The sequence below is a fragment of the Rossellomorea sp. ABR4_012 genome (genome assembly GCF_056159545.1).
Window position 1 is genome coordinate 842,664 of the sequence record NZ_JBSWVK010000001.1, and the last position, 57,671, is coordinate 900,334.

The following is a 57,671-nucleotide window of genomic DNA, read 5'->3' on the forward strand; positions in this document are numbered from 1 at the left end:
AAAGATCTTTTCATCAGTATGGGCCACACTCGTCTTTATACAAAAAGCTTGAATATATAGGTCACTTCTTATGCTGGAATGATGCAGATTGCTCTGTCAGGGCATCTCGGTTCCTCCACGATTGAAAAATTAGATGAGTTTTTACTTGAATATAGAGACCATTTTAGAATCTATCGAAACATATCAATCGATATTAGCCAGTTGGATATCATCAACCAATTTGGAATTTTGGCATTGGTTGATTTGGTTTGTGTAGTGAAGCAGGAGGGTCTAGAGGTCACATTCCGCCGTGGTAGAAACAAGGCAGACCAAGTGTTGAGCGAAGCAGGGTTTTATGAGTGGCTGCAGGTAAAATAGAGAAGCTTGATTTCCGTCCCGTTCGTTTCGGGGTGGAATCAAGCTTTATTTGTGTGTTATTTCAGCTTTTCGATGTCCTTGATGATTTCTTCAAAAGGCGGATCTGATACCCCTTCGTACTTGTTTAGGAGTGTACCCGATTCACCTACCAGGAAAAAGGAAGTCGCGTGGACAAACTGATCCGAGCCCTCTACCTTGGCAGCGGGTGTTTTGAAGGAAACATTCGCGAAGGATTCGATCTCTTCACGGGTGTAGCCGGTGAGGAACGTCCAGTTACTGTAGTCTGAGCTGTGCTTTTTACTGTATTCGGTTAATGTTTCAGGAGTGTCCTCTTCGGGATCGATTGAAATCGAGACGAGCTGAACTTTTTCTTGAAGGCCGGCTTTGCTAATCTCTCTTTGCAGCTCCGCCATATTCGCTGTCATAGGTAGACAGACTGTTTCACAGTTTGTGAAGATGAAATCAGCGACCACGATTTTGTCCTTGTTTAACTCAGATAGCTTTACATTTTCACCATCCTGATTCACAGCTTCAAGCTCACCTACCTCTACACTCATCGGAAACGATTCTTCTACATTTTTATTTCCGCATCCAGAAACACCAACTGCCAGAAATCCAACCAACACAACAAACCAAAACCTCTTAATATCAATCTCCCCCTTTTACAAGAAAGGTCCGCCACTTCACCACGTTAAAGTGGCGAGGGACGGGCCTTTGGATTAGTCGATGAATTGTTTATCGATCAGGTCGGTGAATGTTGGTTTTTCTTTTAGGAATTTAAGTTCGTAGGATGAGTCGGCGAATGCCTGGACGGCGTCGGAGTCAACTTTGTAGGTGAACCCGATGCGATCCCAAGCCTGGTCGACGACTTCTTTGCTTAGTTCTTGTTTAGTTACTTCTTTAATGTCTTTGATCGTGATTTCTTTCGCTTCTTCCGGGTTTTCAGCAATGAATTCTGTTGCCTGTTTGTGAGCATCAACGATACTTTGGATTCGTTCAGGATTATCTTTGACTGATTTTCCGGATGCAACAAGGACGGATGCCGGCAGTGTTTCACCGAATGAGATTTCGTCGTGGTCGATGATGACTCTTGCACCTGTTTCCTGCTGGATGACCGCTGCCCAAGGTTCAGGAGCTACTGCGATATCCACTTTACCTGACTTCAGCATCGCCGCATATTGAGCGGGGTTTCCGGTAACGTGCTTCATGGTTCCGCCGATACGTGAAGACTCGATGCCATGCTCTTGCAGGAATGTCTCGACTTGAACATCATGTGTACAGCCTACTGCTGGTGTAATGAAAGACTTGCCGGCAAAATCTTTGACTGATTTCACGCCGCTTTGTTCACTTGCGAGTACGACTGTACCGCCAGTTGACCCGCCGGCGATGATTCTCACATCCGCTCCTGTCATGTAGTTGTTCATGGCAGGTCCCGGTCCGACAAGGCCGGCGTCGATTTCGCCTGTTTTAAGGGCGGTCATGAAAGATGAACCGTCCGGGAATGTTTTGTATTCGATTTTTGTGCCGTCTCCAAGCTGTTCTTCATAGTAGCCTTTTTCTTTTGCAACCATCGCCGGGACGTGGTTGATGTTCGGGAAGTAGCCGATGACGATTTTTTCTTTGTCAGAAGATGATCCTGACGATTTGTCGGACGTACCGCATCCAGCTAAAATACCGGTGAAGAGGAAGAAAATCGCTGTGAAAAGAAAGATTTTTTTCATTTTGGGCCTCCTAATTGGTTTGTATGGGTGAATAGCTGACTATAAGTCAGGGTTTTAATACGATATAACGTAACACCGTGACGTTTATTATCAAAAACAACACTTTTTATTATCAAAAAAGGAAATATATTATCAAAAACCAACCATTTATTATCAAAAATCCAATTTTATTATCAAAAACAAAAATCCACTACAGGCTAAGCTAAAATAGCTCCCTAAGACTCCAGCCCCCAACGCTTAATAACAGACTTCTCCACACGCTGGAAGATCAGCTGATCTACAATTGCACCGACAACACCAATGATGATCATCACCGCGATAACAAGACTCATGTCCCCAAAGTCTGATGCATAGCGGAGCGTGTAGCCGAGACCTGGTCCGGTACTCAATAGCTCGCCGGCCATGAGTGCTCTCCAGGCGAACGCCCAGGCGAGCCGTGAACCTGTCACCACATAAGGGATCGAAGCGGGGAAGATGACCCGTATGAATAAATCCAATCCTCTCGACCCCATTGTCTGTGCTGCTTTTAAAAACAGCGGCGATACATTCTTTATTCCCATTCGGATGTTCAGTGCCATTACGAATGTTCCACCCAGGATGACAACAAAGATAACGGATTTTTCATTTAATCCGAACCACATGATCGCCAGCGGTAGCCATACGATACTGGGTACACTTTGCAAGGCTAGTAAGACCGAACCAAGCGTGTCGTCTGCCGTTTTGGATTTAGCCAAAAGCACGCCGATGCTCGTTCCGATCAGCAGTGCAATGCCCAATCCGATCAGCAGCCGCTTGAAGCTTGCGACCAGGTCAATGATGAGGGTCTGATCCTTGATGCCGGTGAGTAGAGCGTCGAAAACAGAAGTGGGAGAAGGGAGCACAACTTCCGTCCACAATCCAAATCGGGAGCCCGCTTCCCAAAAACCGATGATAAGTGCAAAGAAGATGATTCGTTTAAGAGCTGTGTTCATAGGCCAATTCCTCACTAATGACTTTGTCGATTTCTTTCTTCAGGTAGCTCATGATATGCTCCTCGATTTTTACCATTTTTTCTTTATGAGCTCCTCTTGGACGGGGGATCTCCACTTTGATATCAGCAAGGATTGTACCTGGGCGGGTGCCCATTACGATGATCCGATCTGATAGTTTAATGGATTCCGAGATGCTGTGGGTGACGAAAAGAACGGTCTTCTTCGTTTCCATCCAGATCGTTTCAAGCTGGCCGTGAAGGCGGGAACGGGTTTGTTCATCGAGTGCGCCGAATGGTTCATCCATCAGAAGGACTTCCGGATCCATTGCCAGTGCCCGCGCGATCGCCACTCGTTGCTGCATGCCCCCTGAAAGTTCATGGGGATAATGTTCCTGATAGTTTCCAAGCTGCACCATATGTAGATACTTTGCAGCCTGCTGTCTCGCTTCGCTTTTTGACATTTCTTTTTTCAGGGGAAAGGTCACGTTATCGCGAACATTCAGCCATGGAAACAGGGCAGCCTGCTGAAATACCATACCGCGGTCTTTTCCGGGTTTCTTGATCGTATTTCCACCGACCGTGATCCCCCCGCTGGTTGACTTGGTTAGACCTGCAACAATTGAAAGTAATGTGGACTTTCCGCACCCTGATGGACCTAGGATAGAAACGAATTCCCCTTTATCAATCTCAAGGTTGATGTCTTTTAAAACATCCACGGGTTTACCGGTTTTATCACTATATTGTTTGTTAAGATGTTCGATTTGAATGAACAAATAATCACCTTTTCTTATTAATCATATTAATCTAATCGGAATTAATGAATTTAATTATAGTGTATTAGTAGGGATTGTCAAGGTTGCTAATTATTTATAAATCCTCATTTTTAAGGAATTTCGGAAATTAATTGTTATTGAGAAAAAAATGGATATAAATTTTAAAAAAATGAAATAAAATATGGCTGGATATCGTCTAATATAAAAAGGGAAAAAGTGGGGGAAATGGATGTTCAACAAAGGTAAATTAGTAGGTATAGCTTTGGGGCTCGTAGGATTGGTGCTTTTTTCTTTCCTGACGATGTACGTGCTTTCTCAGACAGAGAAAGGAAAGGCAGAAAAAGTATTTGCTTCGGCACAGGGGAGTTTGTCTTCCTTATATGAAACGATGCAACTCCATTTGAAAGATGCAGAGGAAGGCGGGTTGCTGACACTTTTGGATGAAACGGCTGTAGCGTCGGCCCAATTATCGCTGAATGATACGGAGAAACAACTCTCGAAATTGAATGGAGCAAATGAAGAAACAGTCAAACAAGAGTTAAATCCTAAAATGAAAGGAATTGAAGAATACAACGGTATTGTTCCCATCGCCAATCAGCTGCAAAGCAGAATTCATGATGCTGGTGAAAAAGTGAAGGATGATCCGCTCGATCCGGCTTTATCAAAGCAACTTACTTCTTTAAAAGAAGAGCTTGCTGAATTTACGAAGCAGGCAGCCACAATCGAAAATCCCTCTATCAGAGAGTTTTTTGCAAACAGATATAAACCGCAGATCGCACGTATAGAAGAGCAGGTAGCGGATTATCAAGAAGTGTCGAATCAAATCGCAGAACTCAAGACGAACGCTGAAAAATTTTCTCTCCCACAAGTGGAATTCGAACAAACGGTTTCACATCTATCAGAGAAAGTTGCAAAATTACCTTACAGCAACACAAACAAAAAGTTCCAGGAAGAATTACAACGAGCTTCGAAGGAATATGAAAAACAAAAACTGGCACTAGAAGAAAAGAAACGTGCAGAAGAAGAACGTCTTTCAAGAGAGAGGGAAAAAGCAGAGGAGGAGAAGGCTGAACAAGAAGCTTTTCCTATGAGGTTTACCGAGACATCTTCAAGCGGTCATGTAACAATCTATAGCCGGGAACCTTCTGGTGAACGCTTTAATGCAATTGATGAAATTGCCAGAAGGCATGGAGGAAGATACTATTACATTCCAAGCTCTGACGTAGCTGTAATTTTTGATAAAGAAAGAAAGGCTCTTGCTGGATTAAACTATGGATTTTCAACGAGCATAGATTTAAAAGTATTGTTCGTGGACTTATATGTTTATTACACGGGGACTTCCAAGGAAAAAGCTGCCGCACTTGTTGAACAGGTTATTGAATCAGGGGAGCCGATTGAAACAGGTGATGACAATGGAGAAGGTTCAAAGCTTTGGACAGAGGATGGAACATTGCTTTATGGTTTGTGGTAAATAAACGTACGTTAAATGAAAACTGCTGCCCATTTGAAAGGGAAAGCAGTTTTTTTTTTGGAAACCGAACCTGGTGATTTGAAAACATAGAAACACACATGATTTTCCGTTTTAAGCATAAAAAGATGGGGAACTTTATAACTAATACCAAATACTACTATTTTCTAATTTTAACAGGAGGGGAAACATGATCAGTCAAACGCGAGACATTGTTCAAAAATCATTGGATGCTTTACTGGAAGACCAGAATTTTCTGCCGGAAATGCAGGGGGAAGCGAGGGAGCAGGCTTTTACATCCCTGACAGCGATTTTGTCTACTCCGAATCATGTACATAAGTCTTTCTTGAGGGTGCCGCTTGAAAATGGGCGTGTCGACCGGATCCCTGCTTTCCGGGTGCAGCATAATAATGCGCTCGGACCTTATAAGGGCGGGATTCGATTTCATGAGATGGTGAATGAAGATGAAGTCGTCAATCTTGCTTCACTGATGACGTTGAAAAATGCTCTTCATGATGTTCCGTTCGGCGGCGGTAAAGGCGGAATCATCATCAATCCGCGTGATTACACCGACAAAGAGCTTAATGTGATTGCGAAAAAGTATGTCCAGTATTTCAGTGATGTGCTTGGTCCCGACAAGGATATACCTGCACCTGACATGGGTTCTGGCGAGCGGGAGATGGACTGGATGATGGCCGAGTATAAAAGCATTCACCCGGGTTACCCGTACAGAGGGAGTTTTACCGGAAAAAGCGTGATCAATGGAGGCTCTTTGGGACGCCGGGAAGCAACCGGTAAGGGTGTGTACTTTACCTTCCGATATATGATTTATGATTTTATTAAAAATCAGAAGAATCTGCTCACGAAAACGGATAATATTTTTGCCAAGACAGCCTTGAAATATGAAAACAAGCCATTGACCATTTCTGTTCAAGGGTTCGGGAATGTTGGTTCGGTGGCGGCTCTTGAAGCGTATCAATCCACTCATCTTCAGAACAAAGTGGTTGCGGTGAGTGACAGGAATGTGACGCTGCACAACTCGGATGGACTGGATATTCCTGCGCTTGTTGAATTCACGATGAGAAATAAGGGAGACCTTCCGACCACTGAAGAACAGTTGAAGGAGATTGATGTTAAGGCAGCGATATCGGACAGGGAGGATGTATTATACCTTGATGTGGATGTCCTGATTCTGGCTGCCTTAGAAGACCAGATCCATAAAGATAATATGGAAAAAATAAAGGCAGATATCCTTGTCGAAGGAGCGAATGCCCCTGTCACCACAGAAGCCGACAAATTCTTGAGTGACAAAGGTGTCATTATCGTGCCGGATATCCTGGCCAATGCCGGTGGTGTCATCGTGTCCTATTTCGAATGGCTTCAAGGACGTGAAACCCAATTCTACTCAGAAGACGAGGTGTTCAGGCTACTATATGAAAAAATGCAGGTAACGCTCGATACGGTCCTCCCGCAATTCTTCGGAGACCCATTTCCGCTCCGCCAAAACTGCTACATCCATTCCGTGACCAAACTGTCGACCATCCTGTACAGACAAGGGAAACTTTACTGAATTAACGCATCGAGGGACGGGCCTTTAGCGAGCTAAAGGCCCGTCCCTCTTCAATGTGTTTATACGAATTTCTTGTGGGTAAAGGATTTGTAGAAAGACATTAATAACTTTGAAAGGAGAGATTTCAGCATGGCAGAACGACATGCGAAGAAGCTTCCCTACAAAGGGATTAATACGGAAAGGAACAATGGATTAACGGATACGCAAGAGGTACTTTGGGCGAAAGAATTTAAGCGGGCGACGAAAGCTGGGTATCCGGATGAAGTGAAAAGTCATCGTGAATAGTGGAAATGATTGAAGAACCTCTGTGAACCGTATTTTATATGCGGTTTGCGGGGGTTTTTTGTTTGACTGCATTTTAGGCTTCATTCAAAAAGTGAAATTGAGCTAGCGATCAAAGGAAAAATCCCGGGTGCCAGATCCCTGGTGCCAGGCACAATCAGGCAATTTTGTTCCTGGCACAAAACGCCTTGATTGTACCAGGAACAACCACCACTTATTGTTCCTGGCACAACTCTTCTCCAAGTTCCCGCCTTCTGGAACCCAAAAAACATCAAATCAATATAATCCAAACCAAGGGTGTCCTTTTCCTCCCCCAATCCCTATATAAAAGGTGAAAGGAGGTGAGGCACAATGGCAACAGCGGATTTGAAAGGAACGAAGCTGAGATTTGCATTCAACGACGGGATGGATGAGAAAGGCAACCCGAAGTATAAGTACAAGTCGTACAGCTACATCAAAGGTTCAGCAACTGCAGATGAGATGCACAGTGCAGCTCAGTCGCTAGCAGGTCTTTCGGAGAAAAACTTATTCAACGTAGAAAAGATTCAAAACTTTGATATCAACGCATAATGATCACTGAAATTTTGATAGGAAGGAGGGGATTTCAAAATGGCAAAGGTACTTGAACTTCAATTTAAAACAGAAACAGGAAAGTCTGCGAAAATCAGCGTCAACGATCCGATCGACCCGATCGATACCATCCAGGTGAAAGCAGCTATGGACAACCTGATCGCAACCGGCGTATTCGGCAGCTCAGGCGGCGCTCTAGTAAGCGTAGATGGAGCACGAGTGGTTGAGCGTAATGTAACGGACTATGAAGTTTTATAATAAATGAATGAAGCCACCTCGAAATCCTATATCGAGGTGGGTTTTTCAAATTAAATAAACGATTGTTTAAACCACCAAAAGCTCAACGCAGCAAGGTTTTGAAGTGTTAATCAAACGTTTGTTTAAAAATAGAGGAATGCCTCAAAAGGGAGTTGAGGGAGGCTCACGGGTCACCCGCGGAAAGCGAAGTCTTCCACGGAAATCAAAAGCGGTGTTCAAAAGAGTAAACTACAAAAAACTTTTCCCCGTCCCTTAAACAAAGATAACGCTTACATATATAATCCGTTCAAATCCCTTATTGACTTTCCATATCAAACCATATAATATCTCCTATAAGATTAAAAACTCCGAAAATTAAATACTTTCAAATTATCAAGAGCGACTGAGGGATCAGGCCCTATGACGTCCGGCAACCTCCAATAAGGAACGGTGCCAATTCCTGCAGGATGGATTTCATTCTGAAAGATAAGTCGATGATACAAGAGCGATGCTTCTTTCAGTAATTGAAAGAGGCATTTTTTATTTGTTCAAAACATACTCACGTACTACTCTTGCCGAGACACGGCAATCAATGCAAAAGAAAAGGGGTGTTAAAGATGATCCAAATCAACAACCTTGTAAAAGAATACAAGACAAAAAAGCAAACAGTAATTGGTGTGGATAACGTCTCCGTCACCATACACAAAGGAGAAATCTTCGGCATCGTCGGTTACAGCGGGGCAGGGAAAAGCTCGCTCATCAGGTGCCTTAACTTACTGGAAAAGCCGACTTCGGGGGAAATCATCATCGATGGCCAGGACTTAATGAAGCTGTCTTCTAAAGAGCTGCGCTTCGCTCGCCAGAAAATCAGCATGATTTTTCAGCACTTTCACCTCATCAAAGCGAAGACGGTATATGAGAATCTTGCTTTTGCCTTAAAAGCAGCCAAGGTGCCAAATGCAAATATCAAGCCGCGGGTGACGGAACTTTTAGAAATGGTCGGGTTAAGCGATAAAGCCTATGCTTATCCAGCGCAGCTGAGCGGGGGACAGAAACAGAGGGTCGGAATCGCAAGGGCGCTCGCAAACAATCCATCTGTCCTGCTATGCGATGAAGCGACATCTGCTCTGGACCCCAGCACAACAAAGTCCATCCTCAAACTTTTAAAAGATATCAACAAACAGCTTGGACTGACTATCGTCCTTATCACGCACGAAATGGAAGTGGTAAAAGAAATCTGTGACAGGATGGCCGTCATGCAGGACGGGAGAATCGTGGAAGAAGGCGCGGTTTACGACCTCTTCGCCAACCCGAGACAGCCGCTTACCAAGCAGTTCATCGAAAACATACTGCAGTTCGAATTGCCTCCTCATTTACTGAAGAGCCGAACGGGCAAGCTGATCAAAATCCAGTTCAAGGGTTCGATTGCAGAGGAGAGTGTCGTGTCCGAAGTGTTCCAGAAATACAAGGTTCGCGGCAATATCCTGCACGGAAAAATCGAGTATATCCAGGAAACTCCCCTCGGGATTTTCATCATGGAACTGATCGGGGACGAGACTGAAACACAGGCAGCCATCCGCTACATAACTGCCAAAACACAAAGCCTGGAGGTGCTGGACCGTGCTGCCTGATTCATTGATTGCGATTTTACCAGAGTTGAATAAAGCTTTTCTTGAAACGGTGTATATGGTCGGAATTTCGTTGGCAATCGCGATATTGCTCGGCCTGCCGTTAGGGGTCCTGCTTTTTGTGACAGATAAGGGGTTGTTCCTGCAAAACGGATTCATCAAGAAAATCGTCGGCTTTGTCGTCAACATGGTCCGTTCGATTCCGTTCATCATTTTATTAGTGGCACTCTTGCCTCTTACAAAAATATTGACGGGAACGACGATCGGGCCGACCGCCGCATCCGTGTCGCTGTCTGTAGCGGGGGTTCCGTTTTTTGCAAGAATGGTGGAGACAGCCCTTCGTGAGATTGATAAGGGAGTGATCGAAGCCTCGGTATCGGTTGGGGCGAGTCCGTGGATGATCATCAAGGACGTCCTGCTGCCGGAAGCAAAGCCTGCAGTCATTCAGGCCATCACGATTACAACGATCAGCCTGGTCGCCTATTCCGCCATGGCGGGAATTGTTGGCGGAGGTGGTGTCGGTGACCTGGCAATCCGTTTCGGCTACTACCGCTATGACAATACCGTGATGATCACCACGGTCGTCGTCTTGATCTGCCTGGTGCAGCTCATCCAATATACGGGGGATATTTTTTCAAGATTAGTAGATAAACGATAAACAATTTAGGGGGAAGATTTCATGAAAAAGTGGATTTTACTTTTAGCAGCAGCATTAACAGTCAGCTTGCTTGCAGCCTGCGGCGGAGAAGAAGCGAGCTCGGGGGGCAAGAAAGAAATAACAATCGGTGCGACTTCCGGTCCATACAGTGATATGGTCACAAAAGCCTTCAAACCGGGACTTGAAAAGAAAGGCTACACGGTAGAGGTCAAGGAGTTCAGTGATTACATCCAGCCGAACAATGCATTGGCGCAGGGCGACCTGGATGCTAACCTGTTCCAGCATAAAATCTACATGGAAACATTCGCGAAGCAGCACGGCATGGAGCTTTCGGAGGTCATCGTCGTTCCTACCGCACCGATGGGCATCTACTCAAACAAATTTGATTCTATAGAAGATATCAAAGAAGGCAGCGCCATTGCCATTCCAAACGACCCGACAAACGCAGCCCGCGCATTCCAAATACTAGAGGACGCGAAGCTGATCACATTGAAAGATGGGACAGATCCATTAACGGTATCTGAAAAAGACATCGATAAAAACGTGAAAAACCTTCAATTCAAACCGATCGAAGCGGCACAGCTTCCAAGAGCAGTTGAGAGCGTTGACCTGTCAGCAGTACCGGGTAACTATGCGTTAGCTGCAAAAATGGACTTACTGGACGCATTGCAGCTTGAAAACATGCCTGATCAATACCGAAACCGCGTCGTCATGAACACAAAAGACGTCGATTCACAACTGGCAAAAGATATCAAAGCAGTGGTGGAAGCAGACGAATTTGAAAAAATCATCGATGAAGAATTCAAAGGCTTCGGGAAGCCGGAGTGGATGGAATAATTTAATGCTTTAATGTAGTGAGGGACGGGCCTTTAGTTAGCTAAAGGCCCGTCCGCTTTTTTTGTATTATTTAGTAGAATAATAGTGCTTTTTGCTCAAGGGAAATAAGTATTATTGATTGAATACTAGTAATGTTATGAAATTTTGTTTAATTAAGGAAGGTGAGGGTGTAAGGAATACAAGCAACAAAAAATAAAAAGGAGTTGAAACCCTAAAATGAAAAAACGTCTATTTCATGCTTCAATTTTATCTATCATTCTAGTATTCATTCTATCCACCTTTAGTGTTGGCGCAGCACCACAAGCTAATAAGGCATTTTCCCCTCAATCACAGACACCTCCAGATCTAGCAGAAATCTTTGGTAATGTAGACACCTCGTCTTCCGCAATCACCAGCGTAATTGTAGAACTGGAGGAAGAATCAGTCGTAGAAGCGAAACATAAAGGAAAGAAGCAGTCCAAAGACAACTTGGCAAAAACACGCAGTAAGGTAAAAAAAGATGTTAAGGCTGCAGCAAAGTCAAGTAAGGTAAAACGTGAGTATGATCACGTATTCTCAGGCTTCTCAATGGAACTCAAGTCAAATGAAATTCCGAACATACTGGCAGTGCCAGGTGTTAAAGCAGTTTATCCGAATATTACATACACCATGACGGATTCTAAAGATGTAACAATTGAAGAGGATGCGTATCATCCTGAGATGATGAACAGTGCACCATTTATCGGAGCAAATGAGGCATGGGAATCCGGTTATACAGGTGAAGGAATCACTGTGGCTGTTATCGATACAGGAGCAGATTATACACACCCTGATTTAGCTCATGCGTTCGGTGATTATAAAGGATATGATTTCGTTGATGATGATAATGATCCCCAGGAAACGCCAAAGGGTGATCCGCGCGGAGAAGAAACGACTCATGGAACACATGTATCTGGTACAGTGGCAGCGAATGGACAGATAAAAGGAGTTGCACCTGAAGCGACTTTACTGGCTTATCGAGTATTGGGTCCAGGCGGCAGCGGTACCACTGAAGACGTTGTGGCTGGAATCGAAAGAGCGGTTCAAGACGGGGCTGATGTCATGAACCTGTCCTTGGGTAATAGTTTAAATAATCCTGACTGGGCGACGAGTATTGCACTGGATTGGGCAATGGCAGAAGGGGTCGTAGCGGTTACTTCCAACGGAAACTCAGGACCTGATAATTGGACAGTCGGTTCACCGGGAACTTCACGTGATGCCATTTCTGTAGGAGCCACTCAGCTTCCTTATAATGTATACACTTCTGAGATAACGACTACAGGCGGAGTTGCGTATGAAACGGATAAAGTGATGGGCTTCGCAAGTGATGAAGAACTGCTTGCCCTCGATGGGAACGAGTATGAGTATGTTTATGCAGGTTTAGGGACAGTGGAAGATTTTGAAGGAAAAGATGTAGAAGGGAAAATCGCACTCATCAAACGCGGTGCCATTCCTTTTGTTGATAAAGCATCAAATGCCAAGGCTGCAGGTGCTATTGGAGCAATCATCTTCAATAGTTCATCAGGTGAATTTGAATATGAAATTCCAGGTATGGCAGTTCCAACTTTTAAAATGTCGGGAACAGATGGTCAGAAGATGCTTGATGAATTAAATAAAGGAAACAATACAGTAACGTTTCAATTGCAATTTGACAGGGAAATCGGGGAAACGGTTGCTGACTTCTCTTCCCGCGGCCCGGTAGTGGACACTTGGATGATCAAGCCGGATGTTTCCGCCCCAGGTGTTAATATCGTGAGTACAGTACCAACGCATAATGAAGAGGACCCACATGGGTATGGTTCTAAACAAGGAACAAGTATGGCATCCCCGCATGTTGCCGGTGCTGCTGCCTTACTATTGGATGCCCACAGTAATTGGGGTGTGGATGATGTAAAGGCAGCCCTGATGAATACTGCAGTAAATCTTTTTGACAAATCGGGGGAACCATACCCTCATAATACACAAGGCGCAGGGAGTATACGTCCGGTGGATGCAATCAATGCGGAAACACTTGTCACACCTGGAAGCCATTCCTTTGGTGTCTTCTCCAAAGAAAAAGGTAAGCAGGTAGAAAAACAGCATTTCACGATTAAAAATCTTTCGGACAAAAATAAGAAGTACAGTTTTGATGTACAATTCGAAGGGAACCCGGAAGGTATCAAAGTGAAAACCAGTAAAAACCTGAAAGTTAAAGCCAATAAATCACAAAAAGTGAACTTTAAAGTACAAGTAGACGCAAGTAAATTAGATCCGGGATATTATGAAGGAACTGTAGTAGTCAGTGATGGTGACAGTGAATTAGAAGTTCCGACAATTCTCTTTGTTAAAGAACCCGATTATCCACGTATTGATGGTGGTGTGACAGTTACTGAGACAGAGAACGGATATGATCTTGAAGTATACTTGCCGGGAGGAGCAGAAGAAGCTGGTATTTGGGTATATGATACGGACCTGAATTATGTAGGAGACGGTCCTGTTTATACAAAATTACCTAAACATTACAACACATTAAGCTGGGATGGAAAAATTAACGGAGAAAACCTGGCACCTGGAAACTATTATTTCTTCGTTTATGCAGTTAAAAATGGACAGACGGACTACGTAAATAGCGATGTTGTAACAGTAGAGTAAATAATTTAATAAATTGATCAGAGGCGGGCTTTGCAAAAGGCCTGTCTTTTTTGTTTTTGCACAAGTTGAATGCGAATTTAAGATTATAAGCAAACTGATAATAGGTCTAATTTCACTCTTTGTGTAACATTTGTAAGCCAAAAGTTCTGATTTTGTAAAATAATTGAAAATATCTTAAAATTCGACGAAAAAATGCTATATTTAAAAGGAAGCTTAGTCAAAATTCTACATACTAAGCGGTTATTGGAAATGAATAATGGAGGTGTTTTCATAGGATAAATTGTATATCCGGCTGAAAATCCTTTTGGGGAAAAAGACGGGTTTTCGAGGAGAGAAGTGACATCTTATGTAAGCGTTTTCATTTAAGGTTTGTACAGAACTTACTCTAGACAAAAAAAGAGGAGGAACCAGTTTGAAAATCATGAAAAAGCAGTTGTTTATTTTAACGACGATCTTTGCCATGCTGGTTGGATATATTGTTCCAATCGGTTCGACAGCTTCTGCAGCGGACTATTTGACGGTGCAGGAAGCAATTGAGAATAATGAGGGAACCGGAACTGTAACGGGTTATATTATTGGTCATACAACGTCGACCAATAGTTACGATTTCGAAGCGCCTTTCAGTAATGACTATAACTTTGCTATTGCTGATAGTGTGGATGAAACGGACCCGGCTAATATACTGCCGGTACAAGTTCCGTCTGTTTTCCGTACGGCATTTGGTCTTCAGACAAACCCTGATATTATCGGTAAAAAAGTAATTGTTTCTGGAGACTTAACAGCATATTTTAGTGTCCCTGCACTAAAAAATGCCTCTGCCATGTCCTTCGAAGGTGAACAACCGGAAGAACCAAAACCATACGAAGGCATCGAAGGCTTAAGCATCCATGACATCCAGGGAGAAAGCCACACATCTCCTTATGTTTCTGAAAAGGTAAAAGAAGTAGAAGGAATCGTCACGCATGTTGACGATGCAAGCAACTTCTACATGCAAGACCCTAATCCAGATGAGAACCCTGAAACTTCCGAAGCGTTGCTTGTGTACAAGCCTGCTCACGGCGTTCAAGTCGGCGACCATGTAAAAGTTGACGGCCAGGTGAAAGAATGGGTATTGGATGGCTACAGTGAAAAATTAGAGACAGACCTGGCAATGACAGAACTAAATGCTCAATACGGAAACGTTGTTGTCGCTTCAAGCGGCAATACTCTTCCTGAAGCTCTTGTAATCGGAGAAGATGTAATCCCTCCAACAGAAGTGATCGATAACGATCAGTTCGGTAAATTCGATCCTGACCAGGACGGAATCGATTTCTATGAAAGCCTGGAAGGAATGCGCGTAGCACTTGAGAGCCCAACAATCACAGGACCTCAAAAATACGGTGAACTTCCGGTCATCACAGAGCAAGTTGAAGGAAAAGCGTATACAAAAGAGGGAGCACCTCTACTGACAAAAGAAAATCAAAACCCTGAAAGAATGTTCCTATTATTAGATAACCGTGACTATGTTGCGAAGACTGGTGATCAATTTAACGGAACAGTTAACGGTGTAGTCAGCTACGGCTACAGTAACTTCAAGATCTTAGTGAATGAAGCAGAACTTCCGGAATTGAACGAACGTGAATTCACTCCTGAAGTGACGACGATTGAAAAAGATAACGATGAATTATCCATTGCTGCATATAATATTGAAAACTTCGCAGCTTCTGACACAGAAAAGCGTGACAAGCTTGCTAAATCAATGGTGGAGAACCTGAACTCACCTGACATCATCGGACTTGTCGAAGTATTGGACGAAAGCGGAACGACTGATGATGGTACTGTAAAAGCAGACGCAAACTATAAAGCACTAAGCGATGCGGTTGCAAGCTTCGGCGGTCCAACGTATGCATGGACTGAAGTTGCGCCTCAGGATAAAGAGGACGGTGGTGTCCCAGGTGGTAATATCCGTGTCGGTTATCTTTACAATCCTGAACGAGTGACGCTTGCAGAAGCTCAAAAAGGCGACGCGACAACAGCTGTTGCTTACGAGGACGGATCTCTTACTGTTAACCCAGGCAGAATCGATCCGACTAATCCTGCTTTCGATGACAGCCGTAAGCCATTGGCTGCAGAGTTTGATTTCAACGGTGAAGAAGTGATTGTGATTAATAACCACTTCAACTCCAAAGGCGGAGACCAGCCGTTATTCGGTAAAAATCAACCGCCTGTACTGGGCAGTGAAGCACAACGCCTTGAAATCGCTCAAATTGTAAACTCTTTTGTAACTGATATTCATGAAAAGAATGCTGATGCGAATGTAGTAGTAATGGGAGACTTGAATGACTTTGAGTTCTCTGCTCCATTGCAAACACTTAAAGGGGATGTTTTAACGAACCTTGTTGAAACACTTCCTGAAAATGAAAGATACACGTACACATACCAAGGAAACGCACAAGTCCTTGACCATATGCTTGTTTCCAACCATTTAGCTGCTGGTGCTGAGTTTGATATCGTCAACTTCAACTCTCCTTACATGGAAGAACACGGCCGCGCGAGCGATCACGATGCATTGGTTGCTCAGCTTGATTTTGCAGAAGAAGCGAATGAAGATTTCAATCTTTCAATCATGCATACCAACGATACTCATGCCCATGTTGAAGGATATCCACGTTTATTCACAGCAGTGAACGAGATTCGTGTTGAGAAAGAGAATGCACTGTTATTGGATGCAGGTGACGTTTTCTCGGGTACTTTATACTTCCGTCAATATGAAGGTCTCGCGGACCTTTGGTTCATGAACGAACTTGGTTTCGATGCAATGACATTGGGTAATCATGAATTCGATAAGGATTCAGAGACACTTGCTGCTTTTATCAAAGAAATGAATTTCCCTATGGTATCGTCTAACTTAACCGTAACTGGTGACGCTGACCTCGAACCTTTGGTGAAGAATGAAATCGGGAAACCTGGAGAGGGTGGAAACATCTATCCAGCGATGATCAAAGAAGTGGATGGAGAAAAAGTGGGGATCTTCGGTTTGACAACTCCAGACACAGCTTTCATCTCCAATCCTGGTGAAAATGTTGTCTTTGAAGATGCGGTTGAAAGTTCGACTGCTACGATTAATATGCTCAAAGAAGAAGGCGTAAACAAAATCATTGCACTTTCTCACTTAGGCTACTCTCATGACTTAGAACTTGCTGAAGCAGTGGATGGCCTTGATATCATCGTCGGGGGACACTCTCACACGGTTCTTGAAGAGCCAGTTGTGATTGAAAAAGATGAGCCGACAGTTATCGTGCAGGCTGGCGAATACTTGAACCTTCTTGGTTTATTGGATGTAACATTCAATGCTGAAGGAGTTTTGACAAGTCACGCTGGTGAAGTACTTGATCTTGAGAATTATGAAGAGGATGCGGAAGCTCTAGCAAAAGTACAAGAGTATAAGGCTCCGCTTGAAGAATTGAAAAGTGAAGTAGTAGGTTCGACGGATGTTGTACTTAATGGAGAGCGTAACGATGTCCGCAGAAAAGAAACAAATCTGGGGAACCTGATCACGGATGGAATGGTTGCCAAAGCGAACGAATTTGTAGAGACATATATTGGTCTTCAAAACGGCGGAGGAATCCGTGCTTCCATTAATGCCGGGGAAATCACCCTTGGTGAAGTACTCACTACAATGCCATTTGGTAACCAGCTTGTAACCCTCGATCTTACTGGACAAGAAATCCTGGATGCCCTTGAGCACAGTGTATCCCGCGTGGAAGGCGAAGATGCACCGGGTGAATTCCTGCAGGTATCAGGAATCAACTTCAAGTATGATGTAAACAAACCGGCTGGAGAAAGAGTGTGGTCAGTAGAAGTGAATACAGCTGACGGGTTCCAGGAAATTGACCCTGAACAGACTTACCGCGTAGCGACCAACGCATTTACTGCAAATGGCGGAGACGGTTATGATATGTTCAAACAGGCGAAAGATGAAGGCCGTCAAACAGATTTATTCGTTGTAGACTTTGAAGTGTTTACGGATTATTTGGATACAAACAGCCCGGTTTCACCTGAAGTTGAGAATCGCATTGTCCAGGAAGTAGAACCGGACGATTCAGAGGATCCAGGAGATGGTGAAGATGATTGGGAAGATAATTTTTATGAAATTATTAAAAAGATAAAGAATTGGTTATGTAAAATATTCGGATGGTGCGTCAGACCATAACAACTTGATAGATTGAAAAAAGGAACTGGCTGCGTTTTAGCCAGTTCCTTTTATATAATTAAACTGAAGCTGTCTCTTTCTCAGCCTCAATCACTGCCAAACGCTCTGCCACTTCTTCCTCAGTCAAACCGTGTTCGCTGATATAACGGTTTTCTTCGCTTCTGCGGCACTCGTCAGAGCAGCTTCTCATATATTTATGCTCATTTTCTTCTGAGCAGAGAATTTTCTTATTACATGGCGGGTGGGCACAGTTTACATAGCGCTCACATGGCTCACCGTCATAGTAGTCTTTACCGACAACAACGTGCTCTTTACGGTTAACAGGTACAGCGATACGCTCATCAAATACGTAAAGCTGGCCGTCCCATAGATCACCTTGCACTTCAGGGTCTTGTCCATAAGTGACAATTCCACCGTGCAGCTGAGCAACATCCTCAAAGCCTTCTTTCAATAACCAGCCTGAGAATTTCTCACAGCGGATACCGCCTGTGCAGTAAGTGATGATTTTTTTGTCAGCCAATAATTCTTTATTTTCACGGACCCAATCTGGAAGGTCGCGGAAATTGCGGATATCAGGTCTGATTGCACCTCGGAAATGACCTAGATCGTATTCATAGTCATTTCGCGCATCAAGAAGGATCGTATCTTCTTGTTGGATTTGCTCGAAGAAATCCTTTGGCGCAAGGTACTCACCAGTGATTTCGTGAGGATTCACGTCATCTTCAAGACGAAGTGTCACAAGCTCTGGACGGTACTTTACTTTCAATTTCTTGAACGCATGCTCATCCGCTTCGTCGATTTTGAAGATAGTATCGTGAAAATGAGGGTCATTTTTCATTGCTTCCATATATGCATCTGTCTGCTCAATCGTACCTGAACACGTTCCGTTGATCCCTTCAGAAGAAATCAAGATACGTCCCATAAGGTCGAGCTCCTGGCATAATTCCTTATGCTTCGCAGTCACTTCCTCAGGATTTTCGATTGATACATAGTTGTAGTACAGAAGGACTCTGTAAGGTTTTTGACTCATATTAAATTCCACCTATCGATTTATATTTGCAAGATATAATCTTAGGATCATGTTCCTTATTACTCTTACGACAGTATATTATAACAAAAAATATACATCGTGCACCAGTTTTACTGAAAAAAGTAAAAGGAGTGAGAGGAAGAGGAGGAGGAAAATGGCAGGGGCTATAGAACTAAGTGTTTCTTGACGGACATACCTTAGAGATCGAAGAATACACTAAAATTGAAATTGATTCATTAATTTGAAATAATTAGAAATAGGATTGAGGAGTCATAATAAGGGGGTTGGCCGTACATATGGGTAAAAAGTTGTTTTTGCTTTGTTTTTTGGCGATATCGGGAATGTTAGTTGCAGGCTGCCAGGAAAAAGCACAGCCTGATGACCGATTGAAGGAGTATGTCGATCTTTGGAATGACAAGAAATTTGAAAAGATGTATGATTCATATCTTTCATCTTCAGCAAAAGAATCTTATCAAAAGGATGACATGGTAAAACGAACAAATGAACTATACGAAGACCTGGTTGTAAACGGTCTTAATGTAGATTTTAAAAAGCCAGAAGAAGAAAAAGAATGGGATAAGGAAGAAAAGGCAGAATTCCCTGTCACTATCTCGATGAATACATTGGCGGGCGAGATTTCTTATGAAGAAACCGTCACCCTTCGGAAACAAGAAAAAGACGATGAAGAAAATTGGTATGTGGATTGGCAGCCGGCATTCATTCTCCCTGATATGGAAAAGGGGGATAAAGTGGGTGTTGAGAACATCCCTGCCAAGCGCGGTGAAATCTACGACCTGAATGAAAACCCTCTGGCAATCAACGGGGAAGCTTTTCAAATCGGCATTGTTCCCAAGGAATTTAATGAAAATGATTTAGAAAAGTTATCATCTTTGGTTGAGATGTCTCCTGAAGCAATTCAAAAAGAATTGAACCAAAACTGGGTCCAGCCAGAATATTTTGTGCCGATCAAGAAGCTGCCGATATCTGAACGGCCCCTTGCATTGGACATCATCGAGCTTCCCGGCCTTTATTCAAAACGAGTGGAAGCCCGCCAGTATCCTTACGGAGAAGCAGCAGCCCATATTACGGGATATATCGGAAAAATCAATGCAGAGAAACTGGAAAAGTTAAAAGACAAAGGATACACAGCCCAATCCTTGCTTGGTATAAGCGGGGCGGAGGAAGTGTATGAGGAGAAACTGCGTGGTCAAAATGGTCAAAGGATTTACCTGACAAAAGAATCTGAAGAAGAAGTGACAATGGCCGAACAAGAAGTGCAAAACGGAGAAAAGGTCATGTTGACATTGGATGCAGAAATGCAGAAAAAACTATATGATCAAATGAAGGAAGAAGTTGGAACAGCCGCTGCAGTCAATCCAAAAACGGGTGAGACGCTGGCTTTGGTAAGCGTCCCTTCTTACGACCCGAATGAATTTGCATTGGGAATGTCGGGTGATAAATACGATAAAATTTATAACGACCCCGATAAGCCGTTGCGTAATCGTTTTTATCAAACCTACTCACCTGGTTCCGCAATGAAAGGAATTACAGCTGCTGTCGGTTTAAAATCAGGTAAGCTTGACCCGAATAAAACCTTCGATATCAACGGGAAGAGATGGCAGAAGGACAAATCATGGGGCGGGTACCAGGTAGTTCGTGTATTTGATAACGACAGTGTAGTGGATCTCGAAAGCGCCATGAAGTACTCGGATAATATTTATTTCGCCAGAGTGGGACTGGAAATGGGTGCTGAAACCTTTATCCAGGGTCTGAAGGATTTCGGATTCGGGGAAGATATTCCAATGTCTTATCCCATTACAAAATCGCAAATTTCTAATGACGGCAGTATTTCTAAAGAAATCCTGCTTGCGGATTCAGCCTTCGGGCAAGGGGAGGTCTTGATGAGCATTGTTCATTTGGCCAGTGCCTACGGCGGCATCATCAATGACGGCACCATGATGAAGCCGGTCCTTTTGAAGGATGAAGAACAAGGAGTTTGGAAAGAGAAGCTGTTGAGACCCGAACAGTCACAGCTGATGAGAACGAACCTCCGGAAAGTGGTGTCGGAAGGGATTGCCGGTAAGGCACAGGTAGCCGGAAAAGAGATTGCTGGTAAGACCGGAACGGCGGAAATCAAATCCGAGCAGGGGGCGAAAGGGAAAGAAAATGGATTGTTCGTCTCTTATGATCAGAAGAATCCTGAGTTTGTGCTCGCGATGCTTCTTGAGGGAGTAGAGGACCGGGGCGGCAGTACGCATACGGTTCAGGTGGCGCAGAAATTTTATGAGAGTTACTGATATTTTAAAGGAAAATTTGGCCTGCCGGGTGGTGCTCGGCAGGTTTTTGATGTTTGTGGGGGTCAGGGAACTTGTTTTGTTCCTTATTTTTCCATGTGACGGAATTATTGATGGAATCGAAAGAATAAAGAGGAAAACTCGAAGATTAATGGTTAAAACTAAAAGATTATCGGGCCAAACCCGAAGATTTTCGTGTGAAACTAAAAGATTTTTTCTAACCATCATAAAAACAACACTTGAACTCATTGATTTAGCCCTCGTATAGTCCATCTCTCCAATAAAGCCGTCCCATCACCCGTTAATCACTCCATAAACATAGGATTACCACCACTTTTACCCTTACAACGAGTAAAATCCCACACCGCCAATTGGAAAAATCTTAAACACCCTCCCAAACGACATACCGCCTGTCGAATTATGCTATGATAGGATAAACCAATGTGTCGACATCACAACAGGAGTGATTATTTTGAACCTATTTTTAACGGGTGCGACAGGTTTCCTTGGCGGGAAGCTTATCAAGAACCTTTTAGAAGATAAACAAAACGAAATCTACATTCTAGTAAGGAATGTAGAAAAGGCAGAGAATCTCAAGGACTCATTTTTACCCGCCGAACAACAAAGGATTCACATTTTCCAAGGAGACATTACCTATCCTAATGCAGGGTTGTCAAATGATGACATCGAATGGCTCACAAATAAAATAGATGCCGTCTACCATTTGGCGGCACTGGTCAAATTCGATCTCGATTTAAGGGATGAGTTATTTGCAGCCAACTATGATGGGACCAAACATATTTTGGAGCTCGCTTCGAGACTAAAAGCCAAGAAATTTTATTATGTAAGCACGGCCTATACAGTCGGGACGCTCACCCACGGAGTGGAAGAGCTTTACCCAACAGACGGGAAATTCAACAATCCTTACGAAGAGAGCAAAGTGAAATCCGAACATCTAGTATTCTCGTACAGTGACAAAATGGACGTCTCCATATTCAGACCGGCCATCATTGTCGGCGATTCAAAAACAGGGGAAGCCGATTCTCAGTTTACACTCTACGGTTTCATGCGGGCGCTTGCTGTCTTTAAACGGAAAACAGCTCGGAAAAATGACAACAATCGAACCTATAGGCTGCTGGCTGCCAAGAACGGAACGTCCAATCTTGTACCAGTGGATTATGTGGCTGATATCTTGAGCCTCGCACCGCAGAAAGCAGAAGCGGATAAAATCTATCACATCACCAATCCGAACCCGCCGACAAACTTCGATTTATTGCAGATGCTAAAAGAAGCATTGGCATTCCACAGCTTGTCAGTTGTGGAAAGTTCGGATGAGCAGCTTGATGTAGAGGAAGTCCGCTTAAACAGTCTTATTGATGTGTTCAAAGTCTATCTTGCTGGGAATCTGTCATTCGATGACCGGAATACACAAGAGTTGATTCAAGGGACGGGCGTTTCTCATCTAGATATGTCTAGAGAGACAATCGAAATGATCATAAAGGCAGGTTATAAAACAAAAGAGGTAATATAGAGAAAAAATGGCTGGGAAGTAAGTGTTTTGGTCTATGTAAAACCCGAACTGATTTTGCATTATATTAGGCATTTCAGTTCGGGATTTTAGTTTAGTTAAGTATATAAATAGACTTTGACTCTTACCAGCGGTTGATTGGAGTGCAAGACGCAGACTCCTGCGGGAAGAGTAGCTTATGTGAGACTTGTCCAGCTTCGGCGGCTAACCGCTCGAGGTCATAAGCTAAATGGTCCAAGAAGGCAAAAGGCAGCCTTCGCGGCCCATTTAGCTTATGCTTGTCGCGGCTGAGCAAGCCGCCTCCGCTTTTCTACCCGCAGGAGTGAATGCGATCGAGGAGGCTCACGAGCTACCCGCGGAAAGCGAAGTCTTGCACGGAAATCAATAGCGGTAATTAAGCTCCTATACTTCAATTGTTCAAATGGAAGCTTTCTTCCTTTCATTTGTGTTTTACCACAACATTTAATAAGATAAATCATGAACCATTACCGCAATTTTCTTGCCTGAAAAACCCAACAAACTAACAAAAACACCTTTGAAATATGGTACTATAAGAAAATGTAAAGAGAGAAATTCCTATCATTAAAATACATAGAGTAAGGAGAATGATCATGAGTAAAACACTTATTTTCGGTCACAAAAATCCTGATACGGATACAATCACTTCAGCGCTTGTGTATGCTGATTTAAAATCAAAAATTGGAATGGACGTTGAGCCAGTCCGTTTGGGTGAAGTGAATGGTGAAACTCAATACGCGCTGGACTACTTCAAGGTAGAAGCGCCTCGTCTGGTTGAGACGGTTGCGAACGAAACGGATACGGTCATCCTTGTGGACCACAACGAGCGCCAGCAAAGTGCAGACGACATTGAAGAAGTTCGTGTTCTTGAAGTCATCGACCACCACCGCATCGCAAACTTTGAAACAGCTGATCCTTTATACTACCGTGCAGAGCCGGTTGGATGTACGGCAACGATTTTAAATAAAATCTACAAAGAAAAAGGTGTTGAAGTAACGAAGGAAATGGCTGGTTTGATGCTTTCTGCAATCATCTCGGATTCCCTGTTATTCAAATCACCTACGTGCACTGACGAAGACGTGGCCGCTGCCAACGAACTGGCTGAAATCGCTGGCGTCGACGCTCAGGAATACGGTCTTGAAATGCTGAAAGCAGGAGCTGATATGAGCTCGAAATCAATCGCTGAGCTTGTGACCCTTGATGCGAAAGAATTCTCAATGGGTACGGCGAAAGTGGAAGTGGCTCAAGTGAACGTGGTGGACACGAACGACGTGCTGGGGCGCCAAGCGGAAATCGAAGCCGCGATGGAAACGTTGATCAAGGAAAAAGGATTGGACCTTTTCCTATTAGTCGTTACAGATATTCTTGAAAACGACTCGACTGCACTTGCGCTTGGAAGCAAGCAGGCAGAAGTTGAGAAGGCATTCAATGTGAAGCTTGAGAACAACACAGCGGTGCTGAAGGGTGTAGTTTCCCGTAAGAAGCAGATCGTGCCTGTGTTGACGGATGCGATTAAGTAATAATGGTAAGAAGGAAGCGGTCTGTATGGTAACGGGTTCGGTTTTGGAGTACAAGCAATAAAAAAGTAATAAAAATGGAGGTCCAATTCGCATATGAATTGGACCTCTTGTTTTTGTTGTTATTAAAGGGTTTATGGTCATTTATCATACTAATTCACAACGAAATTCGCACGCTAATTCACAACTGTCTGTTGGCTAACATACTCCTGCGAATTGGCGTGTTAAAACCTATGCAAATACTCGTGTGGAATAGGGGGCGAAAACGTCTGCTCATCGTCTCACTGTTGTAAAAAAATAATATGCAATAAACGAAATAATTCATATAGTGTAGAAACAAAGAAAAGACCGATTAAGCAATCGGTCTTTTCATTCTATATTGCCTTATTCAATTAAAGCCCCCGTTAATGGAATATCGCTCAATAGTTGCACAATGACAACAGACACTTGTTGAGGTTAAAGTTGATGACCACGACTTTCCAGAAAATTAACATTCTATACATACAGAAATAGAAAAAATGCTCTAATTTTATGCTAAACTTAAAAAAGTAATGGTTATTGAAAGGAGAAATGTCCTTATAATGGAGAAAGACTTTTGCCCTGAAAAGGATACACTTATTTTACGCGGCACGCTAACTAAGAAAGAATTTACAAAGCATGGGGATTATCATTTTAAGAAAATCCTCCATACGATTTTTTTATCGTTCATGATTTTTTCCTTCCTCACATTCGTAATCGCAACTTGGAATGCGGAAGACCTTGATGATGTTTTCAGTTATATCTTCTTCGCATTGTTTTCGCTGATTTTATCAAGCGTTCTTCTAATAGGGTTAAAGATTATCACTAAGCTAAAAGCGTACAGAGAATATAAAAGTGACCCCCTAGTTAAGAGAGAGATAACTTATATAATTAGTTCTCAGGAGATTCATCAGAAAATAGGCAAGTCAAACAACTATCTAGAATGGGAACAAATTCGCACAGCATATGAAAACACTGAAATGTTTCGGTTATATGTATCAAGAGCAAAAGCTATTGTACTGCCCAAAAGGTACTTTGCATCCGAGGAAGAAATTCAGTTATTAAAAAGGCTGATTACAAAAAATTTGAGTAAGGACAAAGTGAAGTTTTAGACTCCACTTATTTTTTTTAAAAAAACAGGGCAACTTCCCACTTAAAGTTGCCCTGTTTTTATTCAGTTAAACTGCCCTTTAATGGAACAATCCCATTATCTATAAATTAACATAAAATCCCATAAAACCTTTGGAAACCCTCTATGAATAAAAAACGCACAGATAACCAATCACTGTGCGTTTTTTAGTGTGAAATTTAGTAAAAATTATATAGCTAATCGGGTAGCGAAGAGTGCTGTCATTTGACATTTTGTACTCCAAAACCGAACCAGTTATCTGTATGGCTGCTTCTTTTTTATTTGAATAGTGCTAAAGGGTGCCAGGCACAACCCCTAAGGAAAAAACCATAAGAAAGAGGGCTCAACATGAACCTTAAACGAATCCACCACACAGCTATCATCTGCTCCGACTACGAAAAATCAAAAGATTTCTATGTGAAGTAAACTTAGGCTCCATCCAATAAGAGAAGTCTACAGAGAAGAAAGACAGTCATATAAACTGGACCTTGCCATAAATGGTGAGTATGTCATTGAACTCTTTTCATTTCCAGGTGCACCTGAGCGTCCGAGCTATCCGGAAGCAAGAGGGCTGCGTCATTTAGCATTTGAAGTAGAAAATATTGAGAAAACGGTAGTTGAGCTGAAGAAAAAAGGAATTGAAACAGAAGATGTTAGAGTCGATCCATATACTTCGAAGCGATTTGCATTTTTCGAAGATCCGGATGGATTGCCTTTAGAGTTATATGAAAAATAGGTGTTCAGCTGAAATAAAAAAAGAGCACTTCCCACAATGAGAAGTGCTGTCAACAGGTATTGTAATTTGTCGTTAGGTCTATTAAATCACATATGAGAGTTGAATGTATTTCCGGTCTAAGGCTTTTAAAAGCCTTTAGCAGGGAAGAATCTCATGAAAATAGCTAATTCCTTAAAAAATATTAAGATATTAATATTTCTAACAAGTTCCAAGGTTGTAATATTCCATGCGCTTATCAGGCGGAAAAAAGAGCACTTCCCACAAAGAGAAGTGCCGTCAACAGGTATTGTAATTTGTCGTTAGATTTATTAAACCACATTCAAATCATTCATGTAATCTCATTCTCGGGCCATTCTCTTGTAGAAATACCGGGGAAATCAACGTTTTTTAAACCATATCTGGTAAAATATAAATATATTAATATTTCGGCTGGAGGAGGGGTGGAATTGGACTACTCGGTAATTGGAAAGAAGATAAGAGAGCTTAGAAAAGAGATTGGATTGACGCAGGGGGAGTTAGCAGAAGACATATGCACACAGGCATTGATTAGCCGTATTGAAAAAGGAGACATCTATCCAAGTGCCGCATCTCTCTATCAAATCTCAAAAAAATTGGGAGTTGATGTTAACTATTTCTTTGAGATCGGGTCAACCCCCAGATTGGATTACGTCAAAGAGGTTGAGCGGCAGTTAAGGAAGCTGAGGATTAAGTTGAAATACCATGAGATGATGGATGTAATCAAAGTGGAAGAGAGCAACCCTCTTTTCTATAAGGACTCTACCAATCTGCAGCTCCTCTATTGGCATAAAAGTATTTATTTATTCGAAGTTCAAAAAGAACATAAGAAAGCCATAGAAATTTTACAGGAAGCCTACCATCTTACGGCTTCCCACAAAAAGGTATTGACTGAAAGAGAGATAGAAATCCTCATGACACTCGGAGTGTTTGAGTTTAATTTAGGGAATCATGATCAATCGATGGAATACTACGATAAAGTGAATAGCGCTTTAAATACCCTGGAGCATCTCAATGACAAATCGATTAAAACCAGGCTTCTTTATAATATTGCCAGAAGCTTGACCCGTCTAGGAAAGTATGAGGAGTCAACGAAATATTGTGAGGAAGCGATAAGGTGGTGTGTTGAAGAGGAACATCTGTGGGGGCTTGGGGAACTTTATTATCATATAGGTCATAACTATGAGCAGGAAGGCAAGCTGGAAGAGGCATTGCCATATATAGAAAAATCGATGATCATATTTGAGATGAGAAATAATAACAGTTACCATTCCTATCTTTTGAAGAAAAAAGAACAAATCATGTTTAAAAGAAGAGAAGGAAACAGTAAATAAAAAGAGCACCTTCCACAAAGGGAAAGTGCCATCAACAGGTATTGTAATTTGTCGTTGATTCCATTAAAACATACAGTCGAAAAACGTGTAATTGAACTCTGAGGTCCTGACAAGTAATAGAAGCGTATTTTTCTGACTATTCATGCCGTTTTCTGATAAAATATAAATATATTAATATTTATATGAAACGTATGTAAAGGGACGTGAACACGTGGACTACTCTTTAATAGGCAAGAAGATCAAAGAACTCCGCAAGATTGTCGGTTTGACTCAAGGGGAACTGGCAGACGGTATTTGTACTCAGGCCCTGATCAGCCGCATTGAAAAAGGTGATATCTATCCGAGCGCCACGGCTCTTTATCAAATTTCCAAAAAACTTGGGGTGGATGTAAACTACTTCTTTGAAATCGGTACGACTCCCAGACTTGATTACATTCAGGAAGTGGAGCGTCAATTACGGAAGCTGCGCATCAGACTTAAATATGAAGAGATGATGGAGATGGTAAAAGCGGAAGAAAAGAACCCCATCTTCTTGAAAGACAATCAAAATCTTCAGCTCCTCCTCTGGCATAAGGGAATCTACATGTTCGAGATTAAAAAAAAGAGAGAAAAAGCAATTGCCACTTTTTATGAAGCCTTCCACCTGACTTATGACAGCAAAAAAGCCTTGTCTGAAAGGGAAATGGAAATACTCCTGAGTATTGGTGCCCTTGAGTTTACAGGGGAAAACTACGAAAAAGCTTTAGACACTTACAACGAAGTGAAACAAGGCTTGAGAATGTTTACAAAACTGAACGATAAATCGATTCGAACACGGATGCTTTATAATATTGCGAGAGTCTTGACTCGATTAGGAAATCGCCAGGAATCCATCGAGCGCTGTGAAGAAGCAATCAAATGGTGTCTTGAAGAAGAAAATCTATACGGATTGGGCCAATTGCACTATCATATCGGCTATAATTATGAGTTAGAAGGTTATTATGACAAAGCATTGGACTTTGTTGAGAAGTCCATCCTGATTTTTGACATGCTGCGGGACGATAAGTACCTATCCTATCTGATAAAGAAGAAAGAAGAAATCCTATCCAAGCTGGAAAAGCAGCCCTTATAGAAAGGACAATTCGATGAACACAACGACCTACTCACTATCAGAGAGATACGAAGTCGCATTCAATCAAATTCATGAGGCATTGAAGAAGCAGGTGAAATCCAGGTCTGATAAATTTACAAGCCTCGTACACGCGGGACGGCATCATCGGGTCATCAGTACGTACCAGGATGAACTCTTTCAATATGCTAAACTGCGAAATGCACTTGTCCATGAAAAAACGGAGCTGGGTTATTACATTGCGGAACCTCATGGGGAAGTGGTCGAGAGAATTGAAAAAATCGCACAGGTCCTTACCAGTCCCAACTATGCCTTGACCATTGCAACGAAAGATATCATCTTCTTTCAGATGGAAGAGAGTATCGAAGACGTCATCAACGGCATCAGATCCTATAATTATTCTCAGTATCCTGTTTATCAGGACGGTAGCTGCATGGGTTTATTAACTGCAAAAGGGATTGTAAAGTGGCTGTCAGAAAGGATGATGGGGAGTATTGTAGATTTATCCCATGTGAAAATTAAAGATGTTTTTCAACATGAGAAAGAACATCCATTAGCTTTTGCATTGAAATCATCTACCATTTTCGATGTGGAAGAATTATTTGAGCGCTATCACCAGCGTAAAGTTGATCTTGAAGCCATCATCATAACGGAAAATGGCCGGAAAGATGAGGCACCGCTTGGAATCGTTACAGCTTGGGACCTGATTGAAATTGATTATACTGCAGACTAGCTGCAAGCCTTCATGAATACGTCATGAAGGCTTTTCTCATTTAATCGTCTTGAAAATCACATACAGGGAGGCAGGCTATCATAATAATGGTTGTATAGGGTTCAGACAGGGGTGAAAGGATGAGGAGAAGGAAAAATCCAGTTCCTCTTTTACTTATAGGCGTCGGAGGCATCATCCTCATTTTCTTTTTCGTGAGTGTTTTTGGAGGTGGAGAAGAGCGGTCCCCGGAGCAAGTCATTGCAGAATTTTATAAATATGAACAGAATGGAGACTTCGGCAATTCATGGGTGCTGTTTCACTCGCAGATGAAAAAGAAATTCGGAAAATCCTCTTACATTCAAACGAAAAATCATGTTTTCATGGGTCACATGGGCGTGGATACCTTCAAAGTGGAGGTTGGAAAAATAGAAAAAATAAAGAAGTTTTCCTTCAGTAAGGATGGTCCGGTTTTCAAAGACGTGAGATCCGCTAAGGTAAATTTACTGTTTGAAAGCCAGTTTGGCTTGTTGACAATCAGTCAGGTTTGCTACGTTGCCCAAGAAAAAGGCGAATGGAAAATTTTGTGGAACTATGATTTTTAATTTTCAGGTTTTAGAACCAAAAGTCGGGGTATTTAGAAACTAATTAACCATATTAAAAGGAGGGCTAGGCTGTGTCCCTATTATACGTGAAGGCCCGCGAAATGATGGAATTCGATGCAAAAGTCCAGCAGTCGCAAAACACGAATATCCGCCTGTTCCGTAAACCAAAGCCTGCACCTGTTCAGAAAAATAGATAAAGACCATCCATCATACACTCCGGCAGTCTAATTTAATTAGGCTGTTTTTTTATTTTTAAAAGGTGATACCTGTTTTAAATAGAATTTTTTAGTATAGAAGAATGGAGTTGAGGCGAAATGTCTAGAGAGACAGGGATACGAGTTGTCATCGGAGCAGGGGAGTATTCCAATAACCCGACATGGGTGCAGACACAGGAAAAAGATCTTAACCTGTTGAAACAAGGGGACTGGGACGCCATGTTTTCTGAGAACAGTGTCCAGGCAATTCTGGCAGAGCATGTGTGGGAGCATTTGACTTATGATGAAGGGGTGCAGGCTGCCCGGAACTGTTATACCTATTTAAAACCTGGCGGCTATGTACGCTGTGCAGTACCAGATGGGAAGTTTCCTAATGAAGAATATCAGCAGATGGTGCAGGTGGGAGGGCCGGGTCCAATCGATCATCCTGCTGCCAGTCATAAAATCGTACATACTTATCAAACCCTTACCAAGATGTTTGAAGAGGCTGGATTTGAGGTTCACCTTCTTGAATATTGCAATGATGAAGGTGAATTTATTTACAATGTATGGGATGAGAAAGAAGGATATATCTACCGCTCCAAGCGTTTTGACCATAGGAATTTGGATGGGGAATTAGGGTTTGTATCTCTAATTGTAGATGCAGTTAAGCTATAAAAAATCAGGGCCTGTTATCAGGGCCCTGATTTTTATGTTTATTCCATATCCTCACCAATGATCCGAACTTCACGCTCAAGCTCCACATCAAACTTCTCTTTCACCGTTTTCTGCACGTGCTCGATCAGTGAAATGTAATCCTTCGCCGTCGCATTGTCTTTATTGACGATGAAGCCTGCATGCTTGGTGGATACCTCGGCACCGCCGAAGTTCGTTCCTTGCAGCTCGCTGTCCTGGATCAGTTTACCGGCAAAGTAACCAGGCGGGCGTTTGAATACACTTCCGCAGGATGGATATTCCAGCGGCTGTTTGGATTCTCTTTTATATGTCAGGTCATCCATTACTGCTTTGATATCCTCGTATTCTGCAGGCTTTAAGCTGAAAGTCGCTTCAAGGACGATATCTCCGTTTTCTGAAATGTTGCTGTGACGGTAATCAAGTTCAAGGTCAGCAGCCGTCCGTTTGACAAGCTCTCCGTGACGGTCGACCACATAGCAATAATCCAGTACATCCTTGATTTCACCGCCGTAAGCCCCGGCGTTCATAAACAGGGCGCCCCCGACTGTTCCAGGGATACCGCATGCAAATTCAAGGCCAGACAGGCGTTCAGCCAATGCTCTTCTCGATACATCAATGATTGCTGCCCCGCTTTGTGCCACGATGTGCTGGTCGTTTGTCTTGATCTCATCAAAGTTCTTCAAATGAAGGACGATTCCTCTGATACCGCCATCTTTTACAATTAGGTTTGACCCGTTCCCCAGCAGCGTAAAAGGGACGTCCACCTTATTCGAAAGCTTCACGATGTTCTGAACTTCCTCATATGCTGTCGGGGTCAGGAAGAAGTCCGCCTTCCCACCGAGCTTCGTATAAAGGTGATCTCTCAGCATCTCATCACGTTTAATATTCTCTGTATGCATCACATTTAATAATTCTTTATAAACAGTTTCTTTATTGTACATTCATGATCAGTCCCATAAAAATATTTTTCTCTGGTTATAAATTCTACCCTCCCATTATATGATGAAAACCCATGAAAGTTAAATGGTTTAGGCTGGAAGGGTGAAAATGCGTCTTAGTGAGGAGTTATTGTTATTTTTTTCAATAATCTAACGGTGCCTGTTAGTATTAGAAATAAACATTTCATTATATTAAAAAATGAGATAGGATATTATTATTAAATTCGTCTGTTATAACATCTTTTTATCTATTAAGTTGTACGACTTCTTCATATAATAAAAGAGGGGAGAGGAGGAAACGGAATGGCTCGCTTGTATATGGCACTAATCGGGTTAAGTCTGATCTGGGGGATGTCCTTTGTATTCATAAAATGGCTGGTGGAGCCTGCCGGCGTGTGGGGAACGGTCTTCCTGCGTTGTATCGCCGGGGCACTCGTGCTGCTGCCGATCTTTTTCATACAAAGAAGAAAAGGGGAGAAGAAGCCACTTCCGATATGGAAGCTTATCGTAGTCGGAATTGGAAACGCAGCCCTGCCGTGGACGTTGATCGCATTGAGTGAAACACAGATTAATAGTAATACTGCATCGATTTTGAATGCAACGACTCCAATTTGGACCGGCCTTATCGGCTTTCTGCTGTTTTCAGTGGTATTGACGAGCTTTCAGTGGATCGGCATCCTTGTTGGTTTCCTCGGAATCTTAGTATTGATGAACTTTGAAGTAAGCGGGATTTTCAGTTCTGACTTTGTCGGAGTGGGGACGATGATCCTTGCGACCGTGAGCTATGCGTTTTCTTCTCAATTTACGAAAAAATATCTGGCAGGAACGAGTGTCGTGATCATTTCAACATTTCAGCTGTTGATTGGTGCTGCCATCGGGTTCGTAGGAATGCTCGTGAGCCAGCCAATTGAAGTTGGAAGTTTGTTAACAGGAGAAGCTTTGCTTGGAATCATCGGTCTTGGCTGTTTCGGATCGGGAATTGCCACGCTGCTTTACTTTTACATCATGACAAATGGAAGCCCTGAATTCGCGTCGACGGTCACGTACTTGATTCCCGGGACTGCAATGATTTGGGGATTTGTGCTGCTGGGAGAGCCGGTTACCCATAATTTAATTCTTGGTCTTTTGATCATTTTTGCAGGGGTATTTTTGTCATCGAGAAAGTCTAAAAAGACGCTTGCTTCCCTTACCGTAGGGACAAGGTGAGAATTTAAACAAACGTTTGATTAAGATTTGGGAGCCCAGGGCTGACGGGGTTTGCTGGACTTAAACAAACGTTTGTTTTATTTTCTAGGAGGTGATTTAGGGGAAAGTGATGCAATCGAAAGAAGTTTCATATAAAATGAAAAAGATACATAGATTAGAGTAGACAAGTTGTCGGCAGGTGCTCGATTAATGCTGGTTGCCGATTGATATTAAAATAAAGAATAAGAGGGGTAAATATTATGAAAACGGCAATTGTAACGGATAGTACAGCCTACATCCCGAAAGAATTGCGCGATTCTTTAAACATACACATGATCCCGCTGAGCGTCATCCTGGGCGGCGAAACTTACCGTGAAGAAATTGATATAACAGCCAATGAATTTTATGAAGAGGTTGTCAGTCAGGACAAACTGCCGACAACATCCCAGCCGCCGGTTGGTGAATTTGTAGAGCTGTTTGAAAAATTGTCCCGTGACTATGACGCGGTCATTTCCATCCATTTATCAAGCGGCATCAGCGGCACTTATCAGGGTGCGGTACAGGCTGGAGAGATGGTTGACGGAATCAAGGTCTATCCTTATGATTCGGAAATCAGCTGCATGATACAGGGGTTCTATGCTCTTGAGGGTGCGAAGCTTGCCCGTGAAGGAAAAGGGGCTGAAGAAATCGTCCGTTTGCTGGATGAAATGAAGGAATCAGTTCAGGCATACTTCATGGTTGACGATTTGGCTCATTTGCAGCGCGGAGGCCGTCTTTCACAAGCTCAGGCTATCATTGGAAGCTTATTGCAGGTGAAGCCTCTACTTCATTTTGTTGATAAAGTGATCGTGCCGTTTGAGAAAATCCGTACTCGTAAGAAGGCGTTGAAGCGAGTGGAAGGGTTACTTGAAGATGCAGTGAAAGATGGAGGTTCCTATCAAGCATCAATCATCCATGCGAACCGGGAAGAAGAAGCGGTGGAGTGGGTGAAGGAGTTATCTGAGAAGTATCCGAATGTGGAGTTTGATGTAAGTTATTTTGGACCTGTGATCGGTACTCATTTGGGTGAAGGCTCGATGGGAATGGGCTGGGCTCGGAAGATAACGGAATAGTAGTTTAGGAGTCAGGTGCTGGTTTTTAGTGCCTGGCTTTTTAATTATTGCAGGATTTTTCAACGATGATGTCGAATCAATAAGAATCGTAGTAAAGGAGTGATACGAACTGAGATTCTTAGTAAAAGAACATTTATTAATTCCGGAGTTTTTACTGGAAGAGAAATCAACCTCTCTGCAAAGAATATCTGACCTAAAGTTACCTCCCCCGTTACCTCTTAATCCCTATTTTACTTATTCTGCAGAATTACAATCCTTTCTTTCCGGCCGTGCGCTGCTGCCTGATGAAATACCTTTCCCGTTGGAAATGATTTATGAACACTACCAAAATGGTTATCTCTATTTTGGTAAGGGAGTAGAGAAGGAACATATACCAAAATGCAATCGATGCGGCAACACAAAAAAACATCTATTCGCAAGCTATCAATGCTATCGTTGCAAGGAACTCTGCACCTACTGCAGAAACTGCATCATGATGGGCAGGGTATCCGAATGCACACCTCTGATTACCTGGAGCGGGCCAACCCCCATAGCAGACTCACACCAGACATTTGACTGGAATGGGACCCTTTCACAAGCCCAGCAGGAAGCATCCAATCGAGTAGTGGAGACTGTCAGTAACAATGACAATCTACTAGTCTGGGCCGTATGCGGAGCCGGTAAAACAGAAGTCCTTTTTGAAGGGATATATGAAGCAATTAAACAAAATAAAAGAGTCTGCATCGCCGCCCCGAGGACCGATGTCATCCTTGAACTTTCTCCAAGACTACAAAAAGTCTTTCCTCAAAGGTCCATCACGACCTTGTACGGAGGCTCCGATGACCGCCACAATTACGGCCAGCTCGTCCTTTCAACGACCCATCAACTATACAGATACCAGCATGCCTTTGATTTCATGATCATCGATGAAGTAGATGCCTTCCCATACTCCTATGACCCATCTCTTCAATACGCAGTAGAAAAAGCAAGCAAACCGAAGTCGGCCGTCGTCTATTTAACTGCGACGCCTGACTCAAAGACCCAGAAAAAATGTACAACAGGTAAACAGAACCATATCCGCATCCCTTCCCGATATCATCGTCATCCAATACCTGTTCCGCGCTTAGCCTGGTGTGGCAATTGGGAAAAAGCATTTAAGAAAAATAGGATTCCCCCGTCACTTAAAAAATGGACACTCCAAAGACTCCAACAAAACAAACAGGTACTCATCTTCTTCCCGTCAGTAAAAGCTATGGAAATGGCCCTGCCGCTGTTCCAGGAACTCAATGCGGCAATAGAATCCGTCCATGCAGAAGACCCCCGCAGAAAAGAAAAAGTTCAAAACATGAGAAACAATGAAACACCGATTCTACTCACAACCACTATTTTAGAAAGAGGCGTCACCATCCCTAATATCGAAGTCGCTGTATTAGGGGCTGAAGATAAGGTTTTCATCGAGAGTGCACTGGTCCAAATTGCCGGGAGGGCAGGGAGGAGTGCAGATTTTCCAAAAGGGGATGTCGTCTATTTTCATCACGGCCGGACAAGGGAAATGATCAAGGCGATCCTACACATATATTTAATGAACAAGGAAGCTGGGAAGAGAGGATTGATTGATGAGTGATTTCTGTCTTTATTGCGAGAATCCCATCAGAGAAGTGATTTCATGGAAAGGGTTGTTTTACAGCGATCCTCAATATCTTTGTGGAGAATGTCAAAAGGGACTTCAGTTTATATCAGGACAAAGGTGTTTGCATTGCTCGCGCTCGCTTGAGAATCTAGCCAGTGAGCTAGTAAAAGGAGATATCTGTCTGGACTGCTATCGCTGGGAGGAAGACCCCAAGTGGAAAGGCATCCTTGAAAATAACACTTCGCTTTTTGAATACAATGACTTCCTGAAAGAATACTTGGCGAGGTACAAATACCGAGGCGACCATAGGTTAGCAAAAGCTTTCAGATTACATCTAGCAAATAGTCTCAAGCCACTACAGTATGATCAAATTATCCCCATCCCCCTTAGTGAAGAACGCCACTACGAACGGGGGTTTAACCAGTCTTCTGTTCTTCTTGAAGAAACACAGATCTTTCCTTTGCAACTTCTATCAAGAACCAATTCCGAAAAACAATCCAAAAAATCCCGCCGAGACAGGCTTCAGCAGAAACAAGTCTTCACATTAACCGAAAATGACCTCGACGGACAATCAATCCTCCTTTTCGATGACATCTACACAACCGGAACGACATTAAGACAGGCAGCCAAGCTGCTAAAAGAAGCCGGTGCCAAAGAAGTCTCATCTTTAACTCTCGCCCGCGGTTAAAAGATTATGTTTTTTCTCCGATATAAACTATAACAATAGGTAACATCAGGAGGAAAAACCGAATGTCAGATATCATGAATTGCCCACGCTGCAATGCTTTGTTTATGAAAAATAAATTCCGGGATGTATGTGATAAATGTTTTAAAGAAGACGAGAAAATGTATGAGACGGTGTACCAATTTTTGAAGAGAAGAGAAAATCGTGCCGCGACGATGGAAACGGTTATCAACCAAACAGGTGTGGAGGAAGAACTTATATATAAATGGGTGAAAAAGGGACGCATCCAGACGAAAATGTTCCCGAATCTGGGTTATCCATGTGATAAATGCGGGAAGATTATTACCAGTGGCAAGCTTTGTCAGAGATGTACCGATGAACTGAAAAAGGACTTGCAGCAGTTTGAAGCGAATAGTGAATGGAAAGAAAAGATGAAGGAGCAGCGCACGTACTACACAATGCGTGACAAGTGAACCAGAACAGAATTAGGAAGAACTAACCAGTGAAGATCACTAAACAATGCCCCTTTCTATCCGATATACTTAAATAGAGACACATTGAACGTGATGAAAGCGAGGGAAACAATATGAAAATCAATAATATTGGGAACCAGAATATCAATCCGTATCAACGCAGCCTAAATAAATTGGGTTCAGCGGCGAAATCCGGGAAAACACCTTCTGATAAAATCGAGATTTCTTCCACTGCAAAAGAAATGCAGGAAGTCTCAAAAATGACGAAAGAACGCCAGGTAAAAGTGGAAGCACTGAAGGATCAGGTACAGAACGGGAATTACACAATCGATCCGAAAGCCATTGCCAAAGGATTAAAGAATTTCTATCAAAGCTAGGAGAGAGCAAACATGTCAGCAACTGATTTAATTGCAACGCTTGAAAAACTTTATAAGCTGAATAAAAGTTTGTTCGATCTCTCGGTGAAGAAGACTGATGTGATCAAGCGCGGTGATATGGAAGGACTCGACAACTTGTTAAAAGACGAGCAGAAGCACATCGCCGCCATCAATACGGTAGAGAATGAGCGTCAGCGGCAATCTGCCAGTCATTTGACTACACTCGGTCTGCTGACTGAAGAACCGCCGACCCTATCTCAATGCATTGAATACAGTGCGCCCGATGATCAAACCGCTTTTAGGGAATGGCAGCAAAAAATGACAGAACTGATTTTTGAATTGAAAGAACGGAATGAACTGAATCAGAAGCTGGTCTATCAATCTCTTCAATTCGTCAATATGAATCTATCAATCATGCAGCCACAGGGTCAACAGTCGACTTATGCACGTCCGAACAGCGAAAAGAAAGCACCGCCACAACGGTCCATGTTTGATTCGCAAGCTTAATTATCTGAAACGGAGGCACCACCATGCGATCTACTTTCCACGGTCTTGAAACTGCCAAACGCGGTATGTACACACAGCAAGGCGCCCTTTATACAACAGGCCACAATATTTCGAACGCGAACACACTTGGCTACAGCCGGCAGCGTGTGAATTTTGAACAGACTACTCCTTATCCTGCTCCTTCTATGAACCGTCCAGATATTCCGGGGCAAATGGGAACCGGTGTAGAGGCGGGGTCCATTCAGCGAGTACGCGATTCATTCCTGGACGTTCAATACCGCGGTGAAAATAATAAGCTCGGATATTGGGAATCGAAAATGGAAGCGATGAAGAAGATGGAGGAAGTCATGAACGAGCCTTCGGATTCCGGATTGTCCAAATCAATGGACATGTTCTGGCAGTCGCTCCAGGATCTTGCGGTAAACCCAACGAACGCAGGAGCCCGCTCAGTTGTCCGTGAACGCGGAATTGCAGTGGCCAACACATTTAATTACTTGTCGACCTCCTTGACAGGGGTACGCGGTGACTTGAAGAATGAACTGTCCGTGACTGAAAAACAAATCAACTCATTGACCAACCAGATTGATAAAATCAATAAGCAGATCGCCGATGTCGAGCCGCATGGCTACTTACCGAACGACCTATACGATGAGCGCGACAGGCTGATCGACGAACTATCGAAACACGTCTCCATCCAAACAAGCTATCAGTCCAGCGGCGGTGCATCCTCACCGATTGCGGAAGGACAGGTGACGGTGAATCTGGTCGGCAAGGATGGAAATTTTGCCGTGAACCTGGTTGGGAAAAGTGGAGCAAATGAATTGAAGCTTTCCATGGAAGGTCCGCAGGCTACGGTTGATTCCGTGACAATCGGAAACCAGACACTTGATGTGAACGACTTCTTATCCCAGGGTGAAGGGAAATTAAGGGCTCTCATTGATTCATATGGCTTTACCGATAAAAATGGTGAAGCACAGGGATCCTATATCAAGATGTTGAATGAACTCGACAACATGGCCTATGAATTTGCTAAGGCCTTTAACGAACAGCATCAAAAAGGTGTGTCCCCTGCAGAAATGGAGGATCCGACAGTAGATACACCGAAGTTTTTTCAGGATGCCAAGAATTCTTCAACTGACTTGGAAGACGTTGCTAAGGCAGGTTTTGCCCAACGAATGCAAATTGCAGATGAACTGAGTAACCTTGACATGATTGCAACGGCAAGTGCAGACAATCCTACACTTGGTGACTCAGCCAATGTGAGCGCACTTGCCGATATCATCACGACGACTGAGCTGTCATACGGCGAAAAACCGGCAACCTTCAGAGCCCATTTTGAATCGGTCATCGGGGCCATGGCGGTTGAATCTCAGGAATCCGTCCGCCTTTCCCAGAACTCAGGTGTCTTGCGTTCTGCTGTTGAAGAACGCCGCATGTCTGTCAGCGGGGTTTCGCTTGATGAAGAAATGACGAATATGATCAAATTCCAGCACGCCTACAATGCCTCTGCCCGGATGATTACACTCCAGGACGAAATGCTTGATAAAATAATCAACGGCATGGGAACCGTGGGAAGATAGGAAGGTGAAATCTGAATGCGCGTAACACAAAGCATGTTAACCAATAATTCAATGAGAAACATCAGCTCCTCCTATTCACGCATGGGGCATCTGCAGGATCAGCTTGCCACCGGTAAAAAAATCACCAAGCCTTCCGACGATCCGGTCGTTGCGATGAAAGGGATATTCTACCGGTCGAACTTGACGGGTATCGAGCAGTATAAGCGGAATCTGTCAGAGCTGTACCTGTGGATGGACAATTCCGAAGCGGGAATTGACCAGGCGAATCAAGGATTGCAGCGGGTTCGAGAGCTTACGTTGCAAGGTAAGAATGGAACGTTGAGTGATGAGGACAAGAAAGCTGTTGCCGTTGAGGTTGAACAAATAAAGATGGACTTAGTTGGTGTGGCTGAAACCAAGGTTGCCGGCCGATACATTTTCCATGGAACCGACGTGGGGAATTCTCCTATAAAAGATAGAAACCCGGCAGACGGCAGTGCTCCACAGGTTGCCGATAACCTGACCAGTGCAGAGATCGGTACTTATAATGTGGAAGTTTCACAAGGAGTTTCTCTGAAAGCCAACGTAAACCCTGGCAATGTATTCAGCCAGAAGCTTTTTGATACGGTGCATAACATTCAAAAAGCATTGGAGTCAGGGGATACCTCCGCACTAGATACAGAGCTGGGCAACTTGGATGATGTCATGGAAACTTTGTCAGCGGAACGGTCAGAGCTTGGTGCCCGCTACAACCGATTGGAAATGATCGACGAACGTCTTGGCCAGCAAGAAGTAGTCGCGAATCGGATTCTATCAGACAACGAAGATGCAGACATCGAGCGGGTTATCACCGATCTGAAGACCCAGGAAAGTGTGCACCGTGCGGCACTTGGAGTCGGGGCGAGAATCATCCAGCCTACTTTGATGGACTTTTTACGATAAAATGCAAGGGGACCAACCCTTTAAGGTGTTTCGTCACCTTATGGGAGGTCCTCTTTTTTAATAGAGGTGAAAGAGTATGAACTTTCCGCAGATACGCCTGCAATCGACGCCTGCTTCTTTAGGAATCAAAACAACTCCTGGAAAAATAGAAATTGAAACACCTCCTCCTGCACTCGCCATCCAGCAGCCGGAAGCGAAAATGGAAATCGAGCGGAGACCATCAAATCTGACGATTGACCAGACCGAGGCACGGGCTGACATGGATTTAAAATCAGTGCGACGGCGGATTGAAGACTTTGCGAGACAAGGTCATGAGGATTGGCTGGCAGGTCTTGCCCGGATGGCGCAGGACGGAGACCAATTGATGAGAATAGAAAACGGAGGGAATGCAATCGCAGAGCAAGCCAAACGTAACAGCGAAAACCCAATGTATGACTTCAATATCGGTTGGATCCCCTCAGCAGGCAGCGTGAAGATCCAATACGATCCAGGTGAAGTGAATGTAAACTTTGAGCCGCAAAAAGTGATAAACAATACACAGGTCGTAAAGCCGAAGGTGAATGTATCGAAGTTCCAAGTAGACATAAGCCTTCAGAAATATGCCGATTTGCAAATTGATTTTGTGAATCTTAAACACGTCGGTATCAACTACGAACTGGAAATTTAAAAAGAAGGAATGAGAGCATGAACATAAACACGAAATACCATGGAGAAATTGACGTCAAAGAGGACGCTGTATTGAACTTTGAACAGGGGATCCCCGGGTTCGCCGATGAAAGAAAATTTGTCCTGCTGCCACTGCCGGAAAATGATTGGTTTCATATCCTGCAATCGGTTACCACCCCACAGATCGGATTCGTGGTGACAGATCCATTTTTATTCACGAAAGAGTTTGACTTCGAACTGGATCAAGGGAGTGTGGAATCATTGGGATTCACTGATGGAAAAAATGTAAAAGTACTGACCATCCTTACAATGAAGGAAACCCTTCATAATTCGACTGCCAACCTGCAAGCTCCGATCGTGATCAATCTGGCAAACAACAAAGCAAAACAAGTGATCCTGAATGATACTAACTACAAAACAAAACATCTAATCTTTGCTCAGCCAGAGCAAGCCGGTAAGGAGTGAGACGATGCTGGTATTAACGAGAAAAACCGGAGAAGCCATTCAAATCGGGGAAGATATTGAAATCAGTGTAGTATCAGTAAAAGGAGACCAAGTGAAGCTAGGCATCAACGCACCGAAGAACGTAGAAATCCACAGAAAAGAAATTTACCTGACCATCCAGGAAGAAAACAACGAAGCCTCCAAAGGAATCGACAACCTCTTCAACATCTTGCCGAAAAAACAATAATTTTTTATATAAATCTATTAAACACTGGTAAAAACGACCGATAATAACCATGTAAGCAAGGAAGAAAAGGGCGGCCGACCTTTCTGTTCTTTGTAAACCAAATAATAGACAGTTCACAAGGATGTGGACTTACTTTCAAGGAGGAAATTTAGTTATGAGAATTAATCATAATATTGCGGCTTTGAATACTTATCGTCAGTTGAACGGTGCAACAAATGCTCAATCAAAATCTATGGAAAAACTTTCTTCAGGTCTTCGGATTAACCGTGCAGGTGATGATGCTGCTGGTCTTGCAATTTCTGAAAAAATGCGTGGACAGATCCGGGGATTAGATCAAGCATCTAAGAACGCACAAGATGGAATCTCGATGATTCAAACAGCTGAAGGTGCTTTGAACGAAACACATTCAATACTTCAACGTATGAGAGAATTGTCAGTTCAATCTGCGAATGATTCAAATACTGCTGAAGATCGCAAAAATATTCAAGATGAAGTTGATCAATTAGGAAAAGAAATTGACCGTATAGCAGAGACAACTCAATTTAACACCAAAAACCTACTAGATGGTTCAATGGACAAAACGACTACAGCGGCAGCTAACATCAATACAGGTGGAGTTCTTAAAGTTAGTGGAGCAGCAGCAGCTAGCGATGATGTATTGACAGCTCTCCAAGATAAAGATGGAAATAGTCTAGGCATCGTAGTAGGGGATAAGATAGAAGTTTCATATGTTAAAGATGGGGCTACTAAAACTGATACTATTACCGTAGCGGCAGGTACTGACATTGCAGCTCTCTTTGGTGGAACGAACACTGCTGCTGATACTGATGTCGCAGTAAGTGCAGCCGGAGAAGTCCAATTAACAGCGGCAGCCTCAGGTTCAGCTGGAGCAGTTCATGGGGTAACTTTAACTGTGAAAGATTCTAGTGGAAGTGTAAAAACTGGTGCAACTAATGCCCTTTCTAGTTTTTCAGAAACCACTCAAGCTACTGATAACCACTCAGATGGTTCATCTACTTTCCAAATTGGAGCTAATACTGGGCAAAACATTAATTTAGCAATCAAAGACATGGGTTCATCAGCACTAGGGGTTAAAGATATAAAGGTTGGAAATCAAGGGCAAGCTAACGTAGCAGTCAAAGTTATTGATGAAGCTATCAAAAAGGTGTCTGCTGAACGCTCGAATCTTGGTGCTACTCAGAATCGTTTAGAACATACTATCAACAACCTAAACACATCTTCAGAAAACCTAACTGCAGCGGAATCTCGTATCCGTGATGTAGATTATGCTTTAGCTGCCTAGCAGCAAAAAGCACAGTCGTCCTGACTGGTAACGGTCAGAGATCATAATTGGGTGAATTGCTGGAAACCCCTTAGAGCTTTTCTTGCCACAACGTAGTTGGAAACGACAAGCGTGATGGCTTGATAATAGAAAAGATTGGGCAATCAGCAGCCAAGCTCCTGTCTTGAAAAAGTGGAGAAGGTTCAACGACTAGGATAGACCATCTAAGGCGAAAGCTATGGTGATGAAATCCGTAGGTGAAACAATGGTCATCAGCATTGTGAATCCGAAGTGCCCAACCCCTACTGGAATGCCAGAGGGTGAAGATATAGTCTGGTCATTTATGAAAGTAAATGTTCGCACGATGGCGAAAGAAATGATGAATCAAACTAAGAACTCTATCCTTTCTCAAGCTGCTCAAGCTATGTTAGCTCAAGCAAACCAGCAGCCTCAAGGAGTTCTTCAACTTCTTCGTTAATTTTAATGAAAATCCGGTTCTCTTTAAAAAGAGTGCCGGATTTTTCTTTTTGAAATATTTAGGAGGAGTATTCAAAGCATAGCAAGGTCAGCATGCTATTGTTCAATCCAGTAAGCCCACTAAGAATTTTAAGTTGCTGGAGGTTCTTTTGACTTATCACAAGTTGATAGGAATCCGATTCTTTATTGTTTTTTGCATTTTCAATAAAGGAAATTAATTCTTTTGAATAGAACTTATCATTTTTATAAGTCTCTATGAGGTGGTCAAGCATCAAAAGTCGATTATTTATTTCTGAAGTAGGCGATTGAAATGTGAGATGTTTAGGAAGATAAATGGTAGTTCTTTTTGAGATGAGTTCCGGAAAACAAATATCAAATAAAGATAAAAATTTACGACTCATACTTGGATGAAGATAGGGCCCGATTAATTTTAGGAAGTAGAGTATTTGGAACTTATCATAGAGGATTACTCTATTTTTCTTATCTTGAGAAAAAGACAAGTGGAATTTTTCTTTAAGTAACATACAAAGTTGGATGTTTTCTAGAGATGAAAAACTTTCTGTGGAAAGTATAATTTTCTTTGGTATATTATTTTGTTTTTTTAGGTGGCCATCATCTTGGTACCACCATGCAAGAGTCCTGGCAGTAAGATAATCTGATATAAAACCAAGCGGGAGTATTTTCTTTCCTTCTTTGTACCACAGGTTTCTTAACATGGTGATAGTTTCGTGGGTTTTGGATTGGACGTAATAACCTTCTGTATAACCTGACTGGATTCTTTTATCTTTTACCTTTTTATACTTAGGAGCGTTTAAAGGAAGGTATTGTTTAAGGGCTGAGTAACAATGTTCACACCAATCCTTGTCTTTTTTTGAATGCATAAATTGAAATCGGGGTTTTCGTCCTTCTTGTTTTGTAATACAACCATCACCTAATAGCTTCCCGATCAAAATATCCATAAATTCAAATACATCTTCCAAAACATTTCACCCCATTTGAAGGAACGTATGTTCTTTAGTCGATTATACCCTTTCTTAACACTGTTTGTACATTAACAACCTCTTTCTTTTAGAAGAACCTAAACTTTCCCCAGTATCTTTCCGATATAACCCATATACCCCTCAAGGAGGACAAACCAATGATTGAAAAAGTGACAGGCACTATCCAACCCACACAATCATTTACCAAACTAGAAAACAACCAAAATGAAGCGTTAAAATACATTCAAGGACAGGAACGGCAGCAAGAAGAGAACACCAACAAAGAGCCTGTCACAAAAGAAAAAGTGGAAGATGTCGTTCAGGGGATGAATGAGTTTTTACATGCTTCGAATACTCACCTCAAATTCGAATTTCACGATAAATTACAAGAATACTATGTAACCATTGTAGACGAGCAAACCAAAGAAGTTGTCAGAGAAATTCCGGCAAAAAAGATTCTCGATATGTACGCAGCAATGACTGAATTTGTAGGATTGATGGTAGATAAAAAGATTTAAAGGAAGGTGATTCCTGATGGCAGATATGCGAATTGGTGGGCTTGCCAGTGGTATGGACACCGATCAGATCATAATGGATTTAATGAAGGCGGAACGTATCCCTCTTGATAAAATGGAGCAGAAGAAGCAGTATCTCGAATGGCAGCGTGATGATTACCGGGATATGAATAAGATGATGTTTGATTTCAGCAATTTGATTTTTGACGGTGTCATGAAGCAGAGTACATATATGCAGAAATCAGTAACAGCTTCTGATTCATCGAAAGTTTCTATTCAAAATATCAATTCTACGGCTGACCTCTCTGGATCAATTGAAGTTAGCAGTATTGCAAAAGCGGCAACAATTGTCAGTCAAGATACGGGAATAGTAGATCCTAAAGCAACACTTAGTACTTCATTAGGTTTGACAGGAACGCAAAAAATCTCCATTAAGTCCATCTTGAAAGATGGGACTTTGGATACTGCAGGTAAAACGATTGAGTTTGATCCTGCAACGGAAACGTTAAATAGTTTGATTTCGAAAATCAATCAGCAAACCGGGGTCTCGGTCTTTTTTGATGAGCAATCCAAAAGGCTTTCTGTCACTGCCAAAAATACGGGTGATGCAGCCGGTAATGATATTGTACTGGAAGATTTGTCAGGTACCTTCTTTGAAAAATTAAGACTTGAGGACACTCCTGTAGACCCTGCAAATGCTTTTAATGGTACAAGACAAGAAGGGGCGAATGCTTCCTTTACCTATAACGGGTTGACTACTACGCGCCCATCGAATACTTTTCAGATTAACGGATTTGAAATCACGTTGAAAGGAACAACTACAGCTCCAATCACATTCAGTTCAAAGCCCGACACCGACAAGATCTTAGAAAAAATCGTCAAATTCGTAGACGAATACAACAAACTGATTGAAAAAGTAAACGGTGAACTTAACGAAAAGAATTACCGTGATTTCAAGCCTTTGACGGCTGAACAAAAAGAAGCGATGGAAGAGAAGGAAATTGAACTTTGGGAAGAGAAGGCGCGCAGCGGGACTCTTCGTAATGATTCGGTTCTTTCTTCTGCGATGAACAAGATGCGGATGGATCTTTATACGCCAGTATCTGGCGGAACGTCGGGAACGGATCAGTTATCGCAAATTGGCATCAAGACATCGAGCAATTATTTAGAACGTGGAAAACTGATTATCGATGAAGCCAAGTTGCGGGAAGCGATCTCTAAAGATCCGAATGCCATCTATGAAATTTTTGCAAAAGACGGGGCGACATCCGGTGAACAGGGAATCGCACGCCGTTTGCGTGACACCTTGAAAGATACGATGGACAGTGTGGAGAAGAAGGCGGGGAAAGCTTCGAGCACGAATAATACATTCGCGTTAGGGCGTCTGTTGAACAATATGGACAATCAGATCGACCGGTTCGAGGACCGCTTGATTCAAGTTGAAGACCGCTACTGGCGGCAGTTCACGGCCATGGAGAAAGCGATTCAACGTTCAAACCAGCAATCCATGTACCTCATGCAGCAATTCGGCGGAGGCATGTAATTTTTATAATAAGGAAGTCAGAAGGAGTGTCATTATGGCAATCAATAACCCGTATACAGCATATCAGAACAACTCGGTCAACACAGCGTCACCCGGTGAGCTCACGCTTATGCTCTATAACGGAAGCCTGAAGTTCATTCACATAGCCAAGAAAGCGATAGATGAAAAAAATATAGAATTGAAGAATACCAATATCCAAAAAGCGCAAGCAATCGTCAGCGAACTGATGGTTACGCTGAATACTGACCTGGAAATCTCTGCGAACCTCATGTCACTGTATGATTATATCAACCGCCGTTTAACAGAGGCGAATGTGAAAAACGACAGTTCCATTTTAGAAGAAGTGGAAGGGTTGATTACCGAGTTCAGAGATACATGGAAAGAAGTCATCCAGCTTAACCGTCAAAAACAGCATGCAGGACAAGGCGGACAGGCCTAATGAGTTCTGTTCTTCTATGTCACAGCATCACGAAGCAACTGAGAGAAGCTGTCGAGGACGTCTCTTCTGAAAATCGTGACTCTGTCATCGAAGCAATCGAAAAGCTTTTGGTGGAAAGGCAGAGTCTGTTAGGCAGCATCAAACCTCCTTTTTCAGCAGATGAGCAAGTTCTGGGCAGGGAAATGATGGCGTGGAATCAGGAAATTGATCGTAAGCTCATGCTCTTACGTACAGAAATCAAGCGTGATATGAACGGCTTATCCAAGAAGAAAACATCTGCACAGCGCTATACGAATCCTTACCAATCACTTCAGCACGACGGTATGTTCTACGATAAAAAGAAATAGGTGATTCTTTGACAAACGCAGTAAAACTGGACGAGAAGCAATTCGAACTCCTTCAGCAGTACATCGGGATGCTTGAAACAATCGAAGAAGCATTTGAATATGTGACAGCAAGCTTTACAGATATAAAAAAAACTGAAGGCGACAGAGTTTTGTCCGATGTTTTTGAAGCGTTTGGACAGGTATCCGAGAGTAATAAAATTTTTGGGCAGATGTTTGAAGAACGTCCTGATATTTTGACAGTTATGGTGAAGTTTGAGAGTGTTATTGACCAAGCACTTGAGCTAAATGGTCATTTTCAAGAAAGTAACGTGAAAGAAGAAATTGTGAAAGGGAAACTTTCACCTGCATTTTCTGCCTGGAAATTGGAGATGGATCAAGTATTGAAGCCGCTTTTGAATAACTGATATAATAGCCCCGCACATGCCGGGGCTTTTTCTATTCGTGGAAGTTTTTATGCTATGATAATAGTGATTTCTAAAAACATTAGTGAGTTGATGATTCTAATGCAAACATTGATCAACCTCATCACCAACGAAACAATCAAACAAGCTTCCCTCACCCGTACATGGATATCTCTTGGCATTATCGTATTCATCAATTCTTTAGCCTCTTTCTTTGTCTACATGCTCTTCGACGGCATCCAATTTTCCTTCTGGGAGTTTATGAGGATCAGTTCGAATTTGCTGTTGGTTATACAAATATTCTGCTTGGTTATTGCTGGTGATATCTTTTCGAATGAATTCTCGAGCGGTACGATCAAGCTGCTGTTGATCAGGCCGATTAAAAGAAGCACTATTCTTCTATCTAAATACATAACAGTGATTGTTTGGGCAGTCGTATTGACCGCTGCTCATTTTTTATTTTCTTCATTACTCGGAATTATATGGTTTTATGATAGTTTCTTTGAATTCTCGGTGAACTTCTTTGTCGTTGCCGGAGCTTATGTTTTGAGGTTTATTGAAATGATCATCATTTGCTCATTAGCCTTCACACTGTCGGTGATTACCCGGAGCAGCTCTCTGGCGATCGGATTGACTATTTTCTTGACGTTCACTTCGAATACGTTCCTGATCTTGCTAAATGAACGCGGGATGGAGTGGGGGAAGTATTTATTGATGGCGAATACGGATTTGCAGCAGTACTTTTTTGCCACGCCTCCTTTTGAAGGCATGACGTTTGGGTTTTCGGTGATGGTGGTCGGACTGTATATGGTGGCATTCGGTTTATTATCGATATTTGTTTTTGGCAAGAAGGATGTCGATGTGTAACAATCGAGGTGCCATGCACAAATGTCTTGTTTTGTGCATGGCACCAACAAATCTCGAACCCATTCACAAACCTGCCCCAAAATATCCACCAATCCTTCAAATTTCACCCGTTTATTCCTCCCAAACAGTGAGAAAATAATAGTATAAAGAGTGAATAATCACCAACCAGCTCCAAACACTCTTCACTCTTTTATTTCTTCAATCCCTTGTGTCCCGACGCTTTCGACACTTTTCAAAATTCTGCGACAAAAAACTTCCTGAAATGACAAAAAATTTAGAAAGTTTAAGCAGGAATAATTGAGGGAATGTAGAAATATATAAACATAGCTTTATTTTTAAAAGGAGGAGTTTACATGTTGAACTACAACATTCGAGGCGAGAACATTGAGGTAACTCCAGCGATTCGCGAACACGTGGAGAAGAAGATTGGCAAGTTAGATCGTTACTTTAATGAAACTCCTGATGCAAATGTACATGTTAATCTGAAAGTGTACCCTGATAAAAATACTAAAGTTGAAGTGACTATTCCAATGCCGCACCTGGTACTTCGAGCAGAGGAACGCCACACGGATATGTATGCGGCCATTGATCTGATACTAGATAAATTGGAACGACAAATTCGCAAACATAAAACAAGAGTGAACCGTAAAATGCGTGAAAAAGGCAGCCCGAAAGAATTCTTCGCAGCCCAGGAGGATCTGAACCATGTTTCTCCAAACGGCGCAGCTGCTGTTGAAGTAGAGGAAGACACTGAATCAGAAGTAGTGCGTACGAAACAATTCAATCTGAAGCCGATGGACAGTGAAGAAGCGATTCTTCAGATGGACCTGTTAGGTCACAGCTTCTTCGTCTTCACAGATGCCGAAACAAATGCGACAAACATTGTGTACAAGCGTCGTGACGGTAAATACGGATTGATTGAAACGAACTGATCTAATACAATCAAAAATCCTGCAGTCATCTTGGCTGCAGGGTTTTTTGTACTTAATATAGGAGGTTTTTACCAATTTTTGTCGAAATATAAGAGTAGACAAAAATAGAGGGGGAACCAAATTGAGAGATCCGCGTTTAGGGAAATTGGCAGAAGTGTTGTTGACACATTCGTTGAAAATGAAAGAAGGCGAAAAACTCCTCATAACAGGAGAGTATTCAACTAAGCCACTGGTAAAGGAATTGCTTAGAAAGGCGTATGATATGGGGGTCATCCCATATTTTGAATTCGGTGATCAGGAATTGATGCGCATCATGGGTACTCACGCAAAGGCAGAGCAAATGATTCTCATGAATAAATGGAATATGGAGCGTTATCGGGATCTCGATGCATTCATCAGTATTTCAAGCGACCCGAATGATGCTGAGATGAGTGAGGTGCCGGCAGAGCAGTGGCAGCTGCTCATGCCGCATATGAAAGAATCTCATGATTATTTGATACAAAACAAAAAATGGGTTCTGTTGAATTATCCGAACCCGTCTCTCGCCCAAAAAGCAAAAATGAGCTATGACACGTTCTTCGACTATCTCCTGGAAGTATGCACAGTCGATTACAAGCAGATGGAAGAGGCTCAAAAGCCGCTCAAAGAACTGATGGATCGGACTGACAAAGTACGAATCACGGGTGAGGGGACGGATCTTACTTTTTCCATAAAGGACATTCCGGCGGTCATGTGCTTTGGCGAACGGAATATCCCGGACGGGGAAGTATATACGGCCCCTGTCAAGGGCAGTGTGAATGGTACGATCACGTATAATACGCCGACATTATACCGCGGTTTTTCATTTGACAATATCTCTTTGACGTTTGAAAACGGGAAGATTGTGAAGGCGACAGCCGATAAAACAAAGGAGCTCAATGAGATTCTCGATACCGATGAAGGCGCCCGTTTTATCGGGGAGTTCGCGATCGGTGTTAATCCGAAGATCAAGGAGCCAATGCTCGATATCTTGTTTGATGAAAAAATCAGCGGGAGTTTCCACTTCACCCCGGGACAGGCTTATGAAGGGGCGGACAACGGGAACCGATCCAGCGTTCACTGGGATATGGTCTGCATCCAGCGGCCCGAGTATGGCGGAGGCGAAATGTACTTTGATGATGTTTTAATTCGCAAGGATGGGTTATTTGTAATAGAAGAGCTGAAAGGGTTGAACCCTGACGCTCTCACTTAAAAGGAGGACTTCAACATGACATATTCCATAGTCGGTTATGATCCAGAAGAAAAAGAATGGGGAATCGCGGTTCAGTCCAAATTCCTCGGTGTCGGTTCGGTCGTCCCTTTTGCAAAAGCAGGGGTCGGAGCGGTTGCGACTCAGTCCTATGCCAATACAGCTTATGGTCCACAGGCGCTTCAGTTGATGGAAGAAGGAAAGACCGCTGAGGAAGCAATGGACATCATTACAAAAGATGATCCGGAACGCCACCTCAGACAGGTCGGCCTCATTGATGCCTGGGGGCACGCTGCCAGTTTTACCGGAGAAGGCTGCTATGACTGGGCAGGCGGAGTGACGGGCAAGTATTTTGCCGCCCAGGGAAATATTTTAGTAGATGAAAATACGGTCAAAGCTATGGCAGAAACCTTTGAATCTACTACCGGGAGTCTGGCAGAACGATTGCTGCAAGCCCTGGATGCCGGACAGGAAGCAGGAGGCGACTCACGAGGCATGCAGTCAGCGGCTATGTTAGTGGTAAAAGAAAAGGGGGGCTACGGAGGGTTCAACGATCGCTACATCGATCTACGGGTCGATGATCACGCTTCTCCTATTAAAGAGTTGAAACGAATCTATTTAATGCATCAGCTTTATTTCAAAGAATCAGAGCCCGGAAGAGTCGTACTGATAGAAGGTGAGATTCGGGACGACTTGCAGACAGAGTTGGATCGTTTAGGTTATGCTGACAGTGACAAGTCGCTGCACCAATCATTGAAGGATTACCTGCACACCGAGAACTTCGAAATGCGCGAGCAGGAAGAGAATTATATTGATTTGGATGTATTGGATTATATGAAGAAGCAGGGTAGATAGAATGGTAGAGAGCTGTTTTCAAGGGGGTGGTTGACTTGAAAACAGCTCTTTTTTTATGGATATGAAAATAGATATTACCCGAATCCAGCTTTTGATTGTAGTGCAAGACGAAGACTCCTGCGGGAAAAGCGAAGCTGGGGAGACCCCACAGGAGCACAGCTCCGAGGAGGCTCCCCGCTCGCCCGCGGAAAGCGAAGTCTTGCACGGAAATCAAAAGCGGTATTCAAGGCACTTTATGGAGTAAAGGACTTTTCCATTTCCACTGGTTGTTTTTACATAACCCAAAACAGTTTAACCAAACCCCAAAATGTTATATAATGAACATTTGTGAACGGGACTCAACAATTCGGAGGTAAGAACATACATGAGTACAGTCGGAAGAAATGAACCGTGTCCTTGCGGGAGCGGTAAGAAATATAAGAAATGCTGTGAAAAAGAAAACGTTGTGAACATAGATGCAATGGTGAGTCAGGAACTTGACGTGCTTCAGGCGCAGTTGTACGACTTCATTGCTACGGCCCAAGACCCTAAAATGGAAGAATCCTATCATGAATACTTAAAGAAAATGGACCTGATGAAGGCTGACCCGGATATTTATGAAATGGCGTTTGTGAGCTGGTACGGTGCAACACAAAAAGATTCTGAAGGCGTGCGTTTGATAGACCGTTTCATCGATAGGACGGTAAGTTCGGTGACCCGCCCGCAAACGGCTGCGGTTCTGGAATCCTGGAGAAATCTGCGTGTGACTGCTGGTACGGTTGAAAAAGTGGATGACAGCACGCTACACGTGGAAGAAGTCATCACTGGTGAAAATTTGGTAGTGAAAGAGAGATTCGGCCATCTGGAAGAGAGCAGCTTCTTCTTGGCACTGCTGCTGCCGAACGGGGACAAGTATCTGCCGTTTGCCCAGTATTTCATCTATCCATCGATAGAAAAAGCAGCGATGGAACTGGTTAAGATTCGTTTTGAGCAGGGTGAATTCGAGAATCTGCAGGACTACCTCGCTGATCAATATATGATGCTTGCTGACGTCGGATTTGTTTTATACAGTGCAGAAAAGAAGAAATCCGGCAAGAAAACATCTGCTGCTGATTCAGAAGGAACGGAGATTGAAACACCTGAAGTTCAGGAGCAATCAACTGAGCAGACTGACACAATCGAAGGCGTGGAAATCTGGAAGACCCCAGAATACGTAGAAGCACTTACCGCACTTAAAAACTTCCTAACCGAAAAAGGAGAAGACAAAGCGGAAAGCGAATTGCTTGTCGCAGTGCTGGAAAAATACTTCTACACAGAACGTCCGACGATCCGCAACCCGAAAATCTATTCGGGAGCCCTCGTCGACATGGCGAAAAACATCGACGAAATCAGTATTCGCCACGTTCAAAAGGAACTGGCCGAATACTTCGACGTGTCCGCCAACAGTATCTCCAGACGAAGCAAACAGATCTGGGAAAGCTATCAGGACACAGTCTATGAATTATTAAAAAAATAAATCCTTTCCAAGGCCTGTCCCCCGTCGCTTCACCGTGACGAGGGACGGGCCTTTACCCGTTTAAACCGCTAAACGCCCGTCCCTCACTTCGCTAAAGCGCATCCATTTGGCTTAAGTTGTAAGAGGGGTGGGATAGTGGTAGAATTAGTAGGAATGAACCGTATTTAGTAGCAGGATTTATAGGGCTTTTAGCGAATGTGTAGAAGAGATGTTTGAGCGGGTAAATAAGAGAGCTTTGAAGCCTTTCAGTTACTTTACCTTTTCTCATGGAATTCTCATTTGCTTTCGCTATAGTGAAAGTGTTGTTTGGCTCTTACTTATACAGGATAAAGGAGCGTTATACATGCTTGGGATTTTAAACAAAGTGTTTGATGCAAATAAAAGGGAAATTAAAAAGCTAGAAAAAATAGCTGATCAAATAGAAGAACTGGCTCCGGAGATGGAGCGCCTCTCGGATGACGACATCCGCGAGAGAACGGAGCGTTTTAAAGAGCGTTATCAAAATGGTGAAGACCTGGAGGATATGCTTGTCGAAGCATTCGCGGTTGTGCGGGAAGCGGCCCGCCGTGTTCTCGGTCTATACCCGTACCGTGTTCAGCTGATGGGGGGAGCTTCCCTTCACGGCGGTAACATTTCCGAGATGAAAACCGGTGAAGGTAAAACCCTGACTGCAACGATGCCGGTTTACCTTAACGCGATCACTGGAAAAGGCGTTCACGTCGTAACGGTCAACGAATACCTTGCCAGCCGTGACGCCGAGGAAATGGGACAGCTTTACAACTTCCTTGGTCTGACAGTCGGTCTAAACCTGAACTCGATGTCAAAAGAAGAGAAGCGTGAAGCGTATAAGGCGGATATCACGTACGGAACGAACAACGAGTTCGGTTTCGACTATCTCCGTGACAATATGGTCCTGTACAAAGATCAAATGGTTCAGCGTCCTCTTCATTTTGCCGTAATCGATGAGGTGGACTCGATCCTGATTGACGAAGCGCGTACACCGTTGATCATTTCAGGTAACGCTCAGCGCACGCCGCAGCTATATATCCAAGCGAATGCGGTTGTCCGCACGTTGAAACAAGACGAAGACTTCACATACGATGAAAAAACAAAAGGTGTTCAATTGACTGAAGATGGTATCACAAAAGTGGAGAAAGCGTTCCACATCGATAACCTGTTCGATATTTCACATGTAACCCTTAACCACCATATCAACCAGGCGCTGAAAGCACACGTCAGTATGCACCGCGATGTTGATTATGTGGTACAGGAAGGCGAAATCGTCATCGTTGACTCCTTCACGGGCCGTCTGATGAAAGGCCGCCGTTACAGTGACGGACTTCACCAGTCCATCGAGGCAAAAGAAGGCCTCGAGATCCAGAACGAAAGCATGACGATGGCAACGATCACGTTCCAGAACTACTTCCGTATGTACGAAAAGCTTTCCGGGATGACCGGTACTGCGAAGACGGAAGAAGAGGAATTCCGAAACATCTACAACATGAACGTCATCGTGATCCCGACCAATAAACCGATCGTTCGTGATGACCGTGCCGATTTGATTTATGCTTCCATGGAAGGTAAATTCATGGCGGTCGTCGAGGACATCAAGGAACGTTATGAAAAGGGACAGCCTGTTCTTGTCGGGACGGTTGCAGTAGAAACGTCAGAATTGATTTCTAAACTTTTAACGAAAAAAGGCGTACGCCATAACGTGTTGAACGCGAAAAACCATGGCCGTGAAGCCGAAATCATTTTAGAGGCAGGCCAAAAAGGCGCTGTAACGATCGCGACGAACATGGCCGGCCGTGGTACGGACATCAAACTCGGTGAAGGTGTACTTGATCTTGGCGGTCTGGCCGTAATCGGTACCGAGCGTCATGAATCACGCCGTATCGATAACCAGCTCCGCGGACGTTCCGGTCGTCAAGGGGACCCTGGTGTGACACAATTCTATCTTTCAATGGAAGATGAACTGATGCGCCGTTTCGGTTCCGATAATATGAAGACGATGATGAGCCGTCTCGGTATGGATGACTCACAGCCGATTCAAAGTAAAATGGTCAGCCGTGCCGTTGAATCTGCACAGAAACGAGTGGAAGGTAATAACTTCGACGCCCGTAAGCAGCTTCTTCAATATGACGATGTTCTTCGCCAGCAGCGCGAGATCATCTACAAGCAGCGTTATGATGTCATCGAATCTGATAACCTTCGTGAAATCGTCGAAGGCATGATCAAATCCGTCATCGAGCGCCAGGTTGCAGCTCATACGGCAAATGAGGAAATCGACAGCTGGAACCTACAAGGTATCGTCGATTACGTGAATGCGAACCTTCTTCCTGAAGGGGATATCACCGTTGATGATCTTCGCGGAAAAGAAGCAGAAGAAATCATGGATATCATCTGGGAAGATGTAAAACACCGTTATGATGAAAAAGAAGAAGAGATGAGCGCTGAACAAATGCGCGAATTCGAAAAAGTCATCCTTCTTCGCGCAGTCGATACAAAATGGATCGACCACATCGACGCAATGGACCAGCTCCGCCAAGGTATCCACCTGCGTGCATACGGTCAGACAGATCCATTGCGCGAATACCAGCATGAAGGTTTCGCTATGTTCGAAAGCATGATTCTGGCAATCGAAGAAGACGCAGCAAAATACGTCATGAAAGCTGAAATCAGAAACAACCTTCAGCGCCAGGAAGTAGCCAAAGGCCAAGCCGTCAACCCGAAAGAAGAAGGCGGCAAAGCTAAGAAAAAACCAGTCCGCAAGCAAGAGGAAGTCGGACGAAACGAACCATGCCCATGCGGCAGCGGCAAGAAATTCAAACACTGCCACGGCAGAATGGCATAAAAGGTAGATTGGAAATGATACCTGGTACTTATTTATGAGTGCCAGGTACTTTTCCGTTTTAATGTGCGGATAGATCCCGGCTTGTGCCGGGTGCCAGGCACAGAATGACTGAATTGTGCCAGGAACAAATTGGCCTTTTCGTTCCAGGCACAGATTAAGGGTCTAGAGCCTGGCTCAAAACAACTGAATTGAGCCAGGCTCAGGGTTAAAGAACGTGTACTTGGTACACCCCTTGAAAACAAATGTAATGTGATTTTTTGTAAATAGCACAATCCAGCTGTTGATTGGAGTGCAAGACGAAGACTCCTGCGGGAAAAGTGACCAATGTGAGACCCCACAGGAGCGCAGCGACGAGGAGGCTCACAGGGCACCCGCGGAAAGCGAAGTCTTCCACGGAAATCAATAGCGGTATTAATAGAGCACAATTAAGTTTAATATCAAAATAACCACAGAGGTGACCAATCATGGAACTAGCAGAAATCAGATCAGAATTAGAAAAAACAGCTAAGACATTAGCGGACTTCAGGGGGTCTCTTTGACTTAGAAAACAAAGAGGCACGAATCCAGGAACTTGACGAAATCATGGTTCAGCCCGATTTCTGGGATGACCAGCAAAAAGCGCAGGGACTTATTAATGAAGGAAACGGACTAAAAGCCCTTGTAAATGAATACAAAGCGCTGCTTGAAACACAGGAAAACCTCGAGCTGACACTCGAACTGGTAAAAGAAGAGCCGGATGAAGACCTGCAGCAGGATCTTGAAGAAGAGCTTGGAGATCTTGTAAAACGCCTGAGCGACTACGAGCTTCAGTTGTTACTAAGCGAAGAATACGACAAAAACAACGCCATCCTTGAGCTTCACCCGGGTGCAGGCGGAACCGAGTCTCAGGACTGGGGCTCAATGCTGCTCCGTATGTATACTCGCTGGGCTGAGAAGAAAGGCTTCAAGGTTGAAACACTCGATTACCTTCCTGGAGACGAAGCGGGAATCAAGAGTGTTACCCTGGCGATCAAAGGCCACAACGCATATGGCTATCTGAAAGCTGAAAAAGGTGTACACCGTTTAGTCCGTATCTCTCCATTTGACTCATCAGGACGACGTCACACGTCCTTCGTTTCCTGCGAAGTGATGCCTGAGTTTAATGAAGAAATTGAAATCGAGATCCGTACCGAAGATCTTAAAGTCGATACGTACCGTGCGAGCGGTGCCGGCGGTCAGCATATCAATACGACCGACTCGGCTGTCCGTATCACCCACTTGCCGACAAATGTAGTCGTGACATGTCAGTCAGAGCGTTCACAGATCAAAAACCGTGAAGCTGCCATGAAAATGCTGAAAGCGAAGCTCTATCAGAAGCGTATCGAAGAGCAGGAGCAGGAACTGGCTGAAATCCGCGGAGAGCAGAAAGAAATCGGATGGGGAAGCCAGATCCGTTCATACGTGTTCCACCCATACTCCATGGTCAAGGACCACAGAACAAACACAGAATCAGGTAACGTACAAGGTGTAATGGACGGGGATATCACCCCATTTATAAATGCTTATCTGCGTTCTAAAATTAAGTAATTCCAAAAGCTGAACCACTCCGAGGCGGGAGGTTCAGTTTTTTTATGTTACAAAGCCAAATGTGGTGCCAGGCACAAAACCCTTGTATTGAGCCAGGCTCGGAATCATTAAATCGAGCCAGGCTCAAACATCCCAATCTGACCCTGGCTCAAATCACCTCATTTGAACCAGGCACCTTAACCTAAGCACCCGACCCAAAAACACCACATGCAACTCATAACCCAAACGTCAATCACTGCCCACATACAAGTATCCCCCGAACCCCGTTCACACCCCACCCCATTAATGCTTTAACACGTCACT

The 57,671-nt window shown here is 43.3% G+C and carries 54 protein-coding genes, 3 pseudogenes and 1 riboswitch; of the genes and pseudogenes, 50 read left to right on the forward strand and 7 right to left on the reverse strand.

Annotated features, from left to right (window positions below; genetic code table 11):
* Window positions 1–78 precede the first annotated feature (78 nt).
* Window positions 79–357, forward strand: a complete 279-nt coding sequence (locus ACXAFV_RS04155; RefSeq protein WP_475124639.1) for an STAS domain-containing protein — start codon at window positions 79–81, stop codon at window positions 355–357.
* 56 nt (window positions 358–413) lie between these two features.
* Here the strand turns inward: ACXAFV_RS04155 and ACXAFV_RS04160 are convergent, their stop codons facing one another.
* From ACXAFV_RS04160 to ACXAFV_RS04175, 4 genes are all read right to left on the reverse strand, one after another.
* Entirely contained in the window at window positions 414–983 is a 570-nt protein-coding gene (locus ACXAFV_RS04160) for an SCO family protein (protein WP_475124640.1), read from the reverse strand.
* A gap of 93 nt (window positions 984–1,076) precedes the next feature.
* A complete protein-coding gene (locus tag ACXAFV_RS04165) occupies window positions 1,077–2,078 on the reverse strand; it encodes an aliphatic sulfonate ABC transporter substrate-binding protein (protein ID WP_475124641.1) in 1,002 nt (333 codons plus the stop codon).
* Between the two features lie 215 nt (window positions 2,079–2,293).
* The gene (locus ACXAFV_RS04170; RefSeq protein WP_475124642.1) at window positions 2,294–3,049 is read right to left on the reverse strand and encodes an ABC transporter permease; all 756 of its coding nucleotides are present in this window, start codon (window positions 3,047–3,049) and stop codon (window positions 2,294–2,296) included.
* Window positions 3,033–3,821, reverse strand: a complete 789-nt coding sequence (locus tag ACXAFV_RS04175) for an ABC transporter ATP-binding protein (protein WP_475124643.1) — start codon at window positions 3,819–3,821, stop codon at window positions 3,033–3,035. Before ACXAFV_RS04175 ends, ACXAFV_RS04170 begins: the two co-directional genes overlap by 17 nt.
* Before the next feature lie 229 nt (window positions 3,822–4,050).
* On the opposite strand from ACXAFV_RS04175, the gene ACXAFV_RS04180 reads away from it, so the two are divergent.
* The 10 genes from ACXAFV_RS04180 (at window position 4,051) to ACXAFV_RS04225 (ending at window position 17,912) form a co-directional block, all read left to right on the forward strand.
* On the forward strand, window positions 4,051–5,292 hold the full coding sequence (locus ACXAFV_RS04180; protein ID WP_475124644.1) for a hypothetical protein: 1,242 nt from the start codon (window positions 4,051–4,053) through the stop codon (window positions 5,290–5,292).
* Window positions 5,293–5,479: 187 nt separating this feature from the next.
* Window positions 5,480–6,859, forward strand: a complete 1,380-nt coding sequence (locus ACXAFV_RS04185; RefSeq protein ID WP_475124645.1) for a Glu/Leu/Phe/Val family dehydrogenase — start codon at window positions 5,480–5,482, stop codon at window positions 6,857–6,859.
* 129 nt (window positions 6,860–6,988) lie between these two features.
* Window positions 6,989–7,144 (forward strand): YfhE family protein, encoded by a 156-nt coding sequence (locus ACXAFV_RS04190; RefSeq protein ID WP_475124646.1) that lies wholly within the window; start codon window positions 6,989–6,991, stop codon window positions 7,142–7,144.
* 348 nt (window positions 7,145–7,492) lie between these two features.
* Window positions 7,493–7,711, forward strand: coding sequence for a DUF1659 domain-containing protein (locus ACXAFV_RS04195; protein ID WP_475124648.1), 219 nt, complete (start codon window positions 7,493–7,495; stop codon window positions 7,709–7,711).
* A 39-nt stretch (window positions 7,712–7,750) separates the two neighbouring features.
* Entirely contained in the window at window positions 7,751–7,969 is a 219-nt protein-coding gene (locus ACXAFV_RS04200; RefSeq protein ID WP_475124649.1) for a DUF2922 domain-containing protein, read from the forward strand.
* A gap of 366 nt (window positions 7,970–8,335) precedes the next feature.
* A riboswitch (SAM riboswitch) is annotated at window positions 8,336–8,441 on the forward strand.
* Between the two features lie 124 nt (window positions 8,442–8,565).
* Window positions 8,566–9,579: a methionine ABC transporter ATP-binding protein gene (locus tag ACXAFV_RS04205; RefSeq protein ID WP_475124651.1), complete on the forward strand. Its 1,014-nt coding sequence runs from the start codon at window positions 8,566–8,568 to the stop codon at window positions 9,577–9,579.
* A complete protein-coding gene (locus tag ACXAFV_RS04210) occupies window positions 9,569–10,234 on the forward strand; it encodes a methionine ABC transporter permease (RefSeq protein ID WP_475124652.1) in 666 nt (221 codons plus the stop codon). Before ACXAFV_RS04205 ends, ACXAFV_RS04210 begins: the two co-directional genes overlap by 11 nt.
* 21 nt (window positions 10,235–10,255) lie before the next feature.
* Complete coding sequence (locus tag ACXAFV_RS04215; protein ID WP_475124653.1) at window positions 10,256–11,071, forward strand: MetQ/NlpA family ABC transporter substrate-binding protein; 816 nt, start codon at window positions 10,256–10,258, stop codon at window positions 11,069–11,071.
* Window positions 11,072–11,287: 216 nt separating this feature from the next.
* Window positions 11,288–13,720, forward strand: a complete 2,433-nt coding sequence (locus ACXAFV_RS04220; protein WP_475124654.1) for a S8 family serine peptidase — start codon at window positions 11,288–11,290, stop codon at window positions 13,718–13,720.
* A gap of 421 nt (window positions 13,721–14,141) precedes the next feature.
* Entirely contained in the window at window positions 14,142–17,912 is a 3,771-nt protein-coding gene (locus tag ACXAFV_RS04225; protein WP_475126065.1) for a 5'-nucleotidase C-terminal domain-containing protein, read from the forward strand.
* A 58-nt stretch (window positions 17,913–17,970) separates the two neighbouring features.
* Here ACXAFV_RS04225 and trhO read toward each other — a convergent pair whose 3' ends face one another.
* On the reverse strand, window positions 17,971–18,942 hold the full coding sequence (gene trhO / locus ACXAFV_RS04230) for an oxygen-dependent tRNA uridine(34) hydroxylase TrhO (protein WP_475124655.1): 972 nt from the start codon (window positions 18,940–18,942) through the stop codon (window positions 17,971–17,973).
* A gap of 296 nt (window positions 18,943–19,238) precedes the next feature.
* Between trhO and ACXAFV_RS04235 the strand changes: the two genes are divergently transcribed.
* The 12 genes and pseudogenes from ACXAFV_RS04235 (at window position 19,239) to ACXAFV_RS04290 (ending at window position 30,825) form a co-directional block, all read left to right on the forward strand.
* Window positions 19,239–21,239, forward strand: a complete 2,001-nt coding sequence (locus tag ACXAFV_RS04235) for a penicillin-binding transpeptidase domain-containing protein (RefSeq protein WP_475124656.1) — start codon at window positions 19,239–19,241, stop codon at window positions 21,237–21,239.
* Window positions 21,226–21,504 (forward strand): hypothetical protein, encoded by a 279-nt coding sequence (locus ACXAFV_RS04240; protein WP_475124657.1) that lies wholly within the window; start codon window positions 21,226–21,228, stop codon window positions 21,502–21,504. The genes ACXAFV_RS04235 and ACXAFV_RS04240 overlap by 14 nt, the downstream gene beginning before the upstream one ends.
* A gap of 204 nt (window positions 21,505–21,708) precedes the next feature.
* Window positions 21,709–22,767 (forward strand): SDR family oxidoreductase, encoded by a 1,059-nt coding sequence (locus ACXAFV_RS04245; protein WP_475124658.1) that lies wholly within the window; start codon window positions 21,709–21,711, stop codon window positions 22,765–22,767.
* Between the two features lie 608 nt (window positions 22,768–23,375).
* Window positions 23,376–24,302: a manganese-dependent inorganic pyrophosphatase gene (locus ACXAFV_RS04250; protein ID WP_475124660.1), complete on the forward strand. Its 927-nt coding sequence runs from the start codon at window positions 23,376–23,378 to the stop codon at window positions 24,300–24,302.
* Window positions 24,303–24,880: 578 nt separating this feature from the next.
* A complete protein-coding gene (locus ACXAFV_RS04255) occupies window positions 24,881–25,429 on the forward strand; it encodes a YcxB family protein (protein ID WP_475124661.1) in 549 nt (182 codons plus the stop codon).
* 365 nt (window positions 25,430–25,794) lie between these two features.
* Window positions 25,795–26,182: pseudogene (gloA2, locus tag ACXAFV_RS04260) on the forward strand (SMU1112c/YaeR family gloxylase I-like metalloprotein).
* Window positions 26,183–26,628: 446 nt separating this feature from the next.
* Window positions 26,629–27,531, forward strand: a complete 903-nt coding sequence (locus tag ACXAFV_RS04265) for a tetratricopeptide repeat protein (protein WP_475124663.1) — start codon at window positions 26,629–26,631, stop codon at window positions 27,529–27,531.
* A gap of 211 nt (window positions 27,532–27,742) precedes the next feature.
* Window positions 27,743–28,642: a helix-turn-helix domain-containing protein gene (locus tag ACXAFV_RS04270; RefSeq protein WP_475124665.1), complete on the forward strand. Its 900-nt coding sequence runs from the start codon at window positions 27,743–27,745 to the stop codon at window positions 28,640–28,642.
* A 13-nt stretch (window positions 28,643–28,655) separates the two neighbouring features.
* Window positions 28,656–29,372 (forward strand): CBS domain-containing protein, encoded by a 717-nt coding sequence (locus tag ACXAFV_RS04275; protein ID WP_475124667.1) that lies wholly within the window; start codon window positions 28,656–28,658, stop codon window positions 29,370–29,372.
* 119 nt (window positions 29,373–29,491) lie between these two features.
* Window positions 29,492–29,953 (forward strand): hypothetical protein, encoded by a 462-nt coding sequence (locus ACXAFV_RS04280; RefSeq protein WP_475124668.1) that lies wholly within the window; start codon window positions 29,492–29,494, stop codon window positions 29,951–29,953.
* Window positions 29,954–30,024: 71 nt separating this feature from the next.
* Window positions 30,025–30,150 (forward strand): hypothetical protein, encoded by a 126-nt coding sequence (locus ACXAFV_RS04285; protein ID WP_303049487.1) that lies wholly within the window; start codon window positions 30,025–30,027, stop codon window positions 30,148–30,150.
* A 117-nt stretch (window positions 30,151–30,267) separates the two neighbouring features.
* Window positions 30,268–30,825, forward strand: a complete 558-nt coding sequence (locus ACXAFV_RS04290; protein WP_475124669.1) for a class I SAM-dependent methyltransferase — start codon at window positions 30,268–30,270, stop codon at window positions 30,823–30,825.
* 38 nt (window positions 30,826–30,863) lie between these two features.
* On the opposite strand, the gene murB is transcribed toward ACXAFV_RS04290, so the two are convergent.
* Complete coding sequence (murB, locus tag ACXAFV_RS04295) at window positions 30,864–31,784, reverse strand: UDP-N-acetylmuramate dehydrogenase (protein ID WP_475124670.1); 921 nt, start codon at window positions 31,782–31,784, stop codon at window positions 30,864–30,866.
* 300 nt (window positions 31,785–32,084) lie between these two features.
* Between murB and ACXAFV_RS04300 the strand changes: the two genes are divergently transcribed.
* From ACXAFV_RS04300 to ACXAFV_RS04365, 14 genes and pseudogenes are all read left to right on the forward strand, one after another.
* Window positions 32,085–32,987 (forward strand): DMT family transporter, encoded by a 903-nt coding sequence (locus tag ACXAFV_RS04300; protein WP_475124671.1) that lies wholly within the window; start codon window positions 32,085–32,087, stop codon window positions 32,985–32,987.
* A 239-nt stretch (window positions 32,988–33,226) separates the two neighbouring features.
* Window positions 33,227–34,078, forward strand: coding sequence for a DegV family protein (locus tag ACXAFV_RS04305; protein WP_475124673.1), 852 nt, complete (start codon window positions 33,227–33,229; stop codon window positions 34,076–34,078).
* A gap of 472 nt (window positions 34,079–34,550) precedes the next feature.
* Window positions 34,551–35,681 carry an ATP-dependent helicase ComFA gene (locus ACXAFV_RS04310; protein ID WP_475124674.1) on the forward strand — a complete coding sequence of 377 codons (1,131 nt, stop codon included), beginning with the start codon at window positions 34,551–34,553 and terminating at the stop codon, window positions 35,679–35,681.
* Window positions 35,674–36,375, forward strand: a complete 702-nt coding sequence (locus ACXAFV_RS04315) for a ComF family protein (protein ID WP_475124675.1) — start codon at window positions 35,674–35,676, stop codon at window positions 36,373–36,375. Before ACXAFV_RS04310 ends, ACXAFV_RS04315 begins: the two co-directional genes overlap by 8 nt.
* Window positions 36,376–36,437: 62 nt before the next feature.
* Entirely contained in the window at window positions 36,438–36,845 is a 408-nt protein-coding gene (locus ACXAFV_RS04320) for a TIGR03826 family flagellar region protein (protein WP_475124677.1), read from the forward strand.
* Window positions 36,846–36,958: 113 nt separating this feature from the next.
* A complete protein-coding gene (flgM, locus tag ACXAFV_RS04325; protein WP_475124679.1) occupies window positions 36,959–37,222 on the forward strand; it encodes a flagellar biosynthesis anti-sigma factor FlgM in 264 nt (87 codons plus the stop codon).
* A 12-nt stretch (window positions 37,223–37,234) separates the two neighbouring features.
* A complete protein-coding gene (locus ACXAFV_RS04330) occupies window positions 37,235–37,729 on the forward strand; it encodes a flagellar protein FlgN (RefSeq protein WP_475124680.1) in 495 nt (164 codons plus the stop codon).
* Window positions 37,730–37,752: 23 nt separating this feature from the next.
* Window positions 37,753–39,309: a flagellar hook-associated protein FlgK gene (gene flgK, locus ACXAFV_RS04335; protein ID WP_475124681.1), complete on the forward strand. Its 1,557-nt coding sequence runs from the start codon at window positions 37,753–37,755 to the stop codon at window positions 39,307–39,309.
* A gap of 15 nt (window positions 39,310–39,324) precedes the next feature.
* Entirely contained in the window at window positions 39,325–40,230 is a 906-nt protein-coding gene (gene flgL, locus ACXAFV_RS04340) for a flagellar hook-associated protein FlgL (RefSeq protein ID WP_475124683.1), read from the forward strand.
* A 76-nt stretch (window positions 40,231–40,306) separates the two neighbouring features.
* Window positions 40,307–40,897 (forward strand): DUF6470 family protein, encoded by a 591-nt coding sequence (locus tag ACXAFV_RS04345; RefSeq protein ID WP_475124684.1) that lies wholly within the window; start codon window positions 40,307–40,309, stop codon window positions 40,895–40,897.
* Between the two features lie 17 nt (window positions 40,898–40,914).
* Window positions 40,915–41,361 carry a flagellar assembly protein FliW gene (gene fliW / locus ACXAFV_RS04350; protein ID WP_475124685.1) on the forward strand — a complete coding sequence of 149 codons (447 nt, stop codon included), beginning with the start codon at window positions 40,915–40,917 and terminating at the stop codon, window positions 41,359–41,361.
* 4 nt (window positions 41,362–41,365) lie between these two features.
* Window positions 41,366–41,587, forward strand: coding sequence for a carbon storage regulator CsrA (gene csrA / locus ACXAFV_RS04355; RefSeq protein WP_341979694.1), 222 nt, complete (start codon window positions 41,366–41,368; stop codon window positions 41,585–41,587).
* A gap of 154 nt (window positions 41,588–41,741) precedes the next feature.
* The gene (locus tag ACXAFV_RS04360; RefSeq protein ID WP_475124686.1) at window positions 41,742–42,890 is read left to right on the forward strand and encodes a flagellin N-terminal helical domain-containing protein; all 1,149 of its coding nucleotides are present in this window, start codon (window positions 41,742–41,744) and stop codon (window positions 42,888–42,890) included.
* Between the two features lie 340 nt (window positions 42,891–43,230).
* Window positions 43,231–43,347: pseudogene (locus ACXAFV_RS04365) on the forward strand (flagellin); the annotation flags it as partial.
* Window positions 43,348–43,405: 58 nt separating this feature from the next.
* Here the strand turns inward: ACXAFV_RS04365 and ACXAFV_RS04370 are convergent.
* A complete protein-coding gene (locus ACXAFV_RS04370; protein WP_475124687.1) occupies window positions 43,406–44,326 on the reverse strand; it encodes an endonuclease in 921 nt (306 codons plus the stop codon).
* A gap of 158 nt (window positions 44,327–44,484) precedes the next feature.
* On the opposite strand from ACXAFV_RS04370, the gene flaG reads away from it, so the two are divergent.
* From flaG to prfB, 13 genes and pseudogenes are all read left to right on the forward strand, one after another.
* Window positions 44,485–44,844, forward strand: a complete 360-nt coding sequence (gene flaG / locus ACXAFV_RS04375; protein ID WP_475124688.1) for a flagellar protein FlaG — start codon at window positions 44,485–44,487, stop codon at window positions 44,842–44,844.
* A gap of 16 nt (window positions 44,845–44,860) precedes the next feature.
* Entirely contained in the window at window positions 44,861–46,384 is a 1,524-nt protein-coding gene (locus tag ACXAFV_RS04380; RefSeq protein ID WP_475124689.1) for a flagellar hook-associated protein 2, read from the forward strand.
* A gap of 34 nt (window positions 46,385–46,418) precedes the next feature.
* On the forward strand, window positions 46,419–46,823 hold the full coding sequence (gene fliS, locus ACXAFV_RS04385) for a flagellar export chaperone FliS (RefSeq protein WP_475124690.1): 405 nt from the start codon (window positions 46,419–46,421) through the stop codon (window positions 46,821–46,823).
* Window positions 46,823–47,170 carry a flagellar protein FliT gene (gene fliT, locus ACXAFV_RS04390; RefSeq protein ID WP_475124691.1) on the forward strand — a complete coding sequence of 116 codons (348 nt, stop codon included), beginning with the start codon at window positions 46,823–46,825 and terminating at the stop codon, window positions 47,168–47,170. Before fliS ends, fliT begins: the two co-directional genes overlap by 1 nt.
* Window positions 47,171–47,178: 8 nt before the next feature.
* Window positions 47,179–47,574 (forward strand): DUF8042 domain-containing protein, encoded by a 396-nt coding sequence (locus ACXAFV_RS04395; RefSeq protein ID WP_475124692.1) that lies wholly within the window; start codon window positions 47,179–47,181, stop codon window positions 47,572–47,574.
* A 54-nt stretch (window positions 47,575–47,628) separates the two neighbouring features.
* On the forward strand, window positions 47,629–48,438 hold the full coding sequence (locus ACXAFV_RS04400) for an ABC transporter permease (protein WP_475124693.1): 810 nt from the start codon (window positions 47,629–47,631) through the stop codon (window positions 48,436–48,438).
* Window positions 48,439–48,791: 353 nt separating this feature from the next.
* Window positions 48,792–49,370 (forward strand): ribosome hibernation-promoting factor, HPF/YfiA family, encoded by a 579-nt coding sequence (gene hpf, locus ACXAFV_RS04405; protein WP_475124695.1) that lies wholly within the window; start codon window positions 48,792–48,794, stop codon window positions 49,368–49,370.
* Between the two features lie 121 nt (window positions 49,371–49,491).
* On the forward strand, window positions 49,492–50,601 hold the full coding sequence (locus tag ACXAFV_RS04410; protein ID WP_475124696.1) for an aminopeptidase: 1,110 nt from the start codon (window positions 49,492–49,494) through the stop codon (window positions 50,599–50,601).
* Between the two features lie 15 nt (window positions 50,602–50,616).
* Window positions 50,617–51,453 (forward strand): DUF1028 domain-containing protein, encoded by an 837-nt coding sequence (locus ACXAFV_RS04415; RefSeq protein ID WP_475124697.1) that lies wholly within the window; start codon window positions 50,617–50,619, stop codon window positions 51,451–51,453.
* Window positions 51,454–51,544: 91 nt separating this feature from the next.
* Window positions 51,545–51,771, forward strand: a pseudogene (locus ACXAFV_RS04420) (hypothetical protein).
* Between the two features lie 46 nt (window positions 51,772–51,817).
* Window positions 51,818–52,948: a YecA family protein gene (locus ACXAFV_RS04425; protein WP_475124698.1), complete on the forward strand. Its 1,131-nt coding sequence runs from the start codon at window positions 51,818–51,820 to the stop codon at window positions 52,946–52,948.
* Window positions 52,949–53,291: 343 nt separating this feature from the next.
* Window positions 53,292–55,802, forward strand: coding sequence for a preprotein translocase subunit SecA (secA, locus tag ACXAFV_RS04430; protein ID WP_475124699.1), 2,511 nt, complete (start codon window positions 53,292–53,294; stop codon window positions 55,800–55,802).
* A 464-nt stretch (window positions 55,803–56,266) separates the two neighbouring features.
* Window positions 56,267–57,368 (forward strand): peptide chain release factor 2 gene (prfB, locus tag ACXAFV_RS04435; RefSeq protein WP_475124700.1). Its coding sequence is split into 2 segments (ribosomal slippage): window positions 56,267–56,338 and window positions 56,340–57,368, totalling 1,101 coding nucleotides; the frame shifts between segments, so codons are not numbered across the junction.
* Window positions 57,369–57,671: the final 303 nt, after the last annotated feature.

Coding starts and splice junctions, on each gene's coding strand:
- ACXAFV_RS04155 (WP_475124639.1), top strand. CDS start 79: ATGATGCAGATTGCTCTGTCAGGGCATCTCGGTTCCTCCACGATTGAA.
- ACXAFV_RS04165 (WP_475124641.1), bottom strand. CDS start 2,078: ATGAAAAAAATCTTTCTTTTCACAGCGATTTTCTTCCTCTTCACCGGT.
- ACXAFV_RS04170 (WP_475124642.1), bottom strand. CDS start 3,049: ATGAACACAGCTCTTAAACGAATCATCTTCTTTGCACTTATCATCGGT.
- ACXAFV_RS04180 (WP_475124644.1), top strand. CDS start 4,051: ATGTTCAACAAAGGTAAATTAGTAGGTATAGCTTTGGGGCTCGTAGGA.
- ACXAFV_RS04185 (WP_475124645.1), top strand. CDS start 5,480: ATGATCAGTCAAACGCGAGACATTGTTCAAAAATCATTGGATGCTTTA.
- ACXAFV_RS04190 (WP_475124646.1), top strand. CDS start 6,989: ATGGCAGAACGACATGCGAAGAAGCTTCCCTACAAAGGGATTAATACG.
- ACXAFV_RS04195 (WP_475124648.1), top strand. CDS start 7,493: ATGGCAACAGCGGATTTGAAAGGAACGAAGCTGAGATTTGCATTCAAC.
- ACXAFV_RS04200 (WP_475124649.1), top strand. CDS start 7,751: ATGGCAAAGGTACTTGAACTTCAATTTAAAACAGAAACAGGAAAGTCT.
- ACXAFV_RS04205 (WP_475124651.1), top strand. CDS start 8,566: ATGATCCAAATCAACAACCTTGTAAAAGAATACAAGACAAAAAAGCAA.
- ACXAFV_RS04215 (WP_475124653.1), top strand. CDS start 10,256: ATGAAAAAGTGGATTTTACTTTTAGCAGCAGCATTAACAGTCAGCTTG.
- ACXAFV_RS04220 (WP_475124654.1), top strand. CDS start 11,288: ATGAAAAAACGTCTATTTCATGCTTCAATTTTATCTATCATTCTAGTA.
- ACXAFV_RS04225 (WP_475126065.1), top strand. CDS start 14,142: ATGAAAAAGCAGTTGTTTATTTTAACGACGATCTTTGCCATGCTGGTT.
- trhO (WP_475124655.1), bottom strand. CDS start 18,942: ATGAGTCAAAAACCTTACAGAGTCCTTCTGTACTACAACTATGTATCA.
- ACXAFV_RS04235 (WP_475124656.1), top strand. CDS start 19,239: ATGGGTAAAAAGTTGTTTTTGCTTTGTTTTTTGGCGATATCGGGAATG.
- ACXAFV_RS04240 (WP_475124657.1), top strand. CDS start 21,226: ATGAGAGTTACTGATATTTTAAAGGAAAATTTGGCCTGCCGGGTGGTG.
- ACXAFV_RS04250 (WP_475124660.1), top strand. CDS start 23,376: ATGAGTAAAACACTTATTTTCGGTCACAAAAATCCTGATACGGATACA.
- ACXAFV_RS04255 (WP_475124661.1), top strand. CDS start 24,881: ATGGAGAAAGACTTTTGCCCTGAAAAGGATACACTTATTTTACGCGGC.
- ACXAFV_RS04275 (WP_475124667.1), top strand. CDS start 28,656: ATGAACACAACGACCTACTCACTATCAGAGAGATACGAAGTCGCATTC.
- ACXAFV_RS04280 (WP_475124668.1), top strand. CDS start 29,492: ATGAGGAGAAGGAAAAATCCAGTTCCTCTTTTACTTATAGGCGTCGGA.
- ACXAFV_RS04290 (WP_475124669.1), top strand. CDS start 30,268: ATGTCTAGAGAGACAGGGATACGAGTTGTCATCGGAGCAGGGGAGTAT.
- murB (WP_475124670.1), bottom strand. CDS start 31,784: ATGTACAATAAAGAAACTGTTTATAAAGAATTATTAAATGTGATGCAT.
- ACXAFV_RS04300 (WP_475124671.1), top strand. CDS start 32,085: ATGGCTCGCTTGTATATGGCACTAATCGGGTTAAGTCTGATCTGGGGG.
- ACXAFV_RS04305 (WP_475124673.1), top strand. CDS start 33,227: ATGAAAACGGCAATTGTAACGGATAGTACAGCCTACATCCCGAAAGAA.
- ACXAFV_RS04310 (WP_475124674.1), top strand. CDS start 34,551: ATGATGGGCAGGGTATCCGAATGCACACCTCTGATTACCTGGAGCGGG.
- ACXAFV_RS04315 (WP_475124675.1), top strand. CDS start 35,674: ATGAGTGATTTCTGTCTTTATTGCGAGAATCCCATCAGAGAAGTGATT.
- ACXAFV_RS04320 (WP_475124677.1), top strand. CDS start 36,438: ATGTCAGATATCATGAATTGCCCACGCTGCAATGCTTTGTTTATGAAA.
- flgM (WP_475124679.1), top strand. CDS start 36,959: ATGAAAATCAATAATATTGGGAACCAGAATATCAATCCGTATCAACGC.
- ACXAFV_RS04330 (WP_475124680.1), top strand. CDS start 37,235: ATGTCAGCAACTGATTTAATTGCAACGCTTGAAAAACTTTATAAGCTG.
- flgK (WP_475124681.1), top strand. CDS start 37,753: ATGCGATCTACTTTCCACGGTCTTGAAACTGCCAAACGCGGTATGTAC.
- flgL (WP_475124683.1), top strand. CDS start 39,325: ATGCGCGTAACACAAAGCATGTTAACCAATAATTCAATGAGAAACATC.
- ACXAFV_RS04345 (WP_475124684.1), top strand. CDS start 40,307: ATGAACTTTCCGCAGATACGCCTGCAATCGACGCCTGCTTCTTTAGGA.
- fliW (WP_475124685.1), top strand. CDS start 40,915: ATGAACATAAACACGAAATACCATGGAGAAATTGACGTCAAAGAGGAC.
- csrA (WP_341979694.1), top strand. CDS start 41,366: ATGCTGGTATTAACGAGAAAAACCGGAGAAGCCATTCAAATCGGGGAA.
- ACXAFV_RS04360 (WP_475124686.1), top strand. CDS start 41,742: ATGAGAATTAATCATAATATTGCGGCTTTGAATACTTATCGTCAGTTG.
- flaG (WP_475124688.1), top strand. CDS start 44,485: ATGATTGAAAAAGTGACAGGCACTATCCAACCCACACAATCATTTACC.
- ACXAFV_RS04380 (WP_475124689.1), top strand. CDS start 44,861: ATGGCAGATATGCGAATTGGTGGGCTTGCCAGTGGTATGGACACCGAT.
- fliS (WP_475124690.1), top strand. CDS start 46,419: ATGGCAATCAATAACCCGTATACAGCATATCAGAACAACTCGGTCAAC.
- fliT (WP_475124691.1), top strand. CDS start 46,823: ATGAGTTCTGTTCTTCTATGTCACAGCATCACGAAGCAACTGAGAGAA.
- ACXAFV_RS04400 (WP_475124693.1), top strand. CDS start 47,629: ATGATAATAGTGATTTCTAAAAACATTAGTGAGTTGATGATTCTAATG.
- hpf (WP_475124695.1), top strand. CDS start 48,792: ATGTTGAACTACAACATTCGAGGCGAGAACATTGAGGTAACTCCAGCG.
- ACXAFV_RS04415 (WP_475124697.1), top strand. CDS start 50,617: ATGACATATTCCATAGTCGGTTATGATCCAGAAGAAAAAGAATGGGGA.
- ACXAFV_RS04425 (WP_475124698.1), top strand. CDS start 51,818: ATGAGTACAGTCGGAAGAAATGAACCGTGTCCTTGCGGGAGCGGTAAG.
- secA (WP_475124699.1), top strand. CDS start 53,292: ATGCTTGGGATTTTAAACAAAGTGTTTGATGCAAATAAAAGGGAAATT.